Source organism: Deinococcus radiopugnans ATCC 19172 (genome assembly GCF_006335125.1).
GTDB classification, from domain to species: Bacteria; Deinococcota; Deinococci; order Deinococcales; family Deinococcaceae; genus Deinococcus; species Deinococcus radiopugnans.
This window is the reverse complement of the sequence record NZ_VDMO01000011.1, coordinates 1-56,083: the sequence shown is the minus strand read 5'-3', so window position 1 is coordinate 56,083 and position 56,083 is coordinate 1. Positions and strand designations below refer to the sequence as shown.

Below are 56,083 nucleotides of genomic sequence, written 5' to 3'. Positions count from 1 at the left end.
ACCGCGCTCCACTGCTGCCTGCCCACATACTCCACGCCCACCTTGCACCAGTGCCGCTCATTGGCGCGCAGCATCAGCCCGGCCTGATCGTACAGTTCCGCGTACTCGCCGCTCACCCGCACGCTGGCCGTGAACTCGTCCAGCGCGTCCCGCAGGAAGGCGTGGCCGTCGTCGTGGGTAAAGCCGTACTGCGTCTCACGCCAGAAGTCGCCCCCCTTTGCGGTGACGACGTCCAGCGTTCCGTCCGTGTGCGCGGCCCAGCTCTGCGGTTCGGCGTGCCACTCGAAGGCTGACCAGGACTGGGACATGCCCCCATTCTCCCCCAAAACCCTGGCTGCCTCCAAGTTCATAGCCCGCGCGCCTCGTCCTTCTTCAGGCCCCAGATCGCCAGCGCGCCGAAGACCAGCGCGTACAGCGCCAGAGACAGCCAGTGCATCGGCTCGCCGGAGGTGTTGCCGGTCACGGTGCCCCAGCCGACCTGCGCCAGGTGGTAGGTCGGCAGGTACGGCGCGAGCTTCTGCATCACGTCGGGCAACCCGTTCAGCGGCACGAACAGCCCGCTGGCAAAGGACATCAGCACGCTCACCACGTTGGCGATCACGTTGGCGGCGGTGGGGTTGATCAGAAAGCCGATCATGAAGCCCAGCGCGATCAGCGGCACGCAGCCCAGCAGCAGCTTGCCCAGAATGGTCAGCGCCAGCACGGGGGGCAGCGTCACGCCGCCCGCGAAGTGCGCGAAGGTGTACAGCATCGTCAGACTGAAGGCGCTGAAGACCAGCGCGGCCACCACCTTGCCCAGAAAGTACAGCGGCGCGGGCATGGGCGAGGCCCGCAGCAGCCGCAGCCAGCCCCCGGTGCGCTCGGCGGCCACCGCCAACCCGAACGAATACATGGCGAGCGTCAGGAGCGAGTACGTGCCGAAACTGACCAGGATGTAACGCCCGACGTTGGTGCCGTCCGGCAGTTGCTCGTTCACGTTGGGCAGCCCGAACAGCGCGAACCACAGAATCGGAAAGCCCACCGTGCCGATAAAGAACATCGGGTTGCGAACCATGCGCCGCAACTCCGAGAGCACCAGTTGCCCCAGCGCGGGCAGAGGAGCGGCCTGCCGGGTGGCAGCGGCGGGGGCGGGCAGGGTCAGGGGCTGAACGTGGGTGGTGGTCTGGGTCATGGGGTGGCTCCTTTCGTGGTGGATGGAGAGGCGGATCAGGCGCGGATGGTGTCGTCTGGTTTCGGCGTCGCGGTCAGGCTCAGGAAGGCGTCTTCCAGGCTGGCGCGGCCCACTTCCAGCTCGCTGAAGGCGACGTTGCGGGCGAACAGGGCACGCAGCACCTCTTCCGGCTGGCGGGTTTGCAGGTCAGCGTGGCCGCGCGAATCCACGCTGACCGCTTCCACGCCGGGCAGGGCCTGTAGCTCGGCCAGCACCAGATCGGAGGTAAAGCGCACCCGGCTGGTCAGGACGTCCCCGCGCAGGCTTTCGGGCGTGCCATCGGCCAGGATGCTGCCGGCATTCATGACCACCACGCGGTCTGCGGTGCGCTCGGCTTCCTCCAGGTAGTGGGTGGTCAGCAGGATGGTGCGGCCCGCCGCCTTCAGGCCGTCCACGGCGGCCCAGAACGCCTGCCGCGAACCCGCGTCCATGCCCGTCGTCGGCTCGTCCAGAAACAGGACCTGCGGGTTGCCTACCACCGCCAGCGCGAAGGCCAGTCGCCGCGCCTGTCCGCCAGAGAGGGCACCCGCGCGGCGTCCGGCCACATCGCCCAGTTGCGCCAGTTCCAGCGCCTTATTCACCGCCAGCGGCGCGGGGTACAGGCGGGCGAACAGCGTGACCGCCTCGCGCACGGTCAGCGCCTGGGGAATGGCGCTCTCCTGCGGCATGGAGCCGATGCCGGTGCGCACCGCGTCGCGGCGGGGATCCTCGCCCAGCACGCGCACGCTGCCGCGCGTGGGCTGCGCCAGCCCCAGCATCAGCGAGATCGCAGTGGTCTTGCCCGCGCCGTTCGGCCCCAGCAGCGCCGTCAGCTCGCCGGCCCGCACGTCCAGGGTCAGATCGGCCAACGCCCGTACCTTTCCGAAGGTCTTGTCCACACCGCTCAGCTCAATTGCGTTCATGCCCCTATGGTCTGCTTTCCCGCTGTCCGGACGTAGTGCCGGGTGTCAGGCGTGAGGGGTGACAAGTGTCACCTTGATCACCTCTGCTACCCTGAGCCCCGATGACTGCATTTGAAACCGTGCGCTACGACGCCGTGGTGCTGGGCGGCGGCGATCCGGGAGACGCGTTCGCGGCGGCCCACGGCGTGGCCGTCAAGCCGCTGATCCCGGTGGGCGGCGAACCGATGGCGCTGTACGTCCTGCGTGCCCTGCGCGGCAGCGGGCGGGTGGCCCGCATCGCCTACGTCGGCCCGGTCACGCCCGAGATTGGGGCGCTGATCGACGTGCGCGTGACCGATCACGGCTCGCTGCTGGGCAACCTGGAAGCTGGGGTAGAGGCATTGGAGGTGGACGGGCAGGCTGCCCCGCGCGTGCTGGTGGTCACGGCGGACATTCCCATGCTGAGCGCTGCCGAGGTGCAGGACGTGCTGGACAGCGCCCCCACCGACGCGGCCCTGGTGTATCCGGTGGTGCGGCGCGAGGTCTGCGAGGCCGCGTATCCCGGCGTGCGGCGCACCTACGCCCGGCTGCGGGACGGCTCGTTCACCGGGGGCAACGTCTTTATCCTCGATCCGGCGCTGATCGGCCAGTTCCTGCCCCGGCTGCGCGAGGTGCTGGCCGCCCGCAAGGCCCCGCTGAAACTGGCGGGCCTGATCGGGCCGGGCATCCTGTTGCGGCTGCTGACCGGCCGCCTGACCGTGGAGGCGCTGGAGAGCAAGGTGTCGGGACTGCTGGGTGTGACGGCGCGCGCCCTGATCACGCCCCACGCGGCGGTGGGCACCGACGTGGATCAGGACGAGGATCTGGCGCTGGCCGAGGCATACCTGAAGTCCCACCAAGCGGGTTGAGGGCGGCGCAGCCCAGCAGAGGGCTTCCTCCACTCTTGAGCGGACTCCACTGCCCCCCTGCCCCCCGAAAAGCTGTGCCCATTCACCCTTGCGCCGTCCCCATCGGCTGTGCATACTGTCCCGCATGACCCATATCATCACCAGTCCCTGCATTGGCACCAAGGATCAGGCTTGCACCGAGGTCTGCCCCGTGGAATGCATCTACGATGCCGGCGAGATGTACCTGATTCACCCCGACGAGTGCATCGACTGCGGTGCGTGCGTGCCCGCCTGCCCCGTCAGCGCGATCTTCCCCGAAGAGGACGTGCCCGCCGAGGAAACCCCGTTCATTGCCCGCAACTACGAGTTCTTCGGGGCCTGAGTCCCGCTCTCCGTTCTGCCTGCTCCCGGTCATGCGCCGGGAGTTTTTCGTGGTGCTCAGGCTTGCCTCTGGGCCACGTTCAGGGCTAGCATGGCCCCTGCGCCGGGCCACCGAGCAGCCCTCCACGAACAGCCGTGCCGGAAACATCAACGGGCCACCACCCAAAACCGCGTCCCCAATCCAAGGAGGTGATGACGTGAATCCTGAACCGCTGGAAGCTGACCCCCCCAGTCTGAAGCTGAGCCACAGTGGGCTGACCAGACCCAGCCTCACGCCATCCCCTGCCTGGAGGACGCCATGCCCCTACACACAACCCAGACCAGCCTGACGCCGGGGGGCAGCCCGTGCTGACGTATTACCGCAGCATCGGCGGCAAGCTGACCACCATCGACGCCTACACCGACGGCTGCTGGATCAACGCCGCCGATCCCAGCCCCGAGGAACTGGCGCGCATCAGCCGCGAGACCGGGCTGGAACTCGATTACCTGTCGTACCCGCTGGACCCGGACGAACGCTCCCGCTTCGAGCGCGAGGACGGCAACCTGCTGATCATCATGCAGACCAGTTACCGGCTGCCCGATTCCAGCGATATTCCCTACGACACCGTGCCGCTGGGCATCCTGCACACCGATCACTGCATCGTGACCGTGTGCATGCTGGAGGACAACCCGGTGATCAAGGACGTGATCAGCGGGCTGGTGCGGCGGGTCAGCACGGTCAAGAAGAACCGGCTCACGCTGCAACTGTTCCTGCGCAACGCCCAGCGCTTCCTGATCGACGTGCGCCAGATCAACAAGCGCGTGGACGTGATTGAGGACAAGCTGGAAAACAGCCAGCAGAACCGCGAACTGCTGAACCTGCTGAAGCTGGAAAAGAGTCTGGTGTACTTCATGACCGGCCTGAAGGCCAACGAGGCCATGATGGAGCGCGTCAAGCGTGACCGCATCTTCGAGATGTACGAGGAAGACAGCGACCTGCTGGACGACGTGTTGATCGAGAACCTGCAGGCCATCGAGATGGCGTCGATTGCCAGCAACATTCTGACCAGCATGGCCGGGGCCTTTGCCAGCGTGATCAGCAACAACGTCAATCAGGTGGTCAAGGTGCTGACCATCACCACGATTCTGGTGGCGATTCCCACGCTGGTGACCAGCATTTTCGGCATGAACGTCGCCCTGCCCTTCGAGGACAACCCCAACGGCATCTGGATCGTTCTGACGCTGGCGGCCAGTCTGGCAGGCGGACTGGGCTACCTGTTCTACCGCTGGCGGGTGTTCTAGCGCCTCACCCTTACCGTCTGGCTGAGATGAAGACGACGCGCTTGGAGACGCGCCATTCGCCGCCCTGGATTCGGGCCATCACAGCCTGGGTCAGCGCTGCCCGCGCCCGTTCCAGTGTGTCCGGCGCGAGGTTCTGAAGCGCGGGCATGGATTCCAGATAGGCCAGCACCGGCTCCGGCGTGGTAAAGACCAGCGCATTTTCGATGAAGTCGAGTTGCACATTCCCGAAGGCTGCGCGCACCAGCCTCTCACCCTGGGTTTCCGAGAAGACGGCTGAGCCAGCCTTGCTGTCCAGCAGGGCATTGACCGCCGGTTCGGCTTGCCCGGCTTCCGCCACCGCGTCCCACAGCTCGGCCATGTAACCCTCGGCGTTGGTCACGGCCAGAAAACGCCCACCGGGTTTCAGCACGCGCCGGAACTCGGCCAGCGCCGCCGCCACGTCGGGCACGTGGTACAGCATGTGGCGGGCGGTCACGACATCGAAACTGGCGTCCGCGAAGGGCAGCGCCGCCGCGTCGCCCTGCTGGAATTCGACGTCTGGATACTCTCCTGATGCCCGCTCCACCATGCCCGCCGAGAAATCCAGCCCGACGATGCGGCCTTGGTGACCCTCCGCCCGCAGCCGGCCTGGAAAGTCGCCGGGGCCGGTGCCCACGTCCAGCACTGCCTCGTCGCCAGTCAGGGCCAGCAGGCGATCCACCGTGCCTTCCAGCCCCGGCCCCACGCTGTAGCGCTCGTGGGTCCCGATGCGGGTGCGCAGGTGGCGCTCGGTGGCGTACTGCGCGGCAACTTCGGCGGGCGAGGAGGACATGGGGCCAGTGTAGGACGGGCCGGAGGGTGAGGATCAGCGGGGGATGGAAACAAGAGGGCTGAAGGCTTTTCCCACAGCCTCCAGCCCTCTTTCCACACCCCTAGTCAGTATTGCCGCCCGAACAGAATCCGCTTGCCGTAGGCCGCCGGCTTGCCGGTATGGAAGCACACGCCACCCTCCTCGCGCTCGGCAAAAAACTCGGCGTCGTCCAGCGGGACGTTGCGAACCGTGGCCTTGGTCTCTTCCTTGATCTGGCGCTCGCTCTCGGGATCGCTGCAGTGGAAGGCCCGCACCCACTTGCCGTCCTCGATGGCAGCCTTGAACTCCTCGTAGTTGTCCACCGTGACCGTGTTGTCCAGCATGAAGTCGGTGGCCCGTTTCAGCAGCCATGCCTGAATTCCTTCCAGTCGCTCTACCATGCCGCCCACCGCCAGATCGCGTTCCAGGGTCTCCTTCTCGCCACTGTTGCGGTTCTTGACCACCACCACGCCCGCCTCCAGATCGCGCGGCCCCAGCTCGATGCGGACGGGCACGCCCTTCAGTTCCCAGTCGTTGTACTTGAAGCCGTTGGTCACGCCGTCGCGTTTGTCCACCTTGACGCGCACGCCGTTCTGCGCGAGCTGGGTAGCCAGACGTTCGCCCTCGGCCACCATCTCGTCGAAGTTGTCCTTGCGGCCCACCGGCACAATGACCACCTGAATCGGGGCGATGTTCGGGGGCATCATCAGGCCCGCGTCGTCGCCGTGGGTCATGATCAGCGCGCCGATGATGCGGCTGGAAATGGCCCAGGAGGTGGTGTGGGCGTAGTCTTCCTTCTGCTCGCGGGTCTGGAACTTCACGTCGAAGGCTTTGCTGAACGCCTGCCCCAGGTAATGGGACGTGCCGCTCTGAAGGGCCTTGCCGTCGCGCATCATGCCCTCGATGCTGTACGTCGCCACGGCCCCGGCAAAGCGCTCGGAGGCCGACTTCTCGCCACGCACCACCGGCAGGGCCAGCACGTCGCGGCAGAATTCGTGGTACAGGTCAAGGATCATCCTCACTTCCGCCCGCGCCTCGGCCTCGTCGGCGTGCGCGGTGTGGCCCTCGTGCCAGTAGAACTCGGAGGTACGCAGGAACGCCTTGGTGCGCAACTCCGCGCGGAACACGCTGCCCCACTGGTAGTGCAGGAAGGGCAGGTCGCGGTAGCTGTTCAGCCAGCCGGACCACATGTGCCCGATGATGGTTTCAGAGGTGGGGCGCATCACGTACGGCTCGGCCAGTTCCTCGGTGCCGATCTTGGTCACCGTGAACAGTTCCGGCGCGAAGCCCTCGACGTGATCGGCCTCGCGGGCGATGAAGTTCATAGGAATCAGTGTGGGGAAGATCAGCGATTCGTGGCCCGTCGCCTTGAAGCGGTCATCCAGCCAGCGCACGATGTTTTCCCACAGCGCCGAGCCGTAGGGCTTGACCACCATCGCCCCGGCCACCGGGCTGTTGTCCGCGAGATCGGCCTTCTTGACCACCTCGTTGTACCAGTCGTTGAAATCCACGCTCTGGGGGGTGACGCCGTACTGCTGCGCCTTCTTGTCCTGCCCCCCCTTGCCCTTACCGCCGTCTTGAGTCATCGCAGGCCATGATAGCGGGCGGGCGCCGGGGGACAGTGGAGGCCCGCTCAGCGTCCAGTGCCCGCTGCGGCCAGATCCATGCTCGGCAGTCCAGGCGACACCCACCCATTCCCCCGCACCACGAAGCGCCACGGCAGGTTGCGGCCCTCCTTGATGCCAATCCGGGCCGTGACTCCCACCGCTTCATCCGGCAGGGTGGCGGGCGGCGCGAGCAGGTGCAGCGCGGCGCTGTCCACCACCGTCCCCCTCACCTCGGCGGGCCGGAGGCCCAGCGCGTACACCAGTTTCGCGGGGCCGTTGGTCAGGGCACGCTCGCGGGTCACCGGGCGGTGCGTGAGCATCTGGCCCCGGCCCTCCAGCGGCTCCAGCGCGCGGATCAGGACGCTGGCGGCGATGTCCTCCTCTCGGCACGACACCTGGAGCAGCGGATGCCCGTGCGTGCTCCAGAACAGCCAGCGGCCCGGCTCAGTTGCCATCTCGGCGCTGCGGGCGGCGTGAAAGCGCCCGGCGGTGCAGGCCGGGTCACGCGGGCAGTCGTAGGCCTCGGTTTCCACGATCCGCCCGCTCAGGCGCTCGCCGCCGGGCAGGACGTGCACGAGGGCACCGCCCAACAGTTCGCGGGCCACCCGCACCGGATCGCGGTTGAAGAAGGCGGGAGGCAATGGGTCAGACATCTGCCCAGGCTAATGCGGCACAACACTCATTCATTTCATGAGGAGGGGTTAAGGTGTCTCCCCGTCTGGTTTGGGGCAACGCGTGATCAGCGGACACGCTTCAGCGAACGATGCCTGCGGGCCGTCACCCGTCTTTCAGGACGGCTGGCCCGACTTTTTTTCTGGAGGTACTTCCCCTTGGTTCTTTATCTTTCCGTGGCGATCATCGCCGCTTTCGTGCTGTGGGGCCTGCTGAACCCGGCAGGTCTGGGCACCGCCGCCGAAGCCGCCGTGGCCTGGACGACAGGCACCTTCGGCTGGTATTACCTGCTGGCCGTGCTGGGATTCCTGCTGTTCTGCGGCTTCCTGGCCTTCAGCCGTTACGGCGGCATCCGGCTGGGCCGGGACGACGAGCAGCCCGAGTTCAGTACCCTGTCGTGGTTCGCCATGCTGTTCAGCGCGGGCATGGGCATCGGCCTGGTGTTCTACGGCGTGGCCGAGCCGGTGTCGCACTATCTGGTGCCGCCGGGCGGGCTGACGCCCGAGACGCCAGAAGCCGCACGCGCCGCCCTGAAATACTCGTTCTTTCACTGGGGGTTGCACCCCTGGGCCATCTACAGCGTCGTGGCGCTGTCCATCGCGTACTTCTCGTTCCGGCGCGGCGAGCCCACATTGATCAGCCGCACCTTCCGGCCCCTGCTGGGGCAGCGGGTGGAAGGCCCCATCGGCAAGACCATCGACGTCCTGGCGATCATTGCCACTGTCTTCGGCGTGGCGGCCTCGCTGGGCTTCGGGGCCGTGCAGATCAACAGCGGCCTGAACAGCGCCTTTGGACTGAGCATCGGCACGCCCGCGCAGATGGTGATTATCGGCGTGGTCACCGTGCTGTTCCTGATCAGCGCCATGACCGGCCTGAGCAAGGGCATTCAGCTGCTGTCCAACACCAACGTGATCCTGGCCGGCCTGTTGATGGCGGGCGTGTTCGTCTTCGGCCCCACCGTGTTCCTGCTGGATACCTTCACCACCAGCGTGGGCGGTTATGTGCAGGATCTGATCAACCTGTCCACCCGCCTGACGCCGTTTACCGGGGCCACCTGGGTGGGCGGCTGGACGATTTTCTACTGGGCGTGGTGGATCGCGTGGGCTCCATTCGTAGGCCTGTTCATCGCGCGGGTCTCCCGGGGGCGAACCATCAAGGAATTCATCCTGGGCGTGCTGGGCGTGCCCGCGCTGGTCAGCTTCGCGTGGTTCAGCGTCTTCGGCGGCACGGCCCTGCACGCCGCGCTGGCGGGCGACACCGCCGTGACCACCGCGACGGACGCGGATATCTCCACGGCGCTGTTCGCGCTGCTGCAGGGGTTGCCGCTGGGCGAGATCCTGACCGGCATCGCCACCCTGCTGATCGCCTCGTTCTTCATCACCAGCGCGGACTCGGCCACCTACGTGCTGGGGTTGCAGTCCAGCGGCGGCGCGAAGGAGCCCAGCAATCCGGTCAAGTTCACCTGGGGCGTCATGCAGAGCCTGATCGCCGTGGCGCTGCTGCTGAGCGGCGGCCTGGCCGGATTGCAGTCGGCCAGCGTGATGGCCGCCCTGCCCTTCAGCGTCATCATGATCGGCATGTGCTTCAGCCTGTTCAGGGCGCTCAAGAGCGAATTCCCATCCCGCACGCCGGGCCGGACGGTGAGCGACACGCCCACGCGTCCGCAGGACGGGCCAGCACCGGCGTCGGACTAGAGCATTTGTCAAAAGAGCTGTTTCCTTTTGACCGAACGGACTGGCACAGCTCGCAGAGTGAGTGAATTTCAACGAGCAGTTGGGACTGATTCAGCTCCGAAGGAGAGAATGGAGGCATCAGAAGTCTCCTTTTCTGAAGCTGTAATTCGGACAACTGCTCTAGCGCTGCCAGCCTGTCTCTGACGCCTTGACCTCCCAACCCAGCGGGCCGCCTCCAGTTCAATCTGGGGCGGCCCGTTCTTATGGTGGGGTTACACGGACTCCGATTGAAAGGTGTTGAAAACACCTGAAAATCCGAGCAGGAGGCATAGCGTCCTCATGGGCGTCTGTTCATGACGAGAGCGAGCAGGAGAAAAACGGCTTCCGGACGTGGAGTGGAGGAATCGGCGCTGTCCCGATTCCTGCACGAAACAGACGGAACCCGTATTAGCGGCCTGCCGCCTACTTCCGCATCATGCGCAGCCGCCGGAATACCTGACCCTCCTGACGGGTCACGGTATCCTGCAACTGGGCGGTGGTGACCTCTTCCACGGTGATAAAGGCCTTGGCGTAGGTGGCTTCGATCACGCGGAAGGCCTGTTTCATGCGCTTGCGGGCAATCACGCTGAACATCACGCGCACCTCGCCGTCGCGGCCCGAGGCGTTGACGGTGGTGACGTAGAAGCCCGCGTCGCGCAGGGCCGCCTGCACGTCTGGGGCGCTGACCGGCACGATCACGCGCAGCACCACCTTGCCCACCGCCAGCCAGCGCTCGATGTTCGCGCCCAGCATGGTGCCCGACGCATAGCCGCCTGCGTAGGCGATGAATTGCAGCGGGCTGTCCAGCGTGCTCAGCACCTTGGCCGCCGCCATCAGCCAAATCAGCGACTCGAAGAAGCTCAGTGCCCCGGCGGCCGTGCGTCTGCCGCGCACCAGCATGCCGATTCGCAGCGTGCCCAGCGACACGTCCACGATTCGCAGCGAGAAAATCAGCAGTGCGCCCAGCAGGGCATCGGCAGTCAGGGCGTCAAACACACCCCTGAACTTATGGGGGCATAAAATGAGAATGGTCAGGGCCTGAGCCGGGTGGGCAGGCTGCGGCCTCAGCAGGGCTCCAGCGCTCCGGCCAGGAAAACGTCGGACGGCGGTTTCAGTTCCGGTTGCCCTTACGCGCCTGAACCCACAGGTAGAGCAGACCGCCGAGAAACCCCAGCCCGCTCACGCTCAGGTTCAGCCACATGAAGGCGATGGTGCGGCTGTAGGCTTCGCCCAGCAGGACGATCTGCGCGAGCGTGGAGAAAAATTGCCCGGTCAAAAAGGCCAGCGCCAGGACAAACATAAGCTGCGGGTGCTGGCGTTGCCGTGCCCAGAACCACCACGCCAGCAGCGCGGGGACGAAGATCAACGCGATCAGCAGAGGCTTAAGCGGGCTGTTACTGGGACTAACAACAACTGGGATGATTGAGAACGCGGCCACCACGCCCAACATCACCAGAAACAGCAGCGGCGTGCTGACGCTGGGTGCTGGCCCGCGCTGTTCCGTCTCCGCCGCGTCCTCTCGCTGATTCACGTCTCTACGCTACCCCACTCCGCAGCAGGCCACCCTCGTAAATGCGCCGGATGGTGGCCTCGATGTCCGGCTCCTTCACGGTGATGTCGCGCACCGGGGCGTGGGCGGTGACGCGGGCAATCGGGGTGGCGGCGGCCCCGCTGAAGCCGTAGCGCACGCGCGGGCCGTCCGCGCCCAGCAGCGTCAGGCCCGGCACCTGCGGGTCAGGCGGGGCGGCGTCGAAGTCCACCACCAGTTCGCGGGCGCTGCCGTAGCGGACCTGCAACTGTGCCAGAGCGCCGTCGTACAGCAGCGAGCCGTGATCGATGATCATCACGCGGCGGGCCAGCCGCTCCACGTCGGTCAGGTCATGGGTGGTCAGCAGCACGGTGACCTCGCGCGTGGCGTTGACGTGCCGGATGAACTCGCGGATGCGCTCCTTCGCCACCACGTCCAGGCCCACCGTCGGCTCGTCCAGGAACAGCAGTTCGGGATCGTGCAGCAGCGCGGCGGCGAGGTCTGCCCGCATGCGCTGGCCCAGGCTAAGGGCGCGGGCAGGGGTGTGCAGGAATGGCCCCAGTTCCAGCAGTTCGGTGAAATCGTGCAGGTTCTGGCGGAAGCGGGCTGCGGACACGCGGTAGATGTGGCGCAGTAGTTCCAGCGACTCGGTGACGGGCAAGTCCCACCACAGCGTCGTGCGCTGGCCGAACACCGCGCCCAGCCGCGCCACGTGCGCCCGGCGATCCTGCCACGGCACCAGCCCGCCCACGTCCACCTGCCCGCTGTCGGGCACCAGCAGCCCGGTCAGCACCTTGATGGAGGTGCTTTTGCCTGCGCCGTTCGGCCCCAGGTAGCCCACAATCTCGCCGCGCCCAACGCTGAAGCTGACGTCCTTGACCGCCTCCATCACGCGGGTCTGGCCGCGCAGCAGGCCGCCCTGGCGCGTGCGGAAGGTCTTTTTGAGGTTATGGACGGTGATCATGTGGCTCCTTCGGAGGGAGGAGGTGGTCCGCGGTGCGCGGGATGCGGGGAAAGCTCCTCCACCGCACCCTGCGTCCGGCCTTCCGCACCCCTCCTCACGTTCCCGTCCCCCCATAGTGCCGCACGCCCACCCGCCAGAAGGCGAAGGCCGCCGCCAGCATCAGCGGGCCGACGAGGGGCGACAGGTAGGCGGCCAGCGAGGGCAGGCCATCGGGCAGGGGGCGGCTCAGGACGTGCAGCACGGGGAAATACGACAGGAAGGCGGCAGGCAGCAGGTAGGTGAAGGTCTTGCGGAGAAACTGGCCGTAGATGTCCATCGGATAGGAAATCAGGGTGCGGCCGCCGTAGGTCAGGACGTTCATGGCCTCCACGCTCTCCACCGTCCAGAAGGTCAGGGTGCCGCCGATCACGAACAGGCCGCCGAAAAAAGCCACCATGCCCAGCACGCTCCCGGTCAGCAGCAGCGCGGCTTCGGGCATCCAGATGGCCCCCGACGCCGTGACCCCATAGGCCAGGATGCCCGCCGCCAGAAACAGCCGCGTCACCCGCCGCAGCGCGAAGTCCGAGCCGAAGATCTGCAGGCGCAGCGGCGCAGGCCGCAGCAGAAAGGTGTTGAAGCTGCCGGTGCGGACATGCCCACTGAGGTTGGGGGCATCGAAACCGCCGAAGCAGAGATCCATCAGCACGAAGGCCAGTTCGGCCAGGCCGTACAGCAGGCTGACCTCGCCCAGCGTCCAGCCCGAGAGCGTGCCGAAGCGCGGCAGCACCAGGGCGAAGGCCGCAAATTCCGACAGCGTGATGAAGGCCGAGCCCAGCGCGTCCAGCGCGAAGGACACGCGGTAGACGGCCTGCGAGCGGGCCTGGGCGCGCAGCAGCAGGAAGTAGAGGTGCAGATGGCGGAGGGCAGAAGGCAGAAGGCCGTCCGCCGCCTTCCGGGACGAGGCCCTAGCCACCCGCCACCTCCAGCCGCCGCAAGCCGCGCGACAGGACGAAGGCCGCCAGCGCCCACAGCAGCAGCGCCCAGCCCAGTTGCACGGCCAGTGCTGCCCACGCCTCCGGCCCCGCCCGGACACCCAGCCAGAGTTCCACGGTGGTGTTCATCATGCTGGGAAAGGGAGTAAAGGCCAGGATGGTCTGAAACCACCCCGGAAAGAAGGCCAGGGGCATCAGAAAGCCGCTGCCCAGACCCAGCACCGCCCACGCGAAGCGGCCAAAACCAACGGCATCCGCTGACCAGAAGGCCGCGCAGTTGACCAGAAAGCGGAAGGCGAAGCCGCAGGCCCAGGCCAGCAGCAGGCTCAGGGTGGTGGGCAGCCAGCCGTCCAGACCCCTCGGAAAGGTGGCGCCCCAGACCAGCGCAAACAGCGCCAGCATCGGCAGGCCGCGCAGCACGAACTGGCCTGCCGCCCGGCCCGCGTCCTGCGCCGCCCACCACGGCAGCAGATCGTGAGGGCGCAGCAGGTCAGAGGCCACCTCGCCCCGGTGGACGGTTCGCATGAAATCCGTCCAGCCAAAGAGAGACAGCGCCATGATGAACGCCTGCGTGAGTCCGGTGTAGGTGATGGCGTCCTGCACGGTGTAGCCGGCCACCTGTGGCGTCTGACCGAACAGTGCCACCAGCACCGCGATCCGCAGAACCCCGAAAAACAGGTTGGTGATCAGCCCCCACAGCGCCGCCTGCGGGTACGCGAACTGCCGCCGGAAGCCCAGCCGCGCCACCGAGGCGTACAGGGCCACGTTGGGGCGGGTGGAGGGCAGGGCCGCTTGCATACAGACCCAGAAGCTTAGCCGCCGCCCGATACCAGGGCATATAGGCCAGATGGCGCAGAGAAAGACGGCGCGGGAACTCACGGTTCCACCCCGCCCAACGTCAGCAATTGCTGAAGCCGCCACTCAGGGGCAGGGGGTAGGCTGACCGGTGTTTCGCATTCGACAGTCACCCTCAGGAGGTCAGACATCATGATGGACATCTTCAACATGCTCGGCGGGATGGGCAACGCGCAGCAGCAGATCAGCCAGCAGACCGGGGCCACCCCCCAGCAGTCCGAAAGCGCAATGGAGGCGGCGATTCCGCTGCTGCTCGGGGCCATGACCCGCAACGCCAGCAGCCCGGACGGCGCGGCCTCGCTGGCCGGCGCGCTGGGCCAGCACGACGGCAGCGCGCTGGAGCAGTTCAGCCAGGGCAACACGCCCAACCTGCAAGAAGGCCAGAAGATCCTGGGCCACGTGTTCGGCAACCAGCAGCAGTCGGCGGCCAATGCGGTGAGCAAACGCGCCGGCATTGACCCGCAGCTCGCCATGCAGATTCTGAGCATGGCCGCGCCGCTGGTGCTGGGCTACCTGGCCCGGCAGCGTCAGCAGGGCGGCCAGCAGGGCCAGGGCGGCGGCGATCTCGGCGGCCTGCTGGGTGGCTTGCTCGGCGGCGGTTCTGCTGGCGGCCTGGGTGGCATGCTCGGCGGGCTTCTGGGCGGCGGTCAGCAGCCCCCTCAGCCCCAGATGCAGGAGAGGGGCGGCGTGCTGGGCGGCGGCCCGGTGATTTCCGGCCTGCCCCCGCAGCAGAACCACGCTCAGCAGGGCGGCGCGGGCGGCATCGTCGGCACCCTGAACAACGTGCTCGACCGGGACGGCGACGGCAACGCCCTGAACGATCTGATCGGGATGTTCAGCGGGCGGCGCTGAAGGCTGAGACTCAGAAGAACCCTTCCCGATGCTGGGAAGGGTTTTTTCATTCCACTCTCCTGAAGCCCTCCTCCACTTTCAGTCGCCCACAGAGTCCCGCGTCAACTCTGCCGCCTCGCCGTCGCCCGGATCGCCCAGCAGTTCCGTGCGTTCCTGCGGGGTCAGGGCCACCATCACGCGCCTCAAGACCACGTCCACGGCCTGATCGGCGCTCTCGTCCAGGGTCAGGCCGTCGAGCAGGGGCACGTCCTCCTGGCGGGCCAAGTCTTCGAGTTCGTCCTGCATGGCGCGGATCTCGTCGAAGTACTGCATGTAGCGGTGCAGCGGGCGGCTGGCGGCGGTTTCCACGTCGCGGCTCTGGAAGTGACGGCGGTGTTCGGCGGGATCGGGCAGCGTGACCAGCATGGGAATCACCAGCGCCCCGGCAAAAGCGTCGGCGCGCAGGTAGCCGGGGACCAGATGCACGCCCTCCAGGACCAGGCTGCTGCCCTCCTGCACCGAGCGGGCCACCACCGCGCCCAGGCCCACGTTGACCTGCTGCACCTGATCGCGGAACCCCGCCAGCAGCGCCCGCTTGCTGGGCGTTTCCGGGCGCGGCGCACCGGGGGGCAGCAGCGCCTCCCAGGCGTTGAAGGTACTGGCGTGCAGCGTGGGCAGCAGCGCCGGAGACACCATCGCGCGCATCACCTCGCGGATGGAATCGGTGCTGACCACGCGGGCAATCCCCAGGCGATAGGCGATCTCGGCGGCCAGAAAACTCTTGCCGGTGCCGCTGACGCCGCCCAGCAACACGATCACCGGGCGGGGGGGGCGGCGAATCACGCGCAGCAGCCGGTAACGGGCGCCCACGTCCGGCCCCACCTCGTCGCGCAGCAGGGCTTCGACCTTGGCGCGGATGGCAGCGCGGGTCACCACCCGGTCCTCGGAGCCGCGTAGGTCGCGCTGGGTCACGCGGGCCACTTTGCGGGCCACGTCCGGCGTGACCCCGGCGGCCAGCATGGACTGGGTCAGAATGCCCTTGGAAAACGGCGTGGGCATGGTGCTCTCGCTGCTGATCACCCCCAGTTTGCCCCGGTTGTGGCGCAGGTAGCGGTAGGTCAGGCGCAGGTGTTCGCCGTAGCGCCCCGCCAGCGCCCGTTCGGTGCGGTTGTCGATGTCCTCGGCGCTCAGGCGGCGCACGCCCTCCTGACGCAGCTCCACGTCGACGGCGCTGGCGGTGGCGTAGGCCTCGCGCCCGGTCAGGCCCGCGTCCTCCAGCGTGCGGGCCAGCACGCCCCGGCTGAACGGCAGATCGCCCTTCTTGGCGGTGACCAGAATGTCCACGAAGGCCGGAGTCTGGCTGGCCGCCGCCGCCGCCACCTCCTCGCCCGCCAGATCGCGCGCCACCTCGGTCATCAGCGCCTGCAATTCGGCGGGCGTGACCAGGGTGCGCCTTGAGAGCCGCAGGTGCTGCTCGATGCGCCGCGCCGCTGCCGCCGCCACCGCGCCAGAGGCCCCGGCGTTCACCAGCGATTCCACTACCAGTCCCCGGCTGAACGGAAAGGCGTGCCGTGGCGTGCCGATTCGCAGTTCTGGCTGGGTCAAGGGGGAGGCTCCTTTAGAACGAGACGGGCAACAAGGGAGGGCGGAAAACAAGAAGACGTTTCCGGCAGTCTAGCCAGGAAACGTCCGGGGAAGGTCACATCGGCCGGGAACGGGCTAAGGCTAGGGCCGGACCAGATCGCGGCGCACCGCGCCTTCCAGCAGCAGGTTCAGCGCCAGGCGCATCTCCTCCTGCAGCGGACGGTCGGTGCCGTAGGCGCTCCAGCGCAGGGCCACCATCAGGTAGGTGTCGGCAATCAGGTTGCTGATGCGCTGCAGGCTCAGGTCCGTGCGCATCTGCCCGGACTGGTGCAGCGGGCGCAGGATCAGCTCGATCACCTTGCTCAGCGGCAGCGCCTGATACGCGGTGCGGGCGCGTTCGGGGTTGGGGTTCATGACCTCGTAGGCCAGCGGGGGGAACAGGTCACGCTCACGGGCGTTTTCCTCGGCCAGCGCGTCCCAGATCTCATACAGCACCGCCAGCGGCGGGATGCCCTGCGACAGGCGCGACTCGGCCTGATCGCGCAGGCGGTCCATCACTTCGGAGCCGTAGTCGAGCAGCACGGCTTCCTTGTAGGGGTAGTAGTTGAAGAAGGTGCCGCGCGAGACGTTGCTGGCCTTGGCGATGTCGGTGGCCGTGGTGGTCTGGAAGCCGCCCCGCTTGAACAGTTCGATGGCGACACTGTAGATGCGGGCGCGTCGGCGCTCCTTCTGGCGTTCACGCAGCGAGGAAGAATCCATAGGGGTACCGTAGGTATACAGCTTCTGGTCTAAAATTGCACCCCGTCTAAATCAAGAAACCCCCAAGGCAGGGCGGCGAAGCCTGAAAGGCGCGGCCTGAGCTACCCAGTTTCGCCCTGGTGTGCAGATTCTCCCAGCTGGAAGGAGGAACAGACGCGGCGTCCGGCAGGACCGTCCAGCCCTCACGAAGGCGACGGCCGTCGCCGCCCCATCCGCTGCCGGGTCCCACCCCACTCCCCATCCCGGTTGCAAATTCGCTTAGGCTGTACACCATGAGCGCGATCCTGGGCATCGACATTGGCGGCAGCGGCATCAAGGGCGCACCCGTGGACACCACCACCGGCAAGCTGCTGGAAGACCGGCACCGCATCCCCACCCCCGAAGGCGCGCATCCGGAGGCCGTCAAGGACGTGGTGGCCGAACTGGCCAGACACTTTGGCGTGGACGGCCCTATCGGTGTCACCTTTCCCGGCATCGTGCAGCATGGGCGCACCCTCAGCGCGGCCAACGTGGACAAGGCCTGGATCGGGCTGGACGCCGACGCGCTGTTTACCCAGGCCACCGGGCAGGCGGTTCACCTGATCAACGACGCCGACGCCGCCGGACTGGCCGAGGCCCGCTTCGGCGCGGGTGCGGGCGTGAACGGCACGGTGCTGGTGCTGACCTTCGGCACCGGCATCGGCAGCGCCCTGATCCACAACGGCGTCCTGGTGCCCAACACCGAACTGGGCCACCTGTGGCTGCGCGACAAGGAGGCCGAGGGCTGGGCCTCGGACCGCGCCCGCGAGCGCGACGACCTGAACTGGAAGCAGTGGAGCAAGCGCGTCAGCACCTACCTGCAACACCTGGAACTGCTGTTCAGCCCGGACCTGTTTATCATCGGCGGGGGCGTCAGCAAGAAGGCCGACAAGTGGCAGGAACACATCAAGCTGGAGCGCAGCACCCTCGTGCCCGCCAAACTGCTGAACGAGGCGGGCATCATCGGCGCGGCCATGATGGCCCAGGAAGGCGGCGCAGAACCAGAGAAGAAAGGAGAGTCTGCGAAGAAGCCCACGGCTTCCAGGACTGCGCCAAAGCCCGACGGCAAAGGGGCGAAGAAGAAGTAGTCCCATTTCCTCTGCGGACCCCAGGGTTCTGGGACCTTCGCTCATCTCTGGATGCCGTCAAGAAAGCGGCGTGCGGTCCCTGTCTCCGCACGCCGCTTTCGTCTCCCCCTGTCCTACCCCTTCGCCCCCGCCACGATTTGCGGCAGGTGATCCGGCAGCTTCAGCATGGGCAGGTTGAACACGGTCCGGGCAGGCTCGTTGGGGGCGGTATTGCCCTCCTTGAGCATGGCGTACTGGTCTTTGGTGATCGGCGGGTTGGGCAGCAGGTTCATCAGCGGCACCGCCAGATTCATCAGCACGATCGGCACGGGCACTATGGGCTTTTTCTTGCCCAGCGCGTCCAGCTCCAGCTCCAGCAATTGACGGAAGGTGTATTCCTCCGGGCCGGTGAGGGCGTAGGTCTCATTCAGGCCCGTGTCCGTCTCGGCAGCGCCTGCGAACGCCTGGGCCACGTCCTGCACGCTGACGGGCCGGAAAGGAAAGGTGCCGTCGCCGATCTGCGGCACGATGGGCGCGGCGCTCACCAGTTCGCGCAGCACCCGTCCGAAGAAGTCGTCGCCCACGCCGAAGATCAGGCTGGGCTCGAAGATGGTGTAGCGCAGGCCACTCTCGCGCACCAGCGTCTCGGCGCGGCCCTTGCTGGCGCTGTAGCCGCTGGCGCTGTCCACATCGGCCCCCAGCGCACTCATGTGGACGTAGCGTGCCCCGCGCGGCACGGCGGCCAGCACGTGTCGGGTCCCGTCCACATGCACGGCCTGAAAGGTCTGCGCTCCTTTCTCGGCAATGATGCCCACCAGATGCACGACGGCGTCGGGGTCCGTCTGGGCCACCGCATTCAGGACGCTGGCCGGATCGGTCACGTCCAGCCGGATCGGCTGCCCCGCGCCGCCCTCTTTGCCCTCGCGGCTGCCGGCCCAGACCGCATGGCCGCGCGCGACAAGTTCCCCGACGATGGCCTGCCCGACAAATCCGGTTCCCCCGGTCACGAGTATCTTCACTGGTCTTCCCCCTGCGGTGGTGAGTCGTGTGACCCTGAATCGTTCGGCGGTGAGTGATGCGGGGGCGAGCCGCGCGGGGCAGAATGAGCCGATCTGGCCTCCGACTGCAGGCCCAGCGTACCGGAGATCATGGAGGCGGCCGCCGGGGCGTCGGGACCAGCGTAGAGACCGCCCAGTGCGGCGGCCAGTTCAGGCCGCTCATTCATCAGCGCCCCGCCCAGAAAAACCGGCAGGCCCAGCCGCCGCAGGATGGGTGTCGCCCCCTCTCCCCCACCGTTGAGCGGACGCACGGGCCGGGCGGCGGCGTGGGCGTCCGGCACCCAGCGTCCGTCCGCCCACTCCCCGGTGGCCCAGTCCTGCAACGCCCATTCGCCGTTGACGGCCAGCAACAGGGCCTGCGCCTCCCGCTCGTGGGCGAAGGTGGTCAGGTCGCCCAGCGGCACGTTCGCGCCCAGGTACGCCACCCGCACGCCGCGGCGGCGCAGGGCCAGCGTCAGCATCATCAGGCCCAGTTCGTGCTGCTCGCCGGGCGCGCAAGCGGCCACCACCAGCGGCCCCCAGCCACCTTCACGGTTTTCCTCGACGCCCGCAACTTCCATCAGGGCCGAGAGGCGCGAGCGCAGGTAGTGGCTGGCCCCGCGCTCGTGGGCAATGGTGATCTCGCCTCGCGCCCACAGCGAGCCAATTTCCACCAACGACGGCGACATGACGTGCGTCATCACGTCCTCCACTGGGAGGCGGGCATGCGCCTCAGCCAGTATGTCCCCGGCCTGCGCGTAATCGGCGGCGACTAACGCGCGGGCCAGCGCGTGCGCCAGGCCGTCCACCTGAACCTCGGGGCGCCTGGCCGGCGGCTCGGGCACGGGCGGCGGTCCTGGGGGCTGGAGCTGCGGTGACTGTGGCCGGTGCTGTGACACTCGCGAAGGCAACGCACCGCTGCCGCTCGACATGCCGCGCAGGGTCAGCTCCGCCGCCCGCCGGGCGCTGACGCCGCGCCGCTGGTGATCTTGCATCACGCCAATATCCTGGATGTCCTGGGGCGAATACAGGCGGTAGCCGCTGGTGTTGCGAACTGGCCGGGGAAAACCGTAGCGCCGTTCCCACTGACGCAACGTCGCGGCGGCCACCCCGGTCTGCGCCTCGACTTCCGAGGCGGTGAACATGGCCGTGTTGGCCCACTGTTCCTGAGGTCCGCCATCCGCATTCATCCCGCCCATTGTGAACGAAAGGCGGGGCGGGACCGTACGACTTCCCGCCCAGACCGGACTGCTGAAGGGGGTCTGACAAGGAAACCCCAAGACGCCCACCACCCTGATGGGTTCAGCCGCCCGGCAACGGCCTCTCGGGTTGGCACGGCGTGGACCTGCTCCTGTCCGCTAGACTGCGCGCCAGATGAACCTTCTGCCCACCCGCCCCGTTCCCGCCTCGGCGCGCCCATGAGTCACCTGTCACGCACCCTGCCCGTCAAGCGCGCCGCGCACGTGTATCTGGTTCAGGACGGCAAGCTGCTGCTGGTCGAGGAACGCATGGACGACGGCAGCATCTTCTACGGCCTGCCCGGCGGCAAGGCGCACCCCGGCGAGACGCTGGGCGACGCCGCCGTGCGGCAGGTGCTGGTGGAAACGGGGCTGACCGTCACCGATCTGGTGTTTGTCAGCCTGCTGGAAGGCGAGCTGCTGACCGGCACGCGCAACGAGTGCTACGCCAACTTCGGGCGCTTCACCGCCACCTTTTCCGGCGAGCTGAACCCCACCGATCCCGAGGTGGTGGGCATCCGCTGGGTGCCGTTTGCAGAGGTGGAGATGCTGGTCCGTTATGGCCCCCCACCGGAGATCGAGGAACGCAACCCGCTGATCTGGGTGCCGACGCGCGATTTCGTGAAGGGCCAGCCGCGCGCGTACTACCCGATCTAGGTCGGGGGGTGCAGGAATGACTCGCTTCACGTTCAGCCTGGTCCGGCGGTCTTCCAGTCTGCTGGCCCTGGCCCTCCTAGCCGGCACCCAGGGACAGACGGCCACGCCAACGGCCGTCCCCACGCTGCCGCCCCCATCCGCCCTGATCACCGCGCAGCCCATCGGTGATTCCATCTTCCCGGCGCTGGGTCAGGCCGGGCTGGACGTGCTGAATTACGATCTGGACCTGTTCGTGGACCGGCCCGGCCGCTCCGAACTGCGCGGCACGGTGGTGCTGACGGTGACCGCCACCCAGCCCCTGCCGGTGCTGAGTCTGGATTTCCTGGGACCACAGGTGCTGGACGTGCGCTGGGAGGGCCTGCCCGCTCCTTACCGCCACGATCAGACGGCGGGCAAGCTGACCATTCAGCCGCCCCAACCGCTGCGGCCCGGCACCCTCGCCAGAGTCACCGTGCGTTTCGCCGGAAAGGCGGGCGTGCGGCCTGACCCCGACTTGCCCATTGATGTGGGCTGGCAGGCGGTCCCGGCCCAGGGTGACCGGGTGGGCGCGAACTTCACCCTCAGCGAGCCGGACGGCACCCGCACCTTCCTGCCGGTCAACGATCACCCCTCGGACCCGGCCACCTTCACCACCCGCGTCACCGTTCCTGCCGGATACACCGCGGCGGCCAGCGGCGTGGAGCGTGCCGAGGTCGCCGCGCCGGACGGGGGCCGCACCTTCACCTTCGAGCAGGCGCAGCCGATTCCCACCTATACCCTGGCGATTCACGTCAACCAGTTTGAGCGGGTGGATGCCGCGGCCGTCCCCGTCGGCGTGGCCGGTTCGGATGTACTGAGACGCGATTATTTCCCCGTCGGTACTCAGGCCGACACGCGCGCTGCCTACACCTCCACGGGCGAGATCCTGAAGGTGCTGGCCGAATGGTTCGGCCCCTATCCTTTCAGCGCCTACGGTTCGGCCATCGTCACGCCCCGCGTGCCGGCGCTGGAGACGGCCACGCTGTCCACCATGCCGGTCACGTCCAGCAACACGCGCGTGCTGGTCCACGAAACCGCCCACCAGTGGTTCGGGGACCAGCTCACCCTGGCCGACTGGTCCGAGGTCTGGCTCAACGAGGGCTTCGCCACCTACGCCGAACTGCTGTGGGCGCAGGCCCAGGGCGAGGCGGGCGAGGACATCGTGCGCGGCTGGTACGCCCGCGCAGGCCGCAGCCAGACCCGCCCGCTGGTGGCCACCAGCGAAGCTCAACTGTTCGACACCACCGCGTACATCCGGGGAGCGCTGGCCCTGCACGCCGTCCGGGTGACGGTGGACGACGCGGCCTTCAAAGGCTATCTACGAGGCTGGGTGGCCGGGTTCCACAACCGCCCCGTGACCACCGCCGATCTGCTGGCCTACACCCGCACCCGGCTGGGGGCCACGGCAGGGGCGGCGCTCCGGCTGTGGGCCGAGTCGCCGGAGTTGCCCCCCTTTCCGCAAAGGTAAACACCGGCACATCCACCGGGCGCAGGGAGGCTGTGCGTGTCAGGCCACCCCGCACGCCCGCTGCAGCAGCAGGTGCAGCTCGTCGCGCCCCAGCCGACGGGCATCCAGCGGCAGACCGTCCGGCAGGCTGCTCAGCCCCTGCACGATGGGCACGAAGCGGAACTCGGGACGGGCAATCAGGTCCCGGCGGGCGGTGAAGGCGACCACGAAATCGGCGCGCAGCTCGAAATGGGCGTTGAGCTCGGCGCGCAGCGGAAAGGGATCGCCGGACAGCAGATCCATCAGCGCCGGGTGCGGCTCGAAGCCGTCCTCCAGTTCCTTGAGCAGGCGGGACGTGTCCAGAAAAATCGACGCGTTGGGCAGGGTATAGCCCGCGATCCGGCGGCGACAGACTTCCGGCGGGTCGCCGCGCACGCCGCTGACGCGGCGGCCCTCGCGCTGCGCGCCTCCCAGCAGCGCCCAGAACCGCGACAGGCTGGAATATCGGGCCAGCTCCACGTATCCGCCGGGTTTGGCGGCCAGCGGACGGGTGGGCCGCTCGGCAGAGGCGGTCATGCCCCATGTTACCCGCTGGCGTCCAGGGCAGGCCCTAAAGGATCGGTGAACGCAGGCCTGGGCGGTTGCACCCTGTCGGAAAACGCTGGACGCGGTACAACAACGCATGACCAAATCCCCTCCCAATCCGATGGCCCTGCTCGCGCAGATCGACATGGACGCCCTGGGGCGCCTGAGTCAGAAGGTGGACCTGCCCGGCCTGCTGAATGCCGCCTCAGCCATGAGCGACGGACAGCTCAAGCAGCTCTCGCGCATGCTGGCGGGCGGCGGCGGCGAGGACGGGCAGAAGGAACTGCCTGAGGCCGACGGTGACTTCTACGGCCAGATGGACACCCTGACCGCCGAGGAGCGCGAGGTGGCCCACACCACCCGGCGGTTCATGCACGAGCACGTCGCCCCGATCATGAACGAGTACTGGAGCCGCGACGAGTTTCCCAGACAGCTGATTCCCGAACTGCGCAAGCTGGACCTGCTGCGCAAGATCTGGAACGAGGACGGCAGCCGCAAGCCCAACGCCACCGTGATGGAAGGGCTGGTGACGCTGGAGGCCTGCAAGGTGGACGTGTCCACCGCCGTCTTCTTCGGTGTTCACGCGGGCCTGGCCTTTGCGAGCATCGCGCTGGGCGGCAGCGACGAGCAGAAGGCCGAGTGGCTGCCCAAAATGATGGATCTGGAAGCCATCGGGGCTTTCGGGCTGACCGAACCGGAGGGCGGCTCGCAGGTCAGCCAGGGCATGCGGACCACCTGCAAGCGCGACGGTGACGGGTGGACGCTGCGCGGGCAGAAGAAGTGGATTGGCAACAGCACCTTCAGCGACATGACCGTGATCTGGGCGCGCGACGTGGACACGCAGGAGGTGCGCGGCTTTATCGTGCGCGCCGGCACGCCGGGCTACAACGTGGAGAAGATCGAGGGCAAGATTGCCCTGCGAATCGTCGAGAACGGCCTGATCACCCTGGACGACTGCCGCGTGCCCGACAGCGACCGCCTGCAGAACGTGCAGGGCTGGCGCACCACCGCCGAGGTGCTCAAACTGACCCGCGCGGGCGTGGCGTGGCAGGGCGTGGGCTGCGCGATGGGCGCGTATGAACTGGCCGTGACGTACAGCCAGGAACGCGAGCAGTTCGGCAAGCGCATCGGCGAGTTCCAGCTGATCCAGAACCACTTGGTCCACATGCTGGGCAACGTGACCAGCATGTTCGCGCTGTGCCTGCGCCTGAGCCACATGGCGGACGGCGGCGATATGAAGGACGAACACGCCGCCCTGGCCAAGGTGTTCACGGCGGCGCGCTGCCGCGAGACGGTGGCCTTCGCCCGCGAGGCGTTCGGCGGCAACGGCATCCTGCTGGAGTACGGCGTCGCCAAGCACTTCGCCGACACCGAGGCCATCTACTCCTACGAGGGCACCAACGAGATCAACACGCTGGTGGTGGGCCGCGCCATCACGGGCCTGAGCGCCTTCGTCTGATACGGACTCCGATTGAAAGGTGTTGAAAACACCTGGAAATCCGAGCGAGAGGAGCAGCGTCCTCCCTGCGGGCTGTTCCAGTCATGGGCGTCTGTTCGCGACGACAGCGAGAATGAGGAAAACGGGTTCCGGACGTGGAGTGTAGAGATCGGAGCTATCCCGATGTCTGTCGCGTTACAAACGGAATCCGTATAACCGCCCGGATTCGCAATGGGGATGAGAGACAGATGCACTCATCCCCATTTTCGTTGTTCTTCTTTGAACCACCCTCAATGGAGTGTTTCTCTGTTCTACACCACACTTTCATATGAGCACGACGTTAAGTACACGAAGGGGGCCGCCTCCCCGGCAGACCGTTAGTTTAGGCATATGGAAGGCAGGTTCCAGACCACACAGGCTGGATCTGCCGCGCCGGGTTGGTCCCCACATTCCCTGACCCGGCGCAAAAGGAGAACACATGACCCTGAACCGTGACATCAATTCCCACCGCCTCGGCTGGCGCGGCGTCCTCGCCGGCATTGTGGTGGGACTGGTTTCTACCCTCACCATCATCGCCCTGGGGCTGGTCATCACCGCTCTGACCGGCCTCACCCTGAGCGGCGTCGGCATTGCGGCCGCCATCTGGACTGGAATCGCCGCGCTGGTCGGCGCCTACCTGGCCGGCCTGACGGCGGTGCGGTCCAACGCGCCCTCCACCCGCGCCGACGACGGCATTGCCGCCATGACCCATGACGACGCCACCCTAACCGGTCTGGTCACTGGTAGCGTGCTGATCCTGCTGACCACCCTGTTTGCCTTCAACAGCGCCTCGCGCATTGTCGGAACCGCCACCAGCACCCTCGGCGGTCTGGTCGGCACCGCCGCCACGGCCACCACGGCGGCCGGCGTGGGCGGAGCGCAGGTGCCCGGCATCCAGAACTTCTTCAACAACATCACGCCTGCGGACGTCGAAGGCCTGATCGCCGACAACACCGATCTGGACCAGGAGCAGGTGAGCGCCACCGCCAACGTGGTGACCGGCATCGTGCGCCGCGCCAGCAACGATCTGGGCGACGTGGACCTGACCAACATCGGCGACTTCGCCCAGGCCCGCGTGGACTCGATCAAAAAGGCCCTGAGCGGCCCGCAGTTTGTGACCCGTCTGGAGCGCCAGGGGCTGACCAACGCCCAGGCCACCGAAGTGCAGACCGAGATCAACCAGTCGGTGGACCGCATTGAGAAGCAGGCCAACCAGGCCCTGGACAATGCCGAGGACGCCGCCCGCAAGGCTGCCAGCACCGCTGGCTGGGCCTGGCTGCTGGTGGCGGGGCTGACCCTGCTGGCCAGCATCTTCGGTGCACGCAGCGCGGCCACCACCGCCGTGACCAACGTCGCCGCCCGCCGCCCCAACTAAGCCCGCCCGTCGTTCGCCTTTTCAGAGCCGCGCCCCCGATTGGAGGCGCGGCTTTTTATGTGGCATCGGCCGTTCGGAGGTCAGGCCCCCTCAACGAATTCGCAACAACGAACGTGAGCTGTGGCATCATCGGCGAAATGAAAATCCGTTCTCGCCTCCGTCTGTACCTGCGACAAGAGCGTGCCGCATGACCGCACCGAAAGCTGTCCGGCCTCCCCCAGCAGGTGGTCCCTCGATTTTCCTGTGGTTGCTGGGCGCGGTGGCCGCATTCCTAGCGCTGTTTTTCGTGATCACGTTCATCCTGCGCCAGATGCCCGATCCGATCGGCCCCCGCGCCGACCTGTTTGTGGAAGGCGCGCGGATGACCCTGCAACTCACGGTGGTCAGCGGCCTGATCGGGCTGGCCATCGGCATGATCGCGGGCATTCAGAAAACCAGCGAGCACTGGCTGGTGCGGGCGCCCGCCAACTTCTTCATCTGGCTGGTGCGCGGCACGCCGCTGCTGGTGCAGATCCTGTTCGTGTACAACGCGCTGCCGGGCATCCTGGCGGCCATCGGCATCAACCTGCAACTCGATGAATTCTGGTCTGCGGTGATCGCCCTGTCGCTGAACGTGGGCGCGTACAACGCCGAGGTCATACGCGCCGGGATTCTGGCGATTCCACGCGGTCAGGGCGAGGCGGCCCGCAGCCTGGGCCTGAGCGGCGGTCAGACCATGACGACCGTGGTGTTGCCCCAGGCCCTGCGGATCGTGGTGCCGCCCCTGGTCAACAACATCGTGGCGCTGCTCAAGGATTCCTCGCTGGCGTCCAGCATCGCCCTGCTGGAGCTGACACTGGCCGGATCGCGGGTCAGCTCCGAGAGCTTCCAGCCCATTCCCGTGCTGACCACCGTGGCCGTGGTGTACCTGGCCTTGACCACCGTGCTGACGCTGTTCACCGATCAGCTGGAGAAGCGGACGAAGATCGCCAGCCGCTGAGCGGGCCGCAGCAACAAACCACCCCCTCTCCACTGACAGGAGAGGGGGTGGTTTGTTGCTGGAAGGGTTAAGGACCGCCCTCAGTCGCGCCTGGGGGGCCGTCCTCCCCGGTCCCCGCCACCCGAACGCGGCGGACGCGCCTCACGCGGGGCGATCTTGCCTTCCAGTTCGGGGCGGATCAGGTCGATCTTGCCCCGGTCATCCACGGCCACGATCTTGACGCGCAGCTTGTCGCCCACGTTCATCACGTCTTCCACGGCGTTCACGCGCTCCTCGGACATCTGCGAGATGTGCAGCATGCCGTCCTGGCCGGGGTACAGGTTGATAAACGCCCCGAACGGCGTGGTCTTGACCACCGTGCCGTCGAATTCCTCGCCCGCCTTGGCCTCGCGGGTGATGCTCATAATGCGGTCGCGCACGGCTTCCGCCGACGCCGACTCGGCGCTGAACACACGCACGGTGCCGTCCTCCTCCACCGTGATCTGCGCGCCCATCGCCTCCAGCTCGCGGATCTGCTTCCCGCCGGGGCCGATCACCTTGCCGATCAGCTCGGGGTTGATCTTCAGGGAAATGATGCGCGGCGCGGTGGGCGACAGTTCCGGGCGCGGCGCGGCCAGCACCTCGGCCATCTTGCCCAGAATGTGCAGGCGGCCGTCGCGGGCCTGCGCCAACGCCTCGCGCATGATCTGCGGGGTGATGCCCCCCACCTTGATGTCCATCTGCAGGGCGGTCACGCCCTCAGCCGTGCCGCAGACCTTGAAATCCATATCGCCCAGCGCATCTTCCAGGCCCAGGATGTCGGTCAGGACGCGGTACTTGTCGCCCTCCATCACCAGGCCCATCGCCACACCCGCCACCGGCGCCTTGATCGGCACGCCCGCGTCCATCAGCGACAGCGTGCCGGCGCACACGGTCGCCATCGAGGAGGAGCCGTTGGATTCCAGCACCTCGCCCACAATGCGGATCACGTAGGGGAACTCCTCGAAGGAAGGCAGCACCGCGCGGATGGCCCGCTTGGCGAGGTTGCCGTGCCCGATCTCGCGGCGCGACTGGCCGCCCATGCGCTTGACCTCGCCAGTGCTGTACGGCGGGAAGTTGTAGTGCAGCAGGAACTTGTCGTTGTCCTCGGCGCTCAGGTCATCCACCAGGATCTCGTCGCGCTCGGTGCCCAGGGTGGTCACGCCCAGCACCTGCGTCTCGCCGCGCGTGAAGATGGCGCTGCCGTGCGCGCGGGGCAGGGGCCGCGCCTCGATCCAGATGGGGCGAACGGTCTTGGAATCGCGGCCGTCGGCGCGCAGGTCGTCTTCCAGAATCAGGCGGCGCAGCTCCTGTTTTTCCACCTTGTTGAAGGCGTTCTTCAGGGCGGTGATGCGCTCCTTGGCGCCGTCGGCGTCGGGGTCTGGCTCGTAGCCCGCGATGATCCCGTCGCGCAGGGCCTTGGTGCGGGCGCTGCGGTCTTTCTTCTTGACCGTCAGCAGCGCATCTTTCAGGCCGCCCGCCTTGGCCTTCTCGGTCAGCTCCGGCACCAGATCGGTGGTCAGATCGGTTTCCTCCAGGAAGTTGAACTTCTCCTGGCCCATTTCCTCGCGCATGGTCTCGATCAGCGAGATCACGCCCTGCATCTCGGCGTGGGCAAACTCGATGGCCCCCACCAGATCGTCCTCAGAGGCGTTCTGCGCGCCCGCCTCCACCATCATCACGGCGTCCCTGGTGCCGGCCACCACCAGATCCATGGGGCTGCGGGTCAGTTGCTCGGCGGTGGGGTTGATGACGTACTGGCCGTCGACCTGACCCACGCGCACGCAGGCGGTGGGGCCGGCCCAGGGAATGTCGCTCAGGGACAGGGCCGCCGAGGCGCCCACCGGCCCCAGCACGTCCGGCGCGTTCTGGCCGTCGGCGCTGATCACGGTGATGATCACCTGGGTCTCGTGGCGGTAGCCCTTGGGGAAGAGGGGGCGAATCTGGCGGTCGGTGATGCGCGCGCCCAGGATGGCCTTCTCGCCGGGGCGGCCCTCGCGGCGGTGGAACGAGCCGGGAATCTTGCCCACGGCGTAGTGGCGTTCCTCGAATTCCACGGTCAGCGGCAGGAAGTCCAGCGTGCTCTTGTCGTCGCGGGCCTGGGCGGTGACCAGCAGCATGGTGTCGCCGTAACGCAGGGTGACGCTGCCGCTGACCAGCTTGGCGAGTTTGCCGGTCTCGATGCTCAGCTCGCGCTCGCCGAGCATCGTCGTGTACGTTTTTCCAATCATGGCGGCCAGTCTATCCCGCGCCGTCCACCCCCGAGAGAGGGCTGGCTCGCTATGGAGTCCAGGCGGCTTTTTTCATGGCCTCGCGCACCTGGATCAGCCGCCGGTTCTTCACCAGATCGCCCTGCCACTCCCACACTTCGCTGCTCTGATCGCCGCAGCGCAGGGTCAGGGTGGCGCGGCCCTCGTCGTTGCCGGGCGCGCGTTCCGGGGTCTGCTGCTGCCACAGCTTCCTGACCACGATCAGGGCGGCCAGCTTGCGCCATTCCCAGGGCGTGACGGCTCGGGGCTGGCCCACCGGCTCGCCCACCGCCTGCTGCGCTACCGTGCCGTCGGCGTGAATGCTCAGGCTCAGGCTGGCGTGCGGGGGCTGCGACTCCGTGTAGGTCACGCTGAAACCAGCGGGCACCGGCTCGCCGCCCACCACCCCGCGCAGCACGCGTTCCACGCTGGAAGACGGGTCTGCCGTGCAGCTCAGCACGGCCGCCGCCGTCCCCTGCGACAGCGCACCCGTTAGCAGAACGCCGAGAAGCCACCTCAATTTCAGCATGATCGGTCAAGTCTGGCATGTTCGGCGCGGCCAGCGGCAAAGGATTGGCTCACCCTGCGCTCACCCGATGCGCGTGACCAGCACCCCAATACCCTCCACATCGACTTCCACCGTGTCCCCCGCCTTGACGGGGCCGACACCCTCGGGCGTGCCGGTCAGCACCACGTCGCCCGGCTCCAGGGTCACGAAACGGGTCACGTAGGCCAGAATGGCGGGCACATCGAAAATCATCAGGCTGGTGCGGCTGTCCTGTTTCGTCTCCCCGTTCACGCGGGTTTGCACGCGCACGTCCGAGGGATCAAAGTCCGTCTCCAGCCACGGCCCCAGCGGGCAGAAGCGGTCAGCGGCCTTGGCCCGGAACCACTGCAGGTCTGTTTTCTGGCGGTCACGGGCGGTCAGGTCCAGCCCGCAGGTGTAGCCCGCGACGGCGGCCAGGGCATTCTCCGGCGTCAGGTGCCGCGCCCGCGTGCCGATCACCAGCGCCAGTTCGCCCTCGAAGTGAAAGTTGTCGCTCCACTCGGGGGCATCCACCGTGCCGCCCGGCTCGGCCAGCGCGTTGGGGCCTTTTAAGAAGATGCCCGGTTCGGTGGGCAGGTCCCCCTTGTCGTTGCCCAGCTCGCGGATATGATCCAGGTAATTGCGGCCCACGCAGACGATCTTGCTGGGCTCGGCGGGCGGCAACAGGGCGGCCTCGTCGAGAGGGGCCGAGTCGCCGGTACGCGGGCCGCCCATGCCCCGCGTGAACTGCACCGCTTCTCCATCTACCTCGCCCCAGTGGGCCTCGCCGTTCCACATCATTCTGACCAGTCGCATGCGGGCAGGATAGCGCCTGACGTGGACTGTTCCGGGGTCAGTCCAGCGCGTTGAGTTCGTCGAGGATGACCTCCTCGATGCCCTGCGGGTCCAGCAGGGTGATGTTGTGGGCCGTCATCGTCAGAAAATGCTGGCGTTCGAGCTTGCGCAGCACGCGCACCACCGTCTCGCGGCTGGCCGAGACGCGCAGCATGATGTCAGTGATGCTCAGCGGCAGCGTGGCGGGGTCCGGCACGCCCGCCGCCACGCGCTGGCGGTACTGGCCGCTGAAGACATGGCTCAGGGCCGCCTCGGTGTTCAGGCCAAAGGCGATCAGCTCGTCGTTCAGGGCGGTGACGCGGGCCACCAGCATCGCGCTGAGGTTCCACAACACCTGTGGGTGGCGCACCAGCAACTGCTTGAAATGGCTGCGGTACAGCATCAGGGTGGTCACGTCGGTCAGGGCGACCACCGTGGCGCTGCGCTCACCGCCGCCCAGCACCGCCGTTTCGCCGATCACGCCAGGAGCGTACACGTCGCCCATCACGCGCCCGTGGCTGCCCGGCCCCACCCGGCTGACGCGCACCGCGCCCGACACCAGCAGGTGCAGCGCCTCGCCCGCCGTCTGCTGTTCCAGAACCACGTCGCCCACGCCGAACTGCCGCCGGGTGACCACACGAGCCGCCTCGCGCAGCGCGTCCTCGGGCACGTTGAGGAACAGCGGATTTTGTTTCAGCTCGGACACACGGTGCATCGGATACAGAATAGCGCGGGAAGGTGCGACAAGACCGGAAAGTGGATTTCATTACAAGAAACGGCGAAGGGTCTCCCCCGCTGGGCGCAGACGCGCAGGGTAAGATGCGCCGCGTGACGCCTGCCTCTCCCCCCGCCCTGGAAGCCCTGGACCTGCGCCACAGCTTTGGCGCCCTGACGGTCCTGCACGGCGTATCCCTGCAGGTCCAGCCGGGCGAGGTGGTGGCGGTCACCGGGCCGTCGGGCAGCGGCAAAAGCACGCTGCTGCACCTGCTGGGCGGCCTGGACGTGCCGGACGCGGGCGAGGTGTGGTGGGCCGGAGAGCGGGCCGACACGCTGGACACCCAGGCGCGGGCGGTGCGGCGGGCCGGGCGGGTGGGGCTGGTCTTTCAGCACCATTACCTGCTGGAAGACCTGAGCGTGCTGGACAACGTGCTGATCCCCATGCGGCTGGCCGGACAGCGGGACCCGGCACGCGCCCACGCCCTGCTGGCCCGCGTGGGCCTGGCTGGACGCGAGGCCGCCTTTCCAGGTGTCCTGAGCGGCGGCGAGCGGCAGCGGGTGGCCGTGGCCCGCGCCCTCGCCTCGGGGCCGGCGGTGGTGCTGGCCGACGAACCCACCGGCAGCCTGGACCGCGCCAATGCCACCACCGTCGCGGCGCTGCTGGTGGCGCTGGCCCGCGAGGAAGGGGCGGGGGTGCTGCTGGTCACGCACGATGACCGGCTGGCCGGGTACGCGGACCGCGTGCTGCACCTGCTGGACGGACGCTTTACCGACGAGCTGCCGGTCTACGGCTGAACAGGCCCACGGGCCTCGACTTGAACCGCAAGCCTGAACAACGGAGAACGGTTCTTCAGCTTAAAAAGCGAGCACACGCTGATCGGAACAGAGCGGCAGGTTTAGTCCAGCCGGTTGCCCCGCTGGTATTGCGCGGCCACATCCGGTGTCACGCCCAGCTGCTGCGCGGCGTGCCAGGCCCAGTGCGGATCGCCCAGGAACGGGCGGCCCAGCGCGATCAGGTCCGCCTGACCCTTTTGCAAGATGTCCTCGGCCTGCTGCGGGCTCTCGATCATGCCCACCGCCATGACGTCCAGATCGCGTACGGCGTCCTTGACCGCGGTGGCGAACGGCACCTGATAGCCGGGGGCGGGGGTGATCTGCTGCTCGGTGGTCAGGCCGCCACTGCTGACGTCCAGCACATCCACGCCCTCGCGCTCCAGCAGGCCCGCAAGCCTGACCGTTTGCTCCAGATCCCAGCCGCTCCCGGCCCAATCGGTGGCGCTCACCCGCACGAACAGCGGCTTGTGCATGGGCCAGCCGCCGCGCACGGCCCGCACCACGTCCATGAGAAAGCGGGTACGGTTCTCGAAGGAGCCGCCGTAGTCGTCGGTGCGCGAGTTCGACAGCGGCGACATGAACTGGTGCAGCAGGTAGCCGTGGGCGGCATGAATCTCGACGACGTCGAAGCCGGCAATCTCCGCCCGCTGGGCAGCCGCCACGAAATCCTGCGTGACGCGCCCGATGTCGTCGGCGGTCATGGCGTTGGGGGTGTGAAAGACCGGCGCGAACGCCTGCGTATCCGGCCCGATCACGCCCCATCCGCCGTACTCGTGCGCCACCGCGCCCTTGCCACGCCATGGGGCGTAGGTGCTGGCCTTGCGCCCGGCATGCGCCAGCTGAATGCCGACTCGCCCGCCCTGCGCGTGGATGAAGTCGGTAATGCGCCCCAGCGGGATGATCTGCTCGTCGGCCCACAGGCCCAGATCCTCGGGGCTGATGCGCCCCTCGGGCGAGACGGCGGCGGCCTCGGTGAAGATCAGGCCCGGCGCGGCCAGCGCGAACTGGCCCAGATGGACGAGGTGAAAATCGTTGGCCAGCCCGTTGTGGGCGCTGTACATGCACATCGGCGACACGACGATCCGGTTGGGCAGGGTCAGCCCCTGAAGTTTGAGCGGTTGGAACAGTTTGGGCGTGGTGTCGGGCATGCGGCCAATGTAGGGCGGCGACGTGAAGTGCGCCAGATGGCCGATGCTTAGGCTTGGATCATGCTTCAGGCTGGGAGGATGCAGCTTCAAACCAACCTGGAAGGGATTACGCCCGCTGCCCTGAACGGCTTTTTCGAGGGCTGGCCCAACCCGCCGACACCGCAGACATTGCACCGGATTCTCGCTGGCTCCTACCGGATGGCGCTGGCGGTAGACGACGGCCAGGTGATCGGCTTCGTCCACGCCATCAGCGACGGCGTGCTGTGCGCGTACATTCCGCTGCTGGAGGTTTGGGCCGGGTGGCGCGGCCAGGGCATCGCGTCACGTTTGATGGAGAGCCTGTTCGTCCAACTGGACGGCCTGTACATGATCGACACCGCCTGCGACGACGAACTGGTGCCGTTCTACGAACGCTTCGGCATGATGCGCGGCAACGCGATGGTTCGCCGGGATTACGCGCGGCAGCGTGGGCAGGGCTGAGGCTTATACGGATTCCGTCTGTTTCGTTAACAAACCGGGACAGCAGCGGTTTGTCAACTTCACGCCCGGAACCCGTTCTGCTCCTTCTCGCGTCCGCTCGGATTTCCATCGTTTTACAAACGATTCCATCGGAGGTCTGATTATTTCAGATCGAGTTTGCTCAGATCGAAGCCGTTCGCTTTCGCCGACGCCAGGGCCAGCTGTGCGCGTTTCTTGCGGCTGGCCGGATCGTCGTTGAACAGGCCGTCCTGCGCCAGCGCGTCGTGGTCATAGGACAGGCTGAACATCCAGTCCAGACGCTCCTCGGCGGACATGACGTTAATCTTCGAGAACTGGGCGGGCTGAAGCATGGAGCGCTGCAACTGTTCTCGCAGGGCGTCCAGCTTGGTTGGATCAGGACTCGTGCCCGACACCTGTTTCCACATCCCACCTAGATAGGTGGCCACCAGTTCCGGCAGGCCCGGACTGCGCTTGTCGAAGGCATTGAAAACCCACAGGCCGTTCGCCAGATCGTTGTCCTTCAGGAAAGCGACAAAGGCTTGCTTCTCCTGCGCGGATTTGCCTTTCATGGCCTGATCGGCCAGCCTTTGACGGAACAGGCCCAGGCGTCCCTCACTGAACCTCACGGCCAGCCGCGGATCGGGGGTGTAGGCGGACGGGGCGCTCTTGCCCGACTTGCCAGACAGTTCCAGGGTGCCCTGCAAAATGGAACTGCTCAGCGCCGTCTGCCCGAAGCCCACGCCCAGATCGAACGTCGCGGACGGTGAATACTGGGCCAGCGCCAGACCAGCGCCCAGCAACAGGGCCAGAGACAGCGCGCGGGGGCGAACGCCCCGCCGGACGGCAAGTCGGTTCGTCATGCGGCACAGTCTACCCGCCCCGCCGGGCCTGCCAGCCCTCCCAGTCCTGCTGGGCCTGCGCCCGCGCCGCGTTCCAGAAGGCCCTTTCCAGTTCGATCAGGTCAGCTTTCACGCCGGAGGGCTGGCGGTAATCCGTGGCTTCCAGCCGCGCCAGCAGAGAGGGAAACTCAGGCTGGCTGAAAGCCGCGTCCAGCGCCTCATGTTCGGGCGCGAGGGCGGCGGCCCTGACCAGTTCGCCGTACCGCCGGCCCAGACCCTGCAAATCCGCCACATTCGCCGCATAGACCCATGGGCCATGCTCGCCCAGCAGCGCCACCAGTCCAGACCACTGCGAATCCATCACAGCGCTCACAACTTCTTTTGGAGGCGTGCGCGAATCCAGCCACGGACGCGCGGCCAGCAAGTCGGGGGCCAGCCACCGCTCGCCCGCGAATTCGCGGCCCACCCGCTGGGCGTCGGCGGGCGAGAACACGTCACGCAGGTCAGTCAGGTGGGACAGACGGGCGCGGGCGTCGGGCGTAAGGCCGATGCCTCGGGGCCTGGGTTGTCCGAGCGCGGCCCAGGCGACGCGGCGCAGGGCCTCGGTGTCCAGAACGATGTCCTGGGCCTGCAAGGAGGCGTCCAGCGCGGCAAGGCTGGACAGGTCTGCCCCCTGCCGCAGTTCAAAGCCCTCTGGCAACAGCGCAGCCCTGAGCCGTTCCAGCCTCTCCCCCACCATCAGCTGCTGGCGCTGGTGTAGCTGCCCACCGCCCGCAGCCAGAACAGGCGGGTCACGGCGAACAGCCCGGCGGCCACCAGCGGCGAGGCCATCGCCAGCGCGGGCGACAGCCGCCCGGTCATGGCCTGCGCGGGTACGGTGGTGATCAGGGCAATCGGGACGATAAAGGTCAGCGCGAAACGCACGGGCAGCGGAAAGGCCGTGACCGGAAAGCGCCCCGCGCCGAAGATGCCGTTGAACAGTTCGGCCACGTTCTGCGTCTTGACGAACCAGAACGCCGTGGTGGACAGCGCCAGCCAGATGCAGTACACGATGGTCAGCGCCGAGGCGTACAGCACGGCGGCAATCAGCACCCCGCCCAGTGTGGTGGTCAGCGCCGAGGCCGCGTACACGATCAGGCCCAGGCCAATCAGAATGTCGGGCACGCGCAGCACGTTCAGGTAACGCGTGCTGACGCTGAACTGCGCGTCCACCGGCTTGAGCAGCGTGAAATCCATGCTGCCGGTGCGGATGGCGTCGGCAATGCGGCTCATGCTGGGCTGGATAAACACGGCGATAAACCCCTCGGTCAGGATGAAAAAGCCCGTGACCAGCAGCGCCTCACGGAACGTCCAGCCGCCCACCGTGTCGCTGCCCTGCCCGAACAGCACGCCAATCGCCAGCAGCGCCACGCCCACCTGTCCCAGACTGCTCAGGACGGCGCCGATGAAATTGGCCCGGTACTCCAGCTGCGCCGAGATGGTGGCCCCGGTGAAGATGCGGATCAAGCGCAGGTAACGGGTCATTTGCGCCTCTGGCTCGGGGTGTACGCGGGATGCGGTGCGCGGTGCGCGGGAAAAGACCAGGCGTTGACCGCGTCCTGCGTCCTGCGAACCGCGTCCCCAGCCCTCACGCCCCCACCGCCCCGTACTTCTTCAGGCCCAGACGCCAGATCGCCAGCCGCACGAACCAGAACAAGACCACCCAGCCGAACAGGATCAGGGCGCCGTGGCCCGCCTGCGCCAGCGTGGCCTTGCCCGCCAGCAGTTGCGCCGGCAGGCCCAGCATGTAGGGAAACGGCGTCCAGACCGCGATGTTCTGCACCCACTGCGGGTAGAAGGTCAGCGGGGCGAACAGGCCGCCCAGCGCGGCGTACAGCAGCCACGCCACCTCGGAAAAGGCGGTGCTGCTTTCCGTCCAGAACGCCAGCAGGCCCAGCGCGTACTCGTACAGGAAGCGGACGGTGAAGCCCAGAATGCACAGGCCCAGCGTGACGGGATAGGCCCACCACTCGCGAGTAAACGACGCGCCCGACAGGAAGGCGAAGATCGCCAGCAGCACCAGCATCGGCCCGATGCGGACGAAGCGCTCGGCAACGTGGGCGGCGTACTCCACCCACATGGGATCCATCGGCCGCAGCAGCTTGGGCGACAGCGTGCCCTGCCGGATCATGAAATCCAGTTCCCAGCCCACCCACACCACCAGCAGCTGCCCCACCAGCCACACGCTCAGGAAGTAGGTGGCGAACTCGGAGCCGTCGTAGCCGTTGATCTGGCCGCCGGGAGCGGACGCCGCCTGCGCCATCCACACCAGCATCATCACCAGCGAGATGGTGCCCGACAGCATCCAGATGATGACCTCGGCGCGGTATTCGGCCATTTCCGCAAAGCGGGTGGCAAAGAGGACGCGGGTTTTGCGGAGCATGCTCATCGGCTGACCACCGCCTCCTTGACGTCCACTTTCTCCGCCGCCCCGAACAGTTCCGCCATCACCGCCTCGATGGGCGGGTCTTCCACGGTCAGATCCGCCACGTCCAGATCGGCCAGCAGTCTGGAGGCCCGCACGCTGACCTCGGCGCGGGGCACGGTCATCTCCACGCTCAGGCCGTCCACCTTCACGTCACCTCCGTAGGGGGCGAGTTGTGCGGCGCTGACGGCCTCGCGCAGCTTGAGCTTCACGGTCTTGCCGCCACCCTTGCCCTGCTCGGCCAGCCGGGCCAGATCGCCGTCGAAGACCAGCTGGCCGCTGTCGATCACCAGAATGCGCTGGGCCAGCGCCGTCACGTCGGCCATGTAGTGGCTGGTCAGGATCACGGTGGCCCCGTAACGCTCGTTGTAGTCGCGGATAAAAGCGCGCACCGACTCCTGCATGTTCACGTCCAGGCCAATCGTCGGCTCGTCCAGAAACAGCACGCGGGGGCGGTGCAGCAGGGCGGCGGCCAGTTCGCACTTCATGCGCTCGCCCAGGCTCAGCTTGCGAACCTGCTTCTTGAGGATGCCGTCCAGCGACAGCACCTCGGTGAACTCGCGCATGGTGGCGCGGTACTGATCGTCGGGAATCTCGTAGATGGCCTGATTGACCAGAAAGCTGTCCAGCGCGGGCAAATCCCAGATCAACTGCTGTTTCTGGCCCATCACCAATGTGATCTGCTTGAGAAACGCCGTCTCGCGTTTGCGCGGCTCGAAGCCGGCGATCCGCGCCTCGCCGCCGGACGGATGCAGCAGCCCCGAGAGCATCTTGAGGGTGGTGGTCTTGCCCGCCCCGTTCGGCCCCAGAAAACCTACTACCTCACCCGGCGCGAGATCGAAGGACACCCCCTTGACGGCCTCCACATACTTGGTTTTGCGGCTCACGAAGCTGCGGAGGCTGCCCATGAAGCCCGGCTCCTTCTCGTGGACGGCGTACTGTTTTTTCAGGTCACGGACGTGAACGGAGGCGTCCGGCAAGGTTGGGGTCATAAGTCCGTCCAGAATACGCCGGAAACGGATTTTCTGGGGCCAGTAGGCGAAATGGCGTAACGGCCCCGCGTGAAGGGCGTGCCCGGGTGGGGGCCACCGTAACCTCTGCCCCGCCGCCTGAGCGCCGCGCCCGCTACACTCGCCGCATGACGCGCCGTGACGGTGGCCGTGACGAACAAGGCCGCACCCAGACCCTCGAACGCACCACGACTCAGCGCCCCAGGCTGTACCGGGTGCTGCTGCTCAACGACGATTACACGCCGATGGATTTTGTGGTGATGGTGCTGTCCCGGTACTTCCGCAAAGCCGAGCAGGAGGCCGAGACCATCATGCTGGCGGTGCATCACAAGGGCCAGGGCGTCGCCGGGGTCTACACCCGCGACGTGGCCGAGACCAAGGTGGCCCAGGTGACTGCCCACGCCCGTCAGGAGGGCCATCCGCTGCGCGTGGTGGCCGAGCCGGAGGCAGCAGAATGAAAACTGACCACCAGAGGTGTAAGGGCACCCCCCTTAGACCTTCAGGCCTTTTGACCCTTAGACCGGCCCGCCAGGGGCGCAAATGATCGGCGATCACCTGCAAGTGACCATCGCCCGCGCCGCCGACTACGCGCGGGAAGCCGGGCATGAATACGTGACCCTGGAGCATCTGCTGCTGGCGCTGACGCATGACCCCGAGGGCCGTGAGGCGCTGCTGGCCGTGGGCGCGGATGTCGAGCGCCTGCGCGACGAGCTGGAGATGCAACTGGATGGGCTGGAAGTCGTGGAGGACGCCGAGCCGGACTTCACGCTGGGCGTTCACCGCGTCGTGCAGGGCGCGGTGCTGCAACTGCACGCCAGCGGCAAGGGGGGCGAGGACGCCGACGGGGCGCGCGTGCTGGTGGAACTGCTGGAGGAGGCCGACTCCCCGGCCCGCGCCGCGCTGGAAGCCCAGGGCGTGACCCGGCTGGACATGCTGGCCTACGTCTCCCACGGCACGGCGAAGGTGGAGGGCCGCAGCCGCGAGCGCCGCGTGGCGGGCATCGAGGAAGGTGCGCCGCAAGCCGAGGCTGAGCAAGACCCGCTGGAGGCCTACACGCAAGACCTGACCGCCGCCGCCAGAGCCGGGGACTTTGACCCGGTGATCGGGCGCGACGCCGAATTGACGCGTGCGGTGCACATCCTGGCGCGGCGCGGCAAGAACAACCCCGTGCTGGTGGGCGAGCCGGGGGTGGGCAAGACGGCGCTGGCCGAGGGGCTGGCGCAGCGCGTGGCGGACGGAAAAGCCCCCGGATTCCTGAAAGGCGCATCGGTCTATGCGCTGGACTTGGGCGCGTTGCTGGCGGGAACACGCTACCGGGGCGATTTCGAGCAACGATTGAAAGCGGTGCTGGCCGCCCTGGACGGCATAAACAGCGTGCTCTTTATCGACGAGCTGCACACGCTGGTGGGGGCCGGGGCCACGGAAGGCGGCAACGTGGACGCCGCCAACCTCCTGAAACCCGCGCTGGCACGCGGCAAACTGCGCGTGATGGGGGCCACCACCCCCGCCGAGCTGCGCCACCTGGAAAAAGACCGGGCGCTGTGGCGGCGCTTCCAGACCGTGGAGGTGGCCGAACCGTCCGATGCGGATGCGCTGGAAATTCTGCGCGGCCTGGCCCCCAGGTACGCCACGCACCACGGCGTGACGTACACCCCCGACGCGCTGGACGCCGCCGTGCGCCTGAGCGTGCGCCACCTGCGAGACCGCTTCCTGCCCGACAAGGCCATCGACGTGATCGATGAGGCTGGGGCGGCCCGCAGCAGCGCTGGAACAGGCGGCCAGATCGACGTGGCCGACATCGAGGCCACGGTGGCCCGTATGGCCCGCGTCCCTGTGGGCGCAGTGAAGGCGGAGGAGGTTCAGTCCCTCGCCACGCTGGAAACGGATCTGATGGGTCGGGTCTACGGGCAGGACGCGGCGGTGGAAGCCGTCGCCAGCGCCGTCAAACTGGCCCGCGCGGGCCTGCGCGACGCGCAGAAACCGCAGGGGGCGTTCCTGTTCGCCGGGCCGACGGGCGTGGGCAAGACCGAGCTGGCCCGCGCGCTGGCAGATCGCCTGGGCATCCACCTCGCCCGCTTCGACATGTCCGAGTACCAGGAGGCGCACACGGTGGCGCGGCTGATCGGCGCCCCACCCGGCTACGTGGGTTTCGATCAGGGTGGCCTGCTGACCGACGCGGTGGCGAAGAACCCGCACGCGGTCTTGCTCTTGGACGAGATCGAGAAGGCGCACCCGGACGTGTACAACGTCTTCCTGCAACTGATGGATCACGGCACCCTGACCGATCACGCGGGCAAGAAGCTGGACGGGCGCGGCCTGATTCTGGTGTTCACCACCAACGCCGGGGCCGCCGACGCCAGCCGTCCGGCTCTGGGCTTCGGGCGCGAGGGCCGCGCGGGCGAGGAAGCCGAGGCGGTCAAGCGCACCTTCACGCCGGAATTCCGCAACCGGTTGGACGCCGTGATCTATTTCCGCCCGCTGTCGCGCGAGGTCATGGCCGGCATCGTGGACAAGTTCCTGCGTGAGCTGGAAGCGCAACTGGCCGAGCGGGGCGTGACGATCAGCGTATCGCCGGAAGCCCGCGCCCGGCTGGCCGAACTGGGCTATGACCCGCAGATGGGCGCCCGCCCGCTGGCCCGCGTGATCGAGGAGCGGCTGGGGCGCCCGCTGGCCGACGAACTGCTGTTCGGGGCGTTGAAGGAAGGCGGGGCGATCACCGTCGATTTCTCGCAGGGCGCGTTCACCTTCAGCACATGAGGCAGGACCCGGCAACGGTTTCCGAGGTCACATGACACGCGGCGCGAAACCAACCAGTTTCGCCTGAACGACGGCGATTCTCGTTGCCCTCCTCCTCCACCGCAAACGTCTGGGCCTAACCTCTGAAATCACAAGCCGGCCAAGTCTTAATGGTCTGCGGGTCATGGTAAAGGTTAGCTACAGCCCTTTTCATATGAGAAAGAGACTTGCCAAGGACAATCAAGGCATGAAAAATATCCTGCTGATTCTGCTGACCGGTTCTCTGCTGGCTGCCTGCACGCCCAAAAGCGAAACGACGACCACCACCACGACCACCACGGACGCGACGGTGCCGGATACCACTGCGGACACCACTCTGCCGGACACCACTGTTGATACGACCGACACCAACGAGGCGGGCGTCGACAATCCCATCGCCGAAGGCGAGGGCGCGACGGACAATGCCGCTGACCCGGGTGTGGACAGCACCCTGACCAACGACGACGCCGCCACAGCGGGTGAGGAAGTCGATATGGCCGTGGGTGACGGCCTGGAAGGGACCGTGGCCGACTTTGACGGCACCGCCCAGACCTTTACGCTGAACGAGAACGACGCCAACTACGCCGTGACGGTCACGCCCGATACGGTCTTCGAGGGCAACGCCACCACCGCCGAGGAATTCTTCGGCACCGACCGTGACGCCGCCGACGTGGCGGTTGAAGGTGAGATTGACGAAGCCGCCAGCACGCTGACCGCCAATAAGATCACCCTGAACTGATCCAGATCGGAAAAGAGAGCCAGGCCCGCAAAGGTCTGGCTCCCTTCTTCATTGGCCCAGTGGCTGTGAAGGCCGCCATTTCATCCAAAAGACGCACGCTGTCCTCACGCCCCAGCCGCTATGCTCAGGGCGTGCGGCGGCGTGTGATCGGTCTGGTGGTTCTGGCGGGTGTGGTGGCAGTGGCGGCTCCTGCTTTTCCTTTTCTGGCGCGGTACGGAACGCTGCCCCACAAGCCTGACGGCCCGGTCACGGTGCTGCTGGCGGGCGTGACCCCCAGATACGACGAGCAGGCCCCGGTGTGGCCCTGGCCGGCCCGCCCCGAGGATTACAGCGGGCTGACCGACACCATCGTGCTGGCGCAGTTGCGGCCCGACGGTACCACCAACATGCTGAGCATTCCGCGCGACACCTGGGTCAATGTGCCGCAGTACGGCTGGGGCAAGATCAACGGCTCAAACCCGCACGGCGGCCCCGAAACCCTGATGGGCGCGGTTCAGAGCCTGACCGGCGTCCGGGTGGATGCCTACGCCCTGCTGTCGCTGAACGCCATGCGCGCCATGACGCAGGCGGCTGGCGGCGTAACGCTGGACGTGGCCCAGGACATGAAGTACGACGATAACGCCGGCAAACTGCATATCGACCTCAAGGCGGGGCGACAGCACCTGACGGGCGAGGAAGCCGAGGGGTACCTGCGCTTCCGCAAGGACAATCTGGGCGACATCGGCCGGGTGGCGCGGCAGCAGAACTTTCTGGGCGCACTGTTGAACAAGGTGAAAAGCCCGCTGAACTGGTGGCGCCTGCCCGGCATGGTGGGGGCGGTGGACCGCAACATGAAAAGCAACCTCAGCCGCGAGCAGGTGGCTGGCCTTCTGGGGGCGGCCCTGAGCGGGCCTAAAGTTGCCATGCACACGGTTCCCGGCAACTTCGGCGGGGGGGGCACCTGGGTGCCGGACCGGGCCGCGCTGTCGCAGCTTGTAGATCAAAACTTCACCGACCCCAATGATCCGCGCCGCCTGAGCATCGCCGTGGTCAACACCGCCGCCCCCGCCGGCAGCGCCCGCCGCCTGAAAGACCGCCTAGAGAGCCTGGGCTACCTGCAGGTCAGCGTCTCCAACGGCACCCAGGGCAGCGCCGTGACCACCGTCACCGGACCGCAGGCAGAGCGCATCCTGCGCGACGTAGGCCACGGTCAGGTGGTGCAGGCTCCCGGCGTGCCCGGCGCGGACGTGACCGTGCGGCTGGGCAGCGACACGCCTGCGGACTGACCGACAGGAAGCGGAACGGTCTGCGGGCGGGTGTTCTGTCCGTCCGTCTGACATCGCAGAATAAAGGCCATCGCCAAGGTTAGAGTCAAGCGCTCTGAATCGTTTAAGTCACTGGGAATTTCCTGCTAGCCTGTTGGCATGAGCGATCGAGAGTCAGGCCAGGGCCACGCGGCAGCGGAACATCTGAAATGGTGGCAGAGCGGCATCATCTACCAGATCTACCCGCGTTCATTTCAGGACAGTGACGGTGACGGTGTGGGCGACCTGCGCGGCGTCACGGCGCGGCTGCCGTACCTGAAAAGCCTGGGGGTAGAGGCCGCGTGGCTCTCGCCCATCTTTACCTCACCCATGCGCGACTTCGGCTACGACGTGGCCGACTACTGCGACATCGATCCGCTGTTCGGTACGCTGGCCGACTTCGACGCGCTGGTCGAAGAGGCGCACGGTCTGGGCCTGAAGGTGATGCTGGACTACGTGCCCAACCACACGTCCTCGGACCATGCGTGGTTTCAGGAGGCGCTGACGGGCCGGGACAGCGACAAGCGTGACTGGTACGTGTGGCGCGACCCGGCGCCGGACGGCGGGGTGCCCAACAACTGGAAATCCTTTTTTGGCGGCCCCGCCTGGACCCTGGATGAGCAGAGCGGCCAGTACTACCTGCACCAGTTTCTGCCCAGCCAGCCGGACCTGAACTGGCGCAACCCGGCGGTGCGGGAGGCCATGTTCGACGTGCTGCGCTTCTGGATGCGCCGGGGCGTGGACGGCTTCCGGGTGGACGTGATCTGGCTGCTGGCCGAGGACGAGCGCTTTCTGGACGAACCGGTCAACCCCGAGTGGACCCCCGGCGACATCGAGCACAACAGCGTGCAGCACATCTACACCCAGGACCAGCCGGAGACGCACCAGTACATTCGCGAAATGCGCGCCGTGCTGGACGAATTCGACGACCGCATGATGGTGGGCGAGATCTACCTGCCGGTGGACCAGCTGCTGCCCTACGCCGGAACCCCCGACGCGGCGATGGTGCACCTGCCGTTCAACTTTCACCTGATCCTGCGGCCCTGGCAGGCGGGGGCGGTGCGCGAATTTGCCGACGACTACGACGCCGCGTGCCGCAAGCTGCAGACCTGGCCCAACTGGGTGCTGGGCAACCACGACCAGCACCGCTTCAAGTCGCGGGTGGGGGCGGCGCAGTTCCGCGTGGCCCAGACCCTGCTGCTGACCCTGCGCGGCACGCCCACGGTGTACTACGGCGACGAGATCGGCATGGAAAACGTTCACATTCCACCCGAGCGCATGGTGGACCCGGCGGGCCTGCAACAGCCCGACTCCCCGGCCGCAAGCCGCGATCCGGAACGCACCCCGATGCAGTGGGACGCCTCGGCCAACGCTGGTTTCGCGCCTGCGGAGGCCACGCCCTGGCTGCCCCTGGCCGACGACTTCCAGACGGTGAATGTCCAGGCGCAGGAGGCGGACCCGCACAGCGACCTGAACTACTTCCGCGCCCTGACCCGGCTGCGGCGCGAGCATCCCGCGCTGGTGGGAGGCGACTACCACAGCCTGGACAGCGGCCACGACGACGTGTTCGCCTTCCGCCGCACCCTGGAGGGCGAGACGGTGACCATCCTGCTGAACTTCGGCGCGCACGAGCGGGCTCTCGGAGAACTGGCGGCCGGTCAGCCCTTGCTCAGCTCGCTGGATGACCAGCCCGGCAGCGGCGCGGTCCTGCGTCCCAACGAGGCGCGCATCGTGCTGGGCTAGGAGCCGCAGAACTGGGGCCGCCTGGCAGTGGCAGTGCACCACTGTGGACGGCCTCTCGCTGTTGGCTGCCCCGCCTCCTCAGAATCTGGGCTGGGACAGCTTCAGGATCCTCTCGCGGACCCAGGCCGCGTCAGTGGGCCGCTGCTGGCGGTCCTGACGGGTCAGGGTCAGGTATAGCGAACACAGCGGGTCCGGATGGTACGGCGCGGGGCTGGTGGGGTCCGGCAGCAGGCCGAAGATCCCCCAGCCCAGCAACATTCCCACCCCGTACAGGTCCGCTTCCGGCCCCAGCGGTTCGCCGCGCGCCGCTTCCGGACTCTGGAAGGCCGCCGTGCCAAAACGGGTGGGCACCGGGAACACCTCCAGCGCCGGGCCAGACAGGTCCAGATCGACCAGCTTGGCGCTGCCGTCCGGTTCCACCACGATGTTTTCCGGTTTGATGTCGCGGTGGACCAGCCCGCACGAATGCAGGTACGCCAGGGCGTCCAGCAGATGCGCCAGCGTCAGCAGGAAGGCGCGGCGCTCGCTGTGCAGCGCGGGCCGCCGCACGTAGCGTGCGAACAGCACCTCGCCGCGGGCCAGGGTGCTGATCAGTACCGGGCGGCCCTCCAGCGTGTCGCGGCCCAGCACCGACGCCAGCCGGGGATGCTCCAGGCCGCTGGCATGCTCGAATTCACGGTCGGCAAAGTCGAGCATGTCAGCGTGGAATACCTTGACGGCACAGGGCTGCCCGCACGCATCCACCGCGAAGTACACCAGACTGTGGGAACCCCGGCCAATGGGTCTGATCAACCGCACGCCGGCGCCCACCACCTGTCCCGCAAGAGCCATTGCCCACACAGTAGCGCAACGCTGTCTATCAGACTGAATCAACCGACATAGACCTCCGCAGGCCAGCCCAGGAATGGGCCGTGCCCGCCGCAGGGCTACAATCGCGCCATGAACCGCGGCGGACACGGAAGGCGGCCATGAGCGGCTACGGGCTGGTGCTGGGCGGCGGCGGCGCCCGCGGGTTGGCGCACATCGGCGTGTGGCAGGTGCTGGAGGACGCGGGCCTGCACCCCAGCGTGGTGACCGGCACCAGCATGGGCGGGCTGGTGGGGGCGTTTATCGCGGCGGGCTACAGCGGGGCGGAACTGGAGCGCATCTCGGGCACCGTGTCGTGGCGGCGGCTGCTGGACTGGCGGCCCGGCACCGGCCTGCTGAAGATCTCGGCCATGGAAGGCTGGCTGGCCCAGCACCTGCCCCAGACTTTCGAGGAACTGCCCACACCGCTGGCGATCACCGCCACCGACATGCTGACCGGCCGGGGCGTGTACCTGACGCGCGGCAGCCTATCCGAAGCTTTGCGGGCCACCAGCGCGTATCCCGGCGCCCTGGATCCCGTGCCGGTGCGCGACATGCTGCTTTCGGACGGCGGCATTCTAAACCAGGTGCCGGTGGACGCCGCGCTGTTTCTGGGCGTCCGGAAGGTGCTGGCGGTGGACGTCACCGCCCCCGATCCGCTGGAACTGCACGAGCGCCGCGTCCTGATCTGGAAGCGCGAGGCCCACCTGGGGCCGGTGCGGGCGCTGCGGCGCGCCGTGGAGATCATGCAGGCGCAGCTGACCGACGCCCGCCTGAGCCTGTACCGGCCCGACGTGCTGCTGCGCCCGAATCTGGGCAACATCGACCTGATGAATTTCAACCGCACCGATCAGGCCATTGCGGCGGGCCGGGAGGCGGCGCTGGCGGAACTGCCGCGTCTCAAAGCGCTGCTGGGCGAGGGCTGAGGAAGGGACGCGGGACGGTTTGACCCTTTAACCCTCCGCCAACCCTTAATCCGCTATCCTGCGCGGTGCATGACCAGACTTCAGTCCGCCGCACCCACCACCCTTCAGAAGGTGTGGAAGGATTTTCTAGAACCCATTGTCTTTGCGGTGGTGATCACCCAGTTCGTGGCGACGCTGGTGGGCGTGGACGGCGTGAGCATGATGCCCAACCTGCGTGACCGCGAGCGCGTGTTCGTGCCCAAGTACGAGACGTGGCTGCACAAGGCGGGCGTGGGCGACTTCAGCCGGGGCGACATCGTAATCTTCAAGCCCCCGCGTGAAGCCGCAGCCAAGATCGGCAACCTGAACAAGAACTTCTTTGGCCTGTGGAACTACCGCCCCTTTCTGATCAAGCGCGTGATCGGCCTGCCGGGTGACAAGATCCGGGTGGAAGGCGGTGAGGTCTTCGTGAACGACGTGAAGCTGGATTCAGGCTGGACGACCGACTACTGGCGTCAGCAGGGCTGCTGGGACAACCAGAGCGAACTGGCGAACAACGCCACCTCCAGCCGTGCGGGCGTGGTGCCCGATCAGGCCGAGGTCACCGTGCCGCCCGCGCACTACTTCGTGATGGGCGACAACCGCACTGCCAACGGTTCGGAGGATTCACGGCTGTTCGGCCCAGTCGAGCGGCGCGACGTGGCCGGACGCGCCGCTGCTGTGGTCTGGCCGATCATGCGCAAGACCAACGCCAGCTACGACTGCGCCACCGAACGTGTGGGCGAGTTGAGCGGCGAGAACAAGCTGAACTGGCGCGTGCTGAACCGCCCCGAGGCCTTCGATACCTTGAAGAGCGAGTTGGCGAAGTAAGCCCCAACTTCTGATCTACGCGGTTCGCAGCCCTCGCTGATGGCGCCGGGGCTGGAACGTCCAGTCCTGGCGCATGTCGGAGGCGCCAATCAATCCCAGAAGGCCATTGCCAAAGCGCTCAGTCTCCTTCTCGCCCAGGCGTTGGATGAGGGAGGCCCCTTTGTCGTCCATCGTTACGGTTCATGGTTCGACCAGCGGGACAGGGGCGGAGTCTTTGTCGTCCGATTCGATGGGCACCCTGCGGCCAAACGGGGCGGCCAAACAGAAGGCCACTATTCTCCCCAGATAAACCTGTCCACCCCACCCCCCTTTCGTCCCCGCCCCGCCGCGCTATCCTCTGCCCTATCGCGCCTCCAAAGCGCGGTCATCCAGAGCGTCCGAGGGTTTTTTCTGCCCGCCGACGACGCGGCAACCGACCCCCATAGCGGTCACGGTGCCTTTCAGAAAAGCCTCCTGCTGGGGTGCGCCGACGATGGCGCGGGCAGGACGCGATGGCCGGAAGTGGGCGCCGCACGGCACAGGGCGCAAAGACGTGTTCAGGCCGCACCTGCGGTCTGGTTTTCAAGAGGTGGACAATGGACAGGGACATTCGCGCTGCGGCGCGTGAACGCATCCTGGTGCTGGACGGCGCGTGGGGCACCATGCTCCAGCGGGCCAACTTAAACGAGGCGGATTTCAGGTTTGACGGGGCCGATCCGCTGCGGATGTACCGGGGCAATTTCGACCTGCTGCAACTCACGCGCCCGGACGTGATTCAGGACATCCACCGCGCGTATTTCGAGGCGGGCGCGGACATCGCCAGCACGAACACCTTCAACAGCACCACCATTTCCCAGGCGGATTACGGCACCGAAACGCTGGCCCGCGCCATGAACGAAGCCGGGGCACGGCTGGCCCGCGAGGTGGCCGACGAGTTCGAGTCGAGGGACGGCAAACCACGCTGGGTGGCCGGGGCCATCGGGCCGACCAACCGCACCGCCACCCTCTCGCCGGACGTGGAACGGCCAGAGTTCCGCAACGTCACGTTTGATGATCTGGTGGCCGCCTATGCCGCCGCCGCCGAGGGCCTGATGGCGGGCGGGGCCGATCTGCTGCTGCTGGAAACGGTGTTCGACACGCTGAACGCCAAGGCCGCACTCTTCGCCTGCGAGGAGGCGTTCGCTCGAACGGGCAAGACGCTTCCCGTGATGCTCTCCGGCACCATCACCGACGCTTCCGGGCGCACGCTGAGCGGGCAGACGCCGGAAGCCTTCGCCATCAGCACGGCGCACGCCAACCTCTTCAGCCTGGGACTGAACTGTGCGCTGGGCGCGGATCTGCTACGCCCTCACCTGCGGGCGATTGCGGCGAACACCGACACGCTGGTGTCCGTCCACCCCAACGCGGGCCTGCCCAATGCTTTCGGCGAGTACGACGAGACCCCCGAACACACCGCCGCCGTGCTGGCCGACTTCGCCCGCGAGGGGCTGGTCAACATCGTGGGCGGCTGCTGCGGCACCACCCCCGAACACATCCGCGCCATTGCGGACGCGGTGGCCGGGCTTTCCCCGCGCACCGCGCACCGCGCACCGCCTTTCCTGCGCCTGAGCGGCCTCGAAGCCCTGACCGTCACGCCGGAGCTGAACTTCGTCAACGTGGGCGAGCGCACCAACGTCACTGGCAGCCCGCGCTTCAACAAGGCGATTCTGGCCGGGGATTTTGAGACGGGCCTCAAGATCGCCCGGCAGCAGGTGGAGAACGGCGCGCAGATCGTGGACATCAATTTCGACGAGGGCATGCTGGACGGCGAGGCCGCGATGGTCAAGTTCCTGAACCTGCTGGCCGGGGAGCCGGATATTTCCCGCGTGCCGCTGATGCTGGACAGCAGCAAGTGGGAGATTCTGGAAGCGGGCCTCAAGCGGGTGCAGGGCAAGTGCGTCGTCAACTCCATCTCGCTCAAGGACGGCGAGGCCAGGTTTCTGGAGCGGGCGCGGCTGCTGCGGCGCTACGGGGCCGCCGCCGTGGTGATGGCCTTCGACGAGCAGGGACAGGCCGACAACCTGGAACGCCGCAAGGAAATCACCTCCCGCGCCTACAAACTGCTGACTGAGGAAGTGGAGTTTCCGCCGCAGGACATCATCTTCGATCCCAACGTGCTGACGGTGGCGACGGGCCTGGAGGAGCATGACCGCTACGCGCTGGAGTTCATCGAGGCGACGCGCTGGATCAAGGCCAACCTGCCGGGGGCGCTGGTGTCGGGCGGCATCAGCAATGTCTCGTTTTCCTTTCGGGGCAACAACCACGTGCGCGAGGCGATGCACTCGGTGTTCCTGTATCACGCCATTCGCGCCGGGCTGGACATGGGCATCGTGAACGCGGGGATGCTGGCGGTGTACGAGGATATCGAACCCGAGCTGCGCGAGGCGGTGGAGGACGTGATCCTGGCCCGCACGCCCGCTTCCGGCGAACTCAGCGCCACCGAGAATCTGCTGGCGCTGGCCGAGAGCTACAAGGGCGTCAAGCGCGAGGCCGCCGCCCAGAGCGAGTGGCGCGAGCGCCCGGTGGATGAACGCCTCAAGCACGCGCTGATCTCGGGCATCACCGACTTCGTGGTGGAGGACGCCGAGGAGGCGTACCGCGAGCTGGGTTCGCCGCTGAAGGTCATCGAGGGGCCGCTGATGGACGGCATGAACGTGGTGGGCGATCTGTTCGGGGCCGGGAAAATGTTCCTGCCGCAGGTGGTCAAGTCCGCCCGCGTGATGAAACGCGCCGTGGCCCACCTGACGCCCTATATGGAGGCCGAGAAGCAGGAAGCTGGGGGCAAGGGCAAGGTGCTGCTGGCAACCGTCAAGGGCGACGTCCACGACATCGGCAAGAACATCGTGGGTGTGGTGCTGGCCTGCAACGGCTATCAGGTGACAGACCTGGGCGTGATGGTGCCCACCGAGAAAATTCTGGACGAGGCCGAGCGCATCGGCGCGGACGTGATCGGCCTGAGCGGGCTGATCACCCCCAGCCTGGACGAGATGGTGGGCGTGGCCCGCGAGATGACCCGCCGGGGCGGCAAGCTGCCGCTGCTGATCGGCGGGGCCACCACCAGCCGGGCGCACACGGCGGTCAAGATTGACCCCGCCTACGACGGTCTGGTGGTACATGTGCTGGACGCCAGCCGCGCCGTGACCACCACCGCCGACATCCTGGCCGATCCGGCAGGGGTGCAGGAGCGCATTCGGGTGGAATACGACGCCCTGCGCGAACGCCACGGCAAGCGCGAGGTGCGCCTGATTTCCATCGATACGGCTCGCGAACGGGCGCCGCGCGTCTCCCCCGCCCTGCCGCCCGCGCCGCGCGAACTGGGCCGCCAAATCATTGAGCAGCCGCTGACGGGTCTGCTGGACTACATCGACTGGACGCCGTTTTTCATCGCCTGGGAGATGAAGGGCATCTACCCCAACATCCTGACCGATCCGCTGCGCGGCGAGCAGGCCCGCACGCTGTTCGCCGACGCCCAGGCCCTGCTGCGCCGCGTGATCGACGAGGGGCTGCTGACCGCCAGAGGCGTGATCGGCCTGTGGCCCGCCGAGCGTCGCGGGGACGACATCGTTGTTGATGGTGAAAGGTTGAGGGTTGATGGAAAAAGCTTTTCCCCGTCAACCGTCAACCAGCAACCAGCAACGTCCACCATCCTTCACACCCTGCGCCAGCAGCGCGATCAGGCCACGCCGAACGGCGCGCTGGCCGACTTCATCGCGTACCGGGGCGATCACATCGGGGCCTTCGCCGTCGCCATCCACGGCGCGGAAGAACTGGCCCGCGCCTTCGAGGCGGACCACGACGACTACAACGCCATTCTGATCAAGGCGCTGGCCGACCGTTTGGCCGAAGCCTTCGCCGAGAAGCTGCACCGCGACGTGCGGGTGCGGCACTGGGGCTACGCGCCGGATGAAACGCTGGACAACAATGACCTCATCCGCGAACGCTACGACGGCATCCGTCCCGCGCCCGGCTACCCGTCCCAGCCGGATCACACCGAGAAACGCACCCTCTTTGCACTGCTGAACGCGGGCGAAATTGGCCTGGAACTCACCGAATCCTGCGCCATGACCCCTGCCGCCGCCGTCTCGGGCCTGTACTTTGCCCACCCGGAAGCGCGGTATCTGGCTGTGGGCCGCATCGGACGCGATCAGGTGGAGGAGTACGCCGCCAGAAAGGGCTGGAGCGTGGAAGAAGCCGAGCGCTGGCTGGGGCCTCTGCTGGCGTATGACCCGGCGGCGCAGGCCATCCAGGGGGCAAGGGTCGAAGGGGCTGAAGAAAAGAGCGCCCAGGCCCTTAGACCCTTAGACCCTCAGACCCCTAGACCCGCCGCAGGCGGCGGCGCATGACCCGCGTCTCCATCGAACTCGTCCCTCGCTCGCGTTCCGGCCTCAGGGCCGAGCTGGCCGCAGTGGCCGAACACCTGCCCGGCGCGGACACCATCAACATTCCCGACTTTCCGCGCTTTTCCACGCGCTCGTGGCACGGTTGCGCCTTTGCCCGCCCGCACCACCGGGCCATTCCGCACATCCGGGCGGTGGACCTGAATCCGCGCGAGCCGCTGCCGATGGCCGCGCATCTGGACCAGCACGGCATTGACGAGGTGATCGTGATCACCGGGGACGCGCCGGGCGACATGAACGCCCGGGTCTACAACGTGGATGCCGAGGCCGCCATCCGCCGCATTCGCCGGGAGCTGCCACACCTGAAGGTCTACGCCGGTTTAGATCCCTATCGTCAGTCCCTCTCACGTGAGCAGAGCTACCTGGAGCGCAAGCTGGAGGCGGGGGCGTGCGGCTTCTTCACCCAGCCGTTCTTCGACCTGCGCCTGATGGACGCCTACGCCGACCTGCTGCCCGAAGGAGTGGAGGTCTGGTGGGGGGCCACCTCGGTCACCTCCGAAGGCTCGGAAGGGTACTGGCGCACCCGCAACCACGCGGTGTTTCCCCGGCGGTTCGAGGCCACGCTGGAGTGGAACCGCCGCTTTGCCTGCGAGCTGCTGACGTTCGCCCGCGAGCGCGGCCAGCACGCGTATTTCATGCCCATCAAGGCGGATGTGGTGGAGTACCTGGGCGGCATTGTTTAGAGGCATTCACCATTTGTGGTGGACATCTTAATTCATAATCATTATGATTACGGAGACTGGGCCAGATTTCTGTGCCCGGCTCTTCCCTATTCCGGTGGGGCGTGTTCGCCGAGTGCGCCAACTGCCAAGGAGTCTTTATGATCGAGCCGAAAGACAGCAAGCAGCAGGATGGCAGCGGCCAGACCCTAACCACCCGCCAGGGCCATCCCGTCAGCAACAATCAGAACCAGCGCACCGTGGGCACGCGCGGCCCGGCCACGCTGGAGAACTACCAGTTCCTGGAAAAGATCAGCCACTTTGACCGCGAGCGCATTCCCGAGCGCGTGGTGCATGCGCGCGGTGCTGGCGCACACGGTGTGTTCAAGGCCTACGGCCGGGTGGGCGACGAGAGCATCAGCAAGTACACCCGCGCCAAGCTGTTCCAGACCGAGGGCAAGGAAACCCCGGTGTTTCTGCGCTTCTCCACCGTGATCCACTCGGGCCACTCGCCCGAAACGCTGCGTGACCCGCGCGGCTTCGCCGTCAAGTTCTACACCGAAGACGGCAACTGGGATCTGGTGGGCAACAATCTCAAGGTGTTCTTCATCCGCGACGCGATCAAGTTCCCGGACGTGATCCACTCGCTGAAGCCCGATCCCGTCACCAACCGTCAGGACGGCGGGCGCATCTTCGACTTCATGAGCAACACGCCCGAGGCGATGCACATGCTGACGTGGCTGTTCTCGCCGTGGGGCATTCCCGCCAACTACCGCCAGATGCAGGGCAGCGGCGTCAACACCTACAAGTGGGTCAACGACAAGGGCGAGGGCACGCTGGTCAAGTACCACTTCGAGCCGATGCAGGGCGTCAAGAACCTGACCCAGCCGGAGGCCGAGGCGATCCAGGCCAAGAACTTCAACCACGCCACCCAGGACCTGTACGACGCCATCGAGCGCGGCGACTTCCCCCAGTGGGAGATGCGCGTCCAGCTGATGGAAGACGGTGAGCATCCCGAACTGGACTTCGATCCGCTGGACGACACCAAGATCTGGCCCGAGGACCAGTTCCCCATGCTGCCGGTGGGCATGCTGACCCTGAACCGCAACCCCGAGAACTACTTCGCGGAGGTGGAGCAGGCCGCCTTCGGCACCGGCGTGCTGGTGGACGGCATGGACTTCAGCGACGACAAAATGCTGATCGGCCGCACCTTCTCGTACTCCGACACCCAGCGCTACCGCGTCGGCCCCAACTACCTGCAGCTGCCGATCAACTCGCCGCGCGCCGCCGTGGCCACCAACCAGCGCGACGGCCAGATGGCCTACCACGTGGACACGGTGCCGGGGCAGAACCCGCACGTCAACTACGAGCCGTCCAGCATGAACGGTCCCAAGGAAGCCCCCCGCGACCTGCCCGAGCACAGCCCGCACGTCGAGGGCCGCCTGCAGCGCGCCAGCATCGAGCGCACCAACGACTTCAAGCAGGCGGGCGAGCGCTACCGCGCCCACGACGACCGCGAGCGCGATGACCTGATCAACAACCTCGTGGCGAACATCTCGGCGGCCATCCCCGAGGTGCAGGCCCGCATGGTGGAACTGTTCACCCAGTGCGATCCCGACTACGGCCGCCGCGTGGACGAGGGCCTGAAGGCCGCGCGTCAGTCGACGGAAAAGCAAAACGCCCAGCGTGAGACCCAGTCGGTCTGAAACCGGGCGATGCCGGAAGAGTGGCGTAAGACTGCCCACGCCAGGATTTCTGGTGATGACCGTGGTGCGCCGTGACCCTCTCTGAACTGCAGCGGCATCTGGAACGGCGGGGCCTGCGAACCACCCAGCCCCGCCTGCGGCTGCTGCAGTTCTTCGTCGAGACCGACGGGCACTTCACCCCGGAGGAAATCGCTGAGCGCTTCCGGCTGGCCGGGGAGCCCATTCCCATTGCCACGCTGTATCAGAACCTGCGCGTGTTCAGCGAGCATGGGCTGGTGGGCGAGGTGATCGGCAGCGGCGGTGAGGTGCGCTACGACACCAACCTCACCCCCCACTCTCACCTGCGCTGCAACGGCTGCGGCACCCTGCTCGACGTCGCGCTGGCCCTGCCGGATCTGCAACCCCAGGGCCAGGGTCACGACTGGCAGATCACCGGAGCCAGGGTGGAGTTGCAGGGCATCTGCCCGGCATGTCAGGCCACAGCCGCTCGCGGACCTGAGCCAACCCTGTAAACACGGTCCTGTGACCAGATCCACAACACCGCCGCCAGAGCGCCATTGCTCCGGCGGCGATGCTGTTGCTGCTGACTTTTGCCAGCCGCCTACGAGTTGTCCACCACCACCGTGAAGCTCCGGCTGATCTTACCCTCGGCAGGCACGTCCACCTTCAGGCTGGCAATGCCGCCGTTCTTGGTGGGCGCGGCGCTGTCGATGATGACGACCCGCCCGCCGACCCGCTCGGTGATCTCGGCGCGGACGCTGCGGGCCTTGCTGCTCTCGAAAGCGTAGGTCACCTTGTAGGTGGTCTTGACCACGTTGCCCTTGCTGTCCTTGCTCTGGCTGACGGTCTGCACCGTGCGGGTGTACTCCACGTCGGGATCGTCGCCCAGACTGAACTCCACCGTGCCGCCCTCGCGGGTCTCGTCGATGCGGGTCTGACCCACCAGACGGCCCTCCTCGCGCACGGTGATCGGCCCAGCAGGCAGGCGGGCGTCAGCCTTGAAGCGGTAGGACCGGTCCAGGGTGCCGCTCTGGGTGGCGACGTTGAAATAGGTGTTCAGGCCCACGTAACGCTCGAAACTGCTCAGCTTGGGGGTCAGGAACGGCAGGGTCACCACACTGTTGGCGGGCAACGTGAACGGTGTGGTCAGCGCGTAGCGGTACAGTCCACGCAACTCCGAACCGCTGCCGATCTTGGGAGCCGTCACCGGGGCCGGCGCGGCCCGCATCACCATGTCCGCCGCCTCGTAACTGGCCTGAGCCTGGGGATTGGCCTGCACGCTCACGTCGCCGGAATACAGCTCGGTGTCCTTCACGTCGTAGGGCAACTCGGTGGTGTTGCGAATGTCGGCCAGAGCGGAGAGCTGTGCGCCGGCTGGGCTGGCCTTCAGGGTGTATCGCGGCGACCAGCCCACGCTGCGGGTCAAGTAGACCAGTGTGCCGCTGCCGGCTTTGGGCAGGCTGTAGGTCAGTGTCTGCGAGGGACTCAGGGGATTGGTGGGGGGCGGCGTGTCGAAACGCAACTGCTCGTAGCGCACGTTGAAGTACCGCCCCGCCGCGTCCTTGACCAGCAGGTCTCGGGCGCGCACCAGGGTGACCGGTTCAGTCTTCTCACCGTCCGCCGTGGTCTGGACCAGGAACACCGTCTTGCCCTCCAGACCGCTGAGCCAGTTGGTCTCCAGCTTCTGCACGGCGCTGTCAAAAGCCAGCCCTTCCAGGTCCAGCGAGCCGGCCAGCACGTTTTCCCAGGCCTGTTGCGGCAGCGAGACGTTCAGGGCAGTTCCCGTGCTGGTCACGGGCTGCCGCACCTCGGCGAACGACGGGTAGATGCGCAGATCGGTGGCATTCGCCGTTCCCAGAGCCAGGGCAGCGGCCAGCAGCAGTGTCGGTTTCATACGCGCATAGTTGCCGATGCCACTTTATGAGATGTGAGAAGGTCCGTCAGACGGGAATTAGAAAAGTCCGCTCCGTGACAGGAGCGGACTTTGACGGGCGAGCGGTTTAGAGAATATCGTCGCGGATGCAGGCCTTGAAGTGCTGTGGGGCAATCTCGCGCAGTTCGGGCACCACCTTGGCGCAGTCGTCGATGGCATACCGGCAGCGCGTGCGGAACACGCAGCCCGACGGCGGGTTGATCGGGCTGGGAATGTCCCCTTCCAGAATGATGCGCTGGC

At 67.1% G+C, this 56,083-nt stretch carries 52 protein-coding genes and 1 pseudogene (1 of these 53 cut by a window edge); 24 read left to right on the top strand and 29 right to left on the bottom strand.

Features of this window, described 5'->3' with window-relative positions:
* The 3 genes in view from FHR04_RS11465 to FHR04_RS11455 are tightly spaced (at most 38 nt apart) and all read right to left on the bottom strand, a layout consistent with a single transcriptional unit that may run on beyond the window.
* Window positions 1-308 carry the 5' portion of a DUF1349 domain-containing protein gene (locus FHR04_RS11465; RefSeq protein ID WP_249039091.1) on the bottom strand. 283 nt of this gene lie to the left of the window's left edge, so only the first 308 of its 591 coding nucleotides appear in the window; it begins with the start codon at window positions 306-308; the stop codon falls past the left edge of the window.
* Window positions 309-346: 38 nt separating this feature from the next.
* Window positions 347-1,171 (bottom strand): ABC transporter permease, encoded by an 825-nt coding sequence (locus FHR04_RS11460; protein ID WP_139403447.1) that lies wholly within the window; start codon window positions 1,169-1,171, stop codon window positions 347-349.
* Between the two features lie 35 nt (window positions 1,172-1,206).
* Entirely contained in the window at window positions 1,207-2,112 is a 906-nt protein-coding gene (locus tag FHR04_RS11455) for an ABC transporter ATP-binding protein (protein WP_139403444.1), read from the bottom strand.
* A gap of 101 nt (window positions 2,113-2,213) precedes the next feature.
* Here FHR04_RS11455 and FHR04_RS11450 point away from each other — a divergent pair, with 101 nt between their 5' ends.
* The 3 genes from FHR04_RS11450 (at window position 2,214) to FHR04_RS11440 (ending at window position 4,640) form a co-directional block, all read left to right on the top strand.
* Window positions 2,214-2,999, top strand: coding sequence for an NTP transferase domain-containing protein (locus tag FHR04_RS11450; RefSeq protein ID WP_139403442.1), 786 nt, complete (start codon window positions 2,214-2,216; stop codon window positions 2,997-2,999).
* 124 nt (window positions 3,000-3,123) lie between these two features.
* Complete coding sequence (locus FHR04_RS11445; protein ID WP_039683200.1) at window positions 3,124-3,360, top strand: indolepyruvate ferredoxin oxidoreductase subunit alpha; 237 nt, start codon at window positions 3,124-3,126, stop codon at window positions 3,358-3,360.
* Window positions 3,361-3,704: 344 nt separating this feature from the next.
* Window positions 3,705-4,640, top strand: a complete 936-nt coding sequence (locus FHR04_RS11440) for a magnesium transporter CorA family protein (RefSeq protein ID WP_139403440.1) — start codon at window positions 3,705-3,707, stop codon at window positions 4,638-4,640.
* Window positions 4,641-4,650: 10 nt separating this feature from the next.
* On the opposite strand, the gene FHR04_RS11435 is transcribed toward FHR04_RS11440, so the two are convergent.
* From FHR04_RS11435 to FHR04_RS11425, 3 genes are all read right to left on the bottom strand, one after another.
* A complete protein-coding gene (locus FHR04_RS11435) occupies window positions 4,651-5,451 on the bottom strand; it encodes a class I SAM-dependent methyltransferase (protein WP_139403438.1) in 801 nt (266 codons plus the stop codon).
* 104 nt (window positions 5,452-5,555) lie between these two features.
* Entirely contained in the window at window positions 5,556-7,055 is a 1,500-nt protein-coding gene (gene proS, locus FHR04_RS11430) for a proline--tRNA ligase (protein ID WP_139403436.1), read from the bottom strand.
* A 47-nt stretch (window positions 7,056-7,102) separates the two neighbouring features.
* The gene (locus FHR04_RS11425) at window positions 7,103-7,729 is read right to left on the bottom strand and encodes a DNA-3-methyladenine glycosylase (protein ID WP_139403434.1); all 627 of its coding nucleotides are present in this window, start codon (window positions 7,727-7,729) and stop codon (window positions 7,103-7,105) included.
* A 177-nt stretch (window positions 7,730-7,906) separates the two neighbouring features.
* Between FHR04_RS11425 and FHR04_RS11420 the strand changes: the two genes are divergently transcribed.
* Window positions 7,907-9,442: a glycine betaine uptake BCCT transporter gene (locus FHR04_RS11420; protein WP_139403432.1), complete on the top strand. Its 1,536-nt coding sequence runs from the start codon at window positions 7,907-7,909 to the stop codon at window positions 9,440-9,442.
* A 441-nt stretch (window positions 9,443-9,883) separates the two neighbouring features.
* Here the strand turns inward: FHR04_RS11420 and FHR04_RS11415 are convergent, their stop codons facing one another.
* The 5 genes from FHR04_RS11415 to FHR04_RS11395 all read right to left on the bottom strand — a co-directional run bounded on the left by FHR04_RS11415 (window position 9,884) and on the right by FHR04_RS11395 (window position 13,721).
* Complete coding sequence (locus FHR04_RS11415; protein ID WP_139403430.1) at window positions 9,884-10,456, bottom strand: DUF2179 domain-containing protein; 573 nt, start codon at window positions 10,454-10,456, stop codon at window positions 9,884-9,886.
* A gap of 115 nt (window positions 10,457-10,571) precedes the next feature.
* Window positions 10,572-10,991 carry a hypothetical protein gene (locus FHR04_RS11410; RefSeq protein WP_139403428.1) on the bottom strand — a complete coding sequence of 140 codons (420 nt, stop codon included), beginning with the start codon at window positions 10,989-10,991 and terminating at the stop codon, window positions 10,572-10,574.
* A gap of 4 nt (window positions 10,992-10,995) precedes the next feature.
* The gene (locus FHR04_RS11405; RefSeq protein WP_139403426.1) at window positions 10,996-11,952 is read right to left on the bottom strand and encodes an ABC transporter ATP-binding protein; all 957 of its coding nucleotides are present in this window, start codon (window positions 11,950-11,952) and stop codon (window positions 10,996-10,998) included.
* A gap of 94 nt (window positions 11,953-12,046) precedes the next feature.
* Complete coding sequence (locus FHR04_RS11400; RefSeq protein WP_249039090.1) at window positions 12,047-12,904, bottom strand: ABC transporter permease; 858 nt, start codon at window positions 12,902-12,904, stop codon at window positions 12,047-12,049.
* On the bottom strand, window positions 12,897-13,721 hold the full coding sequence (locus FHR04_RS11395; RefSeq protein WP_139403424.1) for an ABC transporter permease: 825 nt from the start codon (window positions 13,719-13,721) through the stop codon (window positions 12,897-12,899). Before FHR04_RS11395 ends, FHR04_RS11400 begins: the two co-directional genes overlap by 8 nt.
* Window positions 13,722-13,910: 189 nt before the next feature.
* Here FHR04_RS11395 and FHR04_RS11390 point away from each other — a divergent pair, with 189 nt between their 5' ends.
* Window positions 13,911-14,630, top strand: coding sequence for a DUF937 domain-containing protein (locus tag FHR04_RS11390; protein WP_139403422.1), 720 nt, complete (start codon window positions 13,911-13,913; stop codon window positions 14,628-14,630).
* Window positions 14,631-14,708: 78 nt separating this feature from the next.
* Here FHR04_RS11390 and FHR04_RS11385 read toward each other — a convergent pair whose 3' ends face one another.
* Both FHR04_RS11385 and FHR04_RS11380 read right to left on the bottom strand, forming a co-directional pair.
* Window positions 14,709-16,214: a 2-phosphoglycerate kinase gene (locus FHR04_RS11385; protein ID WP_039683178.1), complete on the bottom strand. Its 1,506-nt coding sequence runs from the start codon at window positions 16,212-16,214 to the stop codon at window positions 14,709-14,711.
* Between the two features lie 120 nt (window positions 16,215-16,334).
* On the bottom strand, window positions 16,335-16,952 hold the full coding sequence (locus FHR04_RS11380; protein ID WP_039683176.1) for a TetR/AcrR family transcriptional regulator: 618 nt from the start codon (window positions 16,950-16,952) through the stop codon (window positions 16,335-16,337).
* 272 nt (window positions 16,953-17,224) lie between these two features.
* Between FHR04_RS11380 and ppgK the strand changes: the two genes are divergently transcribed.
* Window positions 17,225-18,058, top strand: coding sequence for a polyphosphate--glucose phosphotransferase (ppgK, locus tag FHR04_RS11375; RefSeq protein ID WP_139403420.1), 834 nt, complete (start codon window positions 17,225-17,227; stop codon window positions 18,056-18,058).
* A 113-nt stretch (window positions 18,059-18,171) separates the two neighbouring features.
* Here ppgK and FHR04_RS11370 read toward each other — a convergent pair whose 3' ends face one another.
* Together FHR04_RS11370 and FHR04_RS11365 are read right to left on the bottom strand one after the other, a co-directional pair.
* A complete protein-coding gene (locus FHR04_RS11370; RefSeq protein WP_139403419.1) occupies window positions 18,172-19,056 on the bottom strand; it encodes a complex I NDUFA9 subunit family protein in 885 nt (294 codons plus the stop codon).
* Window positions 19,053-20,264, bottom strand: coding sequence for a MerR family transcriptional regulator (locus tag FHR04_RS11365; protein ID WP_139403418.1), 1,212 nt, complete (start codon window positions 20,262-20,264; stop codon window positions 19,053-19,055). Before FHR04_RS11365 ends, FHR04_RS11370 begins: the two co-directional genes overlap by 4 nt.
* 228 nt (window positions 20,265-20,492) lie before the next feature.
* Between FHR04_RS11365 and FHR04_RS11360 the strand changes: the two genes are divergently transcribed.
* Window positions 20,493-20,969, top strand: coding sequence for an NUDIX domain-containing protein (locus tag FHR04_RS11360; RefSeq protein ID WP_039683171.1), 477 nt, complete (start codon window positions 20,493-20,495; stop codon window positions 20,967-20,969).
* A gap of 16 nt (window positions 20,970-20,985) precedes the next feature.
* Entirely contained in the window at window positions 20,986-22,455 is a 1,470-nt protein-coding gene (locus FHR04_RS11355) for a M1 family metallopeptidase (protein WP_139403416.1), read from the top strand.
* A 39-nt stretch (window positions 22,456-22,494) separates the two neighbouring features.
* Here the strand turns inward: FHR04_RS11355 and FHR04_RS11350 are convergent, their stop codons facing one another.
* Window positions 22,495-23,010 (bottom strand): hypothetical protein, encoded by a 516-nt coding sequence (locus FHR04_RS11350; RefSeq protein WP_039683169.1) that lies wholly within the window; start codon window positions 23,008-23,010, stop codon window positions 22,495-22,497.
* 106 nt (window positions 23,011-23,116) lie between these two features.
* Here FHR04_RS11350 and FHR04_RS11345 point away from each other — a divergent pair, with 106 nt between their 5' ends.
* The 3 genes from FHR04_RS11345 to FHR04_RS11335 all read left to right on the top strand — a co-directional run bounded on the left by FHR04_RS11345 (window position 23,117) and on the right by FHR04_RS11335 (window position 26,850).
* Complete coding sequence (locus FHR04_RS11345; RefSeq protein ID WP_170213932.1) at window positions 23,117-24,478, top strand: acyl-CoA dehydrogenase family protein; 1,362 nt, start codon at window positions 23,117-23,119, stop codon at window positions 24,476-24,478.
* A 457-nt stretch (window positions 24,479-24,935) separates the two neighbouring features.
* Entirely contained in the window at window positions 24,936-25,871 is a 936-nt protein-coding gene (locus tag FHR04_RS11340; RefSeq protein ID WP_039683165.1) for a hypothetical protein, read from the top strand.
* Window positions 25,872-26,058: 187 nt separating this feature from the next.
* The gene (locus tag FHR04_RS11335; protein WP_139403414.1) at window positions 26,059-26,850 is read left to right on the top strand and encodes an amino acid ABC transporter permease; all 792 of its coding nucleotides are present in this window, start codon (window positions 26,059-26,061) and stop codon (window positions 26,848-26,850) included.
* 80 nt (window positions 26,851-26,930) lie between these two features.
* Here FHR04_RS11335 and pnp read toward each other — a convergent pair whose 3' ends face one another.
* The 4 genes from pnp to FHR04_RS11315 are packed head-to-tail and all read right to left on the bottom strand — an operon-like array spanning window position 26,931 to window position 31,192.
* Complete coding sequence (pnp, locus tag FHR04_RS11330) at window positions 26,931-29,099, bottom strand: polyribonucleotide nucleotidyltransferase (RefSeq protein ID WP_139403412.1); 2,169 nt, start codon at window positions 29,097-29,099, stop codon at window positions 26,931-26,933.
* A gap of 49 nt (window positions 29,100-29,148) precedes the next feature.
* Window positions 29,149-29,646 carry a hypothetical protein gene (locus FHR04_RS11325; RefSeq protein WP_139403410.1) on the bottom strand — a complete coding sequence of 166 codons (498 nt, stop codon included), beginning with the start codon at window positions 29,644-29,646 and terminating at the stop codon, window positions 29,149-29,151.
* 60 nt (window positions 29,647-29,706) lie between these two features.
* Window positions 29,707-30,459 (bottom strand): fumarylacetoacetate hydrolase family protein, encoded by a 753-nt coding sequence (locus FHR04_RS11320; protein WP_139403408.1) that lies wholly within the window; start codon window positions 30,457-30,459, stop codon window positions 29,707-29,709.
* 37 nt (window positions 30,460-30,496) lie between these two features.
* The gene (locus FHR04_RS11315) at window positions 30,497-31,192 is read right to left on the bottom strand and encodes a Crp/Fnr family transcriptional regulator (protein WP_139403406.1); all 696 of its coding nucleotides are present in this window, start codon (window positions 31,190-31,192) and stop codon (window positions 30,497-30,499) included.
* A gap of 104 nt (window positions 31,193-31,296) precedes the next feature.
* Here FHR04_RS11315 and FHR04_RS11310 point away from each other — a divergent pair, with 104 nt between their 5' ends.
* Entirely contained in the window at window positions 31,297-31,989 is a 693-nt protein-coding gene (locus FHR04_RS11310) for an ABC transporter ATP-binding protein (protein WP_139403570.1), read from the top strand.
* Window positions 31,990-32,090: 101 nt separating this feature from the next.
* On the opposite strand, the gene FHR04_RS11305 is transcribed toward FHR04_RS11310, so the two are convergent.
* Window positions 32,091-33,176 carry an NADH:flavin oxidoreductase/NADH oxidase gene (locus tag FHR04_RS11305; RefSeq protein WP_139403404.1) on the bottom strand — a complete coding sequence of 362 codons (1,086 nt, stop codon included), beginning with the start codon at window positions 33,174-33,176 and terminating at the stop codon, window positions 32,091-32,093.
* 78 nt (window positions 33,177-33,254) lie between these two features.
* Here FHR04_RS11305 and FHR04_RS11300 point away from each other — a divergent pair, with 78 nt between their 5' ends.
* Complete coding sequence (locus FHR04_RS11300; RefSeq protein WP_139403402.1) at window positions 33,255-33,656, top strand: GNAT family N-acetyltransferase; 402 nt, start codon at window positions 33,255-33,257, stop codon at window positions 33,654-33,656.
* Between the two features lie 140 nt (window positions 33,657-33,796).
* Here FHR04_RS11300 and FHR04_RS11295 read toward each other — a convergent pair whose 3' ends face one another.
* From FHR04_RS11295 to FHR04_RS11275, 5 genes are all read right to left on the bottom strand, one after another.
* Window positions 33,797-34,516: a hypothetical protein gene (locus FHR04_RS11295; protein WP_139403400.1), complete on the bottom strand. Its 720-nt coding sequence runs from the start codon at window positions 34,514-34,516 to the stop codon at window positions 33,797-33,799.
* 10 nt (window positions 34,517-34,526) lie between these two features.
* On the bottom strand, window positions 34,527-35,234 hold the full coding sequence (locus FHR04_RS11290) for a hypothetical protein (RefSeq protein WP_139403398.1): 708 nt from the start codon (window positions 35,232-35,234) through the stop codon (window positions 34,527-34,529).
* Complete coding sequence (locus tag FHR04_RS11285) at window positions 35,234-36,019, bottom strand: ABC transporter permease (protein WP_139403396.1); 786 nt, start codon at window positions 36,017-36,019, stop codon at window positions 35,234-35,236. The genes FHR04_RS11290 and FHR04_RS11285 overlap by 1 nt, the downstream gene beginning before the upstream one ends.
* Window positions 36,020-36,122: 103 nt before the next feature.
* Window positions 36,123-36,923: an ABC transporter permease gene (locus tag FHR04_RS11280; protein ID WP_139403394.1), complete on the bottom strand. Its 801-nt coding sequence runs from the start codon at window positions 36,921-36,923 to the stop codon at window positions 36,123-36,125.
* Window positions 36,920-37,951 carry an ABC transporter ATP-binding protein gene (locus FHR04_RS11275; protein ID WP_139403392.1) on the bottom strand — a complete coding sequence of 344 codons (1,032 nt, stop codon included), beginning with the start codon at window positions 37,949-37,951 and terminating at the stop codon, window positions 36,920-36,922. The genes FHR04_RS11280 and FHR04_RS11275 overlap by 4 nt, the downstream gene beginning before the upstream one ends.
* Window positions 37,952-38,097: 146 nt before the next feature.
* Here FHR04_RS11275 and clpS point away from each other — a divergent pair, with 146 nt between their 5' ends.
* The 5 genes from clpS (at window position 38,098) to FHR04_RS11250 (ending at window position 44,509) form a co-directional block, all read left to right on the top strand.
* A complete protein-coding gene (gene clpS / locus FHR04_RS11270) occupies window positions 38,098-38,427 on the top strand; it encodes an ATP-dependent Clp protease adapter ClpS (protein ID WP_039683138.1) in 330 nt (109 codons plus the stop codon).
* Window positions 38,428-38,509: 82 nt separating this feature from the next.
* The gene (locus FHR04_RS11265; RefSeq protein WP_139403390.1) at window positions 38,510-40,726 is read left to right on the top strand and encodes an AAA family ATPase; all 2,217 of its coding nucleotides are present in this window, start codon (window positions 38,510-38,512) and stop codon (window positions 40,724-40,726) included.
* A gap of 226 nt (window positions 40,727-40,952) precedes the next feature.
* Window positions 40,953-41,483 carry a hypothetical protein gene (locus tag FHR04_RS11260; RefSeq protein WP_039683134.1) on the top strand — a complete coding sequence of 177 codons (531 nt, stop codon included), beginning with the start codon at window positions 40,953-40,955 and terminating at the stop codon, window positions 41,481-41,483.
* 131 nt (window positions 41,484-41,614) lie between these two features.
* Complete coding sequence (locus tag FHR04_RS11255) at window positions 41,615-42,748, top strand: LCP family protein (RefSeq protein ID WP_139403389.1); 1,134 nt, start codon at window positions 41,615-41,617, stop codon at window positions 42,746-42,748.
* A 138-nt stretch (window positions 42,749-42,886) separates the two neighbouring features.
* The gene (locus FHR04_RS11250) at window positions 42,887-44,509 is read left to right on the top strand and encodes an alpha-amylase family glycosyl hydrolase (protein ID WP_139403387.1); all 1,623 of its coding nucleotides are present in this window, start codon (window positions 42,887-42,889) and stop codon (window positions 44,507-44,509) included.
* A 78-nt stretch (window positions 44,510-44,587) separates the two neighbouring features.
* Here the strand turns inward: FHR04_RS11250 and FHR04_RS11245 are convergent, their stop codons facing one another.
* Window positions 44,588-45,340 (bottom strand): serine/threonine-protein kinase, encoded by a 753-nt coding sequence (locus FHR04_RS11245; RefSeq protein WP_139403385.1) that lies wholly within the window; start codon window positions 45,338-45,340, stop codon window positions 44,588-44,590.
* A 137-nt stretch (window positions 45,341-45,477) separates the two neighbouring features.
* Between FHR04_RS11245 and FHR04_RS11240 the strand changes: the two genes are divergently transcribed.
* From FHR04_RS11240 to FHR04_RS11215, 6 genes and pseudogenes are all read left to right on the top strand, one after another.
* The gene (locus tag FHR04_RS11240) at window positions 45,478-46,281 is read left to right on the top strand and encodes a patatin-like phospholipase family protein (protein WP_139403383.1); all 804 of its coding nucleotides are present in this window, start codon (window positions 45,478-45,480) and stop codon (window positions 46,279-46,281) included.
* Window positions 46,282-46,350: 69 nt separating this feature from the next.
* Window positions 46,351-47,130, top strand: a complete 780-nt coding sequence (gene lepB / locus FHR04_RS11235; RefSeq protein WP_170213931.1) for a signal peptidase I — start codon at window positions 46,351-46,353, stop codon at window positions 47,128-47,130.
* A 575-nt stretch (window positions 47,131-47,705) separates the two neighbouring features.
* Entirely contained in the window at window positions 47,706-51,491 is a 3,786-nt protein-coding gene (metH, locus tag FHR04_RS11230; protein ID WP_139403379.1) for a methionine synthase, read from the top strand.
* On the top strand, window positions 51,488-52,228 hold the full coding sequence (locus tag FHR04_RS11225) for a methylenetetrahydrofolate reductase (protein ID WP_139403377.1): 741 nt from the start codon (window positions 51,488-51,490) through the stop codon (window positions 52,226-52,228). Before metH ends, FHR04_RS11225 begins: the two co-directional genes overlap by 4 nt.
* A gap of 173 nt (window positions 52,229-52,401) precedes the next feature.
* Window positions 52,402-53,910, top strand: a pseudogene (locus FHR04_RS11220) (catalase); the annotation flags it as partial.
* Between the two features lie 71 nt (window positions 53,911-53,981).
* Window positions 53,982-54,422 carry a Fur family transcriptional regulator gene (locus FHR04_RS11215; RefSeq protein ID WP_139403374.1) on the top strand — a complete coding sequence of 147 codons (441 nt, stop codon included), beginning with the start codon at window positions 53,982-53,984 and terminating at the stop codon, window positions 54,420-54,422.
* 89 nt (window positions 54,423-54,511) lie between these two features.
* Here the strand turns inward: FHR04_RS11215 and FHR04_RS11210 are convergent, their stop codons facing one another.
* Window positions 54,512-55,804: a DUF4139 domain-containing protein gene (locus FHR04_RS11210; protein ID WP_139403372.1), complete on the bottom strand. Its 1,293-nt coding sequence runs from the start codon at window positions 55,802-55,804 to the stop codon at window positions 54,512-54,514.
* 106 nt (window positions 55,805-55,910) lie between these two features.
* On the bottom strand, window positions 55,911-56,083 hold a 173-nt coding region (locus FHR04_RS11205; protein WP_338084764.1), incomplete at its 5' end, for an oligopeptide/dipeptide ABC transporter ATP-binding protein.

Bases quoted from the DNA above. Each gene is read 5' to 3' on its own strand.
- FHR04_RS11460 (WP_139403447.1), bottom strand. From the start codon at position 1,171: ATGACCCAGACCACCACCCACGTTCAGCCCCTGACCCTGCCCGCCCCC.
- FHR04_RS11455 (WP_139403444.1), bottom strand. From the start codon at position 2,112: ATGAACGCAATTGAGCTGAGCGGTGTGGACAAGACCTTCGGAAAGGTA.
- FHR04_RS11450 (WP_139403442.1), top strand. From the start codon at position 2,214: ATGACTGCATTTGAAACCGTGCGCTACGACGCCGTGGTGCTGGGCGGC.
- FHR04_RS11445 (WP_039683200.1), top strand. From the start codon at position 3,124: ATGACCCATATCATCACCAGTCCCTGCATTGGCACCAAGGATCAGGCT.
- FHR04_RS11435 (WP_139403438.1), bottom strand. From the start codon at position 5,451: ATGTCCTCCTCGCCCGCCGAAGTTGCCGCGCAGTACGCCACCGAGCGC.
- proS (WP_139403436.1), bottom strand. From the start codon at position 7,055: ATGACTCAAGACGGCGGTAAGGGCAAGGGGGGGCAGGACAAGAAGGCG.
- FHR04_RS11425 (WP_139403434.1), bottom strand. From the start codon at position 7,729: ATGTCTGACCCATTGCCTCCCGCCTTCTTCAACCGCGATCCGGTGCGG.
- FHR04_RS11405 (WP_139403426.1), bottom strand. From the start codon at position 11,952: ATGATCACCGTCCATAACCTCAAAAAGACCTTCCGCACGCGCCAGGGC.
- FHR04_RS11395 (WP_139403424.1), bottom strand. From the start codon at position 13,721: ATGCAAGCGGCCCTGCCCTCCACCCGCCCCAACGTGGCCCTGTACGCC.
- FHR04_RS11390 (WP_139403422.1), top strand. From the start codon at position 13,911: ATGATGGACATCTTCAACATGCTCGGCGGGATGGGCAACGCGCAGCAG.
- FHR04_RS11380 (WP_039683176.1), bottom strand. From the start codon at position 16,952: ATGGATTCTTCCTCGCTGCGTGAACGCCAGAAGGAGCGCCGACGCGCC.
- ppgK (WP_139403420.1), top strand. From the start codon at position 17,225: ATGAGCGCGATCCTGGGCATCGACATTGGCGGCAGCGGCATCAAGGGC.
- FHR04_RS11365 (WP_139403418.1), bottom strand. From the start codon at position 20,264: ATGAATGCGGATGGCGGACCTCAGGAACAGTGGGCCAACACGGCCATG.
- FHR04_RS11360 (WP_039683171.1), top strand. From the start codon at position 20,493: ATGAGTCACCTGTCACGCACCCTGCCCGTCAAGCGCGCCGCGCACGTG.
- FHR04_RS11355 (WP_139403416.1), top strand. From the start codon at position 20,986: ATGACTCGCTTCACGTTCAGCCTGGTCCGGCGGTCTTCCAGTCTGCTG.
- FHR04_RS11350 (WP_039683169.1), bottom strand. From the start codon at position 23,010: ATGACCGCCTCTGCCGAGCGGCCCACCCGTCCGCTGGCCGCCAAACCC.
- FHR04_RS11345 (WP_170213932.1), top strand. From the start codon at position 23,117: ATGACCAAATCCCCTCCCAATCCGATGGCCCTGCTCGCGCAGATCGAC.
- FHR04_RS11340 (WP_039683165.1), top strand. From the start codon at position 24,936: ATGACCCTGAACCGTGACATCAATTCCCACCGCCTCGGCTGGCGCGGC.
- FHR04_RS11335 (WP_139403414.1), top strand. From the start codon at position 26,059: ATGACCGCACCGAAAGCTGTCCGGCCTCCCCCAGCAGGTGGTCCCTCG.
- pnp (WP_139403412.1), bottom strand. From the start codon at position 29,099: ATGATTGGAAAAACGTACACGACGATGCTCGGCGAGCGCGAGCTGAGC.
- FHR04_RS11325 (WP_139403410.1), bottom strand. From the start codon at position 29,646: ATGCTGAAATTGAGGTGGCTTCTCGGCGTTCTGCTAACGGGTGCGCTG.
- FHR04_RS11320 (WP_139403408.1), bottom strand. From the start codon at position 30,459: ATGCGACTGGTCAGAATGATGTGGAACGGCGAGGCCCACTGGGGCGAG.
- FHR04_RS11315 (WP_139403406.1), bottom strand. From the start codon at position 31,192: ATGCACCGTGTGTCCGAGCTGAAACAAAATCCGCTGTTCCTCAACGTG.
- FHR04_RS11310 (WP_139403570.1), top strand. From the start codon at position 31,297: ATGCGCCGCGTGACGCCTGCCTCTCCCCCCGCCCTGGAAGCCCTGGAC.
- FHR04_RS11305 (WP_139403404.1), bottom strand. From the start codon at position 33,176: ATGCCCGACACCACGCCCAAACTGTTCCAACCGCTCAAACTTCAGGGG.
- FHR04_RS11300 (WP_139403402.1), top strand. From the start codon at position 33,255: ATGCAGCTTCAAACCAACCTGGAAGGGATTACGCCCGCTGCCCTGAAC.
- FHR04_RS11295 (WP_139403400.1), bottom strand. From the start codon at position 34,516: ATGACGAACCGACTTGCCGTCCGGCGGGGCGTTCGCCCCCGCGCGCTG.
- FHR04_RS11290 (WP_139403398.1), bottom strand. From the start codon at position 35,234: ATGGTGGGGGAGAGGCTGGAACGGCTCAGGGCTGCGCTGTTGCCAGAG.
- FHR04_RS11285 (WP_139403396.1), bottom strand. From the start codon at position 36,019: ATGACCCGTTACCTGCGCTTGATCCGCATCTTCACCGGGGCCACCATC.
- FHR04_RS11280 (WP_139403394.1), bottom strand. From the start codon at position 36,923: ATGAGCATGCTCCGCAAAACCCGCGTCCTCTTTGCCACCCGCTTTGCG.
- FHR04_RS11275 (WP_139403392.1), bottom strand. From the start codon at position 37,951: ATGACCCCAACCTTGCCGGACGCCTCCGTTCACGTCCGTGACCTGAAA.
- clpS (WP_039683138.1), top strand. From the start codon at position 38,098: ATGACGCGCCGTGACGGTGGCCGTGACGAACAAGGCCGCACCCAGACC.
- FHR04_RS11265 (WP_139403390.1), top strand. From the start codon at position 38,510: ATGATCGGCGATCACCTGCAAGTGACCATCGCCCGCGCCGCCGACTAC.
- FHR04_RS11260 (WP_039683134.1), top strand. From the start codon at position 40,953: ATGAAAAATATCCTGCTGATTCTGCTGACCGGTTCTCTGCTGGCTGCC.
- FHR04_RS11250 (WP_139403387.1), top strand. From the start codon at position 42,887: ATGAGCGATCGAGAGTCAGGCCAGGGCCACGCGGCAGCGGAACATCTG.
- FHR04_RS11245 (WP_139403385.1), bottom strand. From the start codon at position 45,340: ATGGCTCTTGCGGGACAGGTGGTGGGCGCCGGCGTGCGGTTGATCAGA.
- FHR04_RS11240 (WP_139403383.1), top strand. From the start codon at position 45,478: ATGAGCGGCTACGGGCTGGTGCTGGGCGGCGGCGGCGCCCGCGGGTTG.
- lepB (WP_170213931.1), top strand. From the start codon at position 46,351: ATGACCAGACTTCAGTCCGCCGCACCCACCACCCTTCAGAAGGTGTGG.
- metH (WP_139403379.1), top strand. From the start codon at position 47,706: ATGGACAGGGACATTCGCGCTGCGGCGCGTGAACGCATCCTGGTGCTG.
- FHR04_RS11225 (WP_139403377.1), top strand. From the start codon at position 51,488: ATGACCCGCGTCTCCATCGAACTCGTCCCTCGCTCGCGTTCCGGCCTC.
- FHR04_RS11210 (WP_139403372.1), bottom strand. From the start codon at position 55,804: ATGAAACCGACACTGCTGCTGGCCGCTGCCCTGGCTCTGGGAACGGCG.